47 protein-coding genes and 2 pseudogenes (1 of these 49 cut by a window edge) are annotated in these 50,038 nt (G+C 68.5%); 21 read left to right on the forward strand and 28 right to left on the reverse strand.

What is annotated here, in order from left to right:
- From ACWFR4_RS15265 to ACWFR4_RS15280, 4 genes are all read left to right on the forward strand, one after another.
- On the forward strand, positions 1-122 hold the end of the coding sequence (locus ACWFR4_RS15265; RefSeq protein WP_453652855.1) for an aldehyde dehydrogenase family protein. It extends 1,357 nt beyond the left edge of the window; 122 of the gene's 1,479 nt are visible here — the last part of the coding sequence; the start codon falls outside the window, past its left edge; it ends in the stop codon at positions 120-122.
- Between the two features lie 63 nt (positions 123-185).
- Complete coding sequence (locus tag ACWFR4_RS15270; RefSeq protein WP_453465863.1) at positions 186-1,301, forward strand: NDMA-dependent alcohol dehydrogenase; 1,116 nt, start codon at positions 186-188, stop codon at positions 1,299-1,301.
- Between the two features lie 93 nt (positions 1,302-1,394).
- Positions 1,395-1,787, forward strand: coding sequence for a nuclear transport factor 2 family protein (locus ACWFR4_RS15275; protein WP_453465862.1), 393 nt, complete (start codon positions 1,395-1,397; stop codon positions 1,785-1,787).
- Positions 1,788-1,905: 118 nt separating this feature from the next.
- Positions 1,906-2,916, forward strand: coding sequence for an aldo/keto reductase (locus tag ACWFR4_RS15280; RefSeq protein WP_453652800.1), 1,011 nt, complete (start codon positions 1,906-1,908; stop codon positions 2,914-2,916).
- Positions 2,917-2,995: 79 nt separating this feature from the next.
- Here ACWFR4_RS15280 and ACWFR4_RS15285 read toward each other — a convergent pair whose 3' ends face one another.
- From ACWFR4_RS15285 to ACWFR4_RS15305, 5 genes are all read right to left on the reverse strand, one after another.
- Positions 2,996-4,300, reverse strand: coding sequence for an amidohydrolase family protein (locus ACWFR4_RS15285; RefSeq protein ID WP_382709213.1), 1,305 nt, complete (start codon positions 4,298-4,300; stop codon positions 2,996-2,998).
- Between the two features lie 90 nt (positions 4,301-4,390).
- Positions 4,391-5,506 carry a phosphotransferase family protein gene (locus ACWFR4_RS15290; protein WP_453468251.1) on the reverse strand — a complete coding sequence of 372 codons (1,116 nt, stop codon included), beginning with the start codon at positions 5,504-5,506 and terminating at the stop codon, positions 4,391-4,393.
- Positions 5,507-5,541: 35 nt separating this feature from the next.
- Positions 5,542-6,594, reverse strand: a complete 1,053-nt coding sequence (locus ACWFR4_RS15295) for a DUF7064 domain-containing protein (protein WP_382709209.1) — start codon at positions 6,592-6,594, stop codon at positions 5,542-5,544.
- 96 nt (positions 6,595-6,690) lie between these two features.
- The gene (locus tag ACWFR4_RS15300) at positions 6,691-7,461 is read right to left on the reverse strand and encodes an ABC transporter ATP-binding protein (RefSeq protein ID WP_382709207.1); all 771 of its coding nucleotides are present in this window, start codon (positions 7,459-7,461) and stop codon (positions 6,691-6,693) included.
- Positions 7,458-10,241 (reverse strand): ABC transporter permease subunit, encoded by a 2,784-nt coding sequence (locus tag ACWFR4_RS15305; RefSeq protein ID WP_453652802.1) that lies wholly within the window; start codon positions 10,239-10,241, stop codon positions 7,458-7,460. The genes ACWFR4_RS15300 and ACWFR4_RS15305 overlap by 4 nt, the downstream gene beginning before the upstream one ends.
- 616 nt (positions 10,242-10,857) lie before the next feature.
- On the opposite strand from ACWFR4_RS15305, the gene ACWFR4_RS15310 reads away from it, so the two are divergent.
- The 3 genes from ACWFR4_RS15310 (at position 10,858) to ACWFR4_RS15320 (ending at position 13,364) form a co-directional block, all read left to right on the forward strand.
- Complete coding sequence (locus ACWFR4_RS15310; protein ID WP_453652804.1) at positions 10,858-12,078, forward strand: cytochrome P450; 1,221 nt, start codon at positions 10,858-10,860, stop codon at positions 12,076-12,078.
- Positions 12,079-12,082: 4 nt separating this feature from the next.
- Positions 12,083-12,280 carry a ferredoxin gene (locus ACWFR4_RS15315; RefSeq protein ID WP_453468248.1) on the forward strand — a complete coding sequence of 66 codons (198 nt, stop codon included), beginning with the start codon at positions 12,083-12,085 and terminating at the stop codon, positions 12,278-12,280.
- Positions 12,281-12,563: 283 nt separating this feature from the next.
- A complete protein-coding gene (locus ACWFR4_RS15320; protein WP_453652806.1) occupies positions 12,564-13,364 on the forward strand; it encodes an SDR family NAD(P)-dependent oxidoreductase in 801 nt (266 codons plus the stop codon).
- 356 nt (positions 13,365-13,720) lie between these two features.
- Here ACWFR4_RS15320 and ACWFR4_RS15325 read toward each other — a convergent pair whose 3' ends face one another.
- The 6 genes from ACWFR4_RS15325 to ACWFR4_RS15350 form a co-directional block, all read right to left on the reverse strand.
- The gene (locus tag ACWFR4_RS15325) at positions 13,721-14,548 is read right to left on the reverse strand and encodes an SDR family NAD(P)-dependent oxidoreductase (protein WP_453652808.1); all 828 of its coding nucleotides are present in this window, start codon (positions 14,546-14,548) and stop codon (positions 13,721-13,723) included.
- Between the two features lie 3 nt (positions 14,549-14,551).
- Complete coding sequence (locus ACWFR4_RS15330; protein WP_382709196.1) at positions 14,552-15,004, reverse strand: VOC family protein; 453 nt, start codon at positions 15,002-15,004, stop codon at positions 14,552-14,554.
- A complete protein-coding gene (locus ACWFR4_RS15335; protein ID WP_453652810.1) occupies positions 15,004-15,525 on the reverse strand; it encodes a cupin domain-containing protein in 522 nt (173 codons plus the stop codon). Before ACWFR4_RS15335 ends, ACWFR4_RS15330 begins: the two co-directional genes overlap by 1 nt.
- Positions 15,526-15,788: 263 nt before the next feature.
- On the reverse strand, positions 15,789-17,069 hold the full coding sequence (locus ACWFR4_RS15340) for an ABC transporter substrate-binding protein (RefSeq protein ID WP_453652812.1): 1,281 nt from the start codon (positions 17,067-17,069) through the stop codon (positions 15,789-15,791).
- 256 nt (positions 17,070-17,325) lie between these two features.
- Positions 17,326-18,597 (reverse strand): amidohydrolase family protein, encoded by a 1,272-nt coding sequence (locus tag ACWFR4_RS15345; RefSeq protein WP_453468482.1) that lies wholly within the window; start codon positions 18,595-18,597, stop codon positions 17,326-17,328.
- 469 nt (positions 18,598-19,066) lie between these two features.
- Positions 19,067-19,633, reverse strand: a complete 567-nt coding sequence (locus ACWFR4_RS15350; RefSeq protein ID WP_453468481.1) for a TetR/AcrR family transcriptional regulator — start codon at positions 19,631-19,633, stop codon at positions 19,067-19,069.
- Between the two features lie 103 nt (positions 19,634-19,736).
- Here ACWFR4_RS15350 and ACWFR4_RS15355 point away from each other — a divergent pair, with 103 nt between their 5' ends.
- A complete protein-coding gene (locus ACWFR4_RS15355) occupies positions 19,737-20,546 on the forward strand; it encodes an SDR family NAD(P)-dependent oxidoreductase (protein ID WP_382709186.1) in 810 nt (269 codons plus the stop codon).
- Positions 20,547-20,569: 23 nt separating this feature from the next.
- Here ACWFR4_RS15355 and ACWFR4_RS15360 read toward each other — a convergent pair whose 3' ends face one another.
- From ACWFR4_RS15360 to ACWFR4_RS15400, 9 genes are all read right to left on the reverse strand, one after another.
- A complete protein-coding gene (locus ACWFR4_RS15360) occupies positions 20,570-21,823 on the reverse strand; it encodes an RNA-guided endonuclease InsQ/TnpB family protein (protein ID WP_453652814.1) in 1,254 nt (417 codons plus the stop codon).
- 54 nt (positions 21,824-21,877) lie between these two features.
- Positions 21,878-22,417, reverse strand: a complete 540-nt coding sequence (locus ACWFR4_RS15365) for a hypothetical protein (RefSeq protein ID WP_453652816.1) — start codon at positions 22,415-22,417, stop codon at positions 21,878-21,880.
- Positions 22,418-23,058: 641 nt separating this feature from the next.
- A complete protein-coding gene (locus tag ACWFR4_RS15370; RefSeq protein WP_453652818.1) occupies positions 23,059-23,655 on the reverse strand; it encodes a cysteine hydrolase family protein in 597 nt (198 codons plus the stop codon).
- On the reverse strand, positions 23,652-25,139 hold the full coding sequence (locus ACWFR4_RS15375; RefSeq protein WP_453652820.1) for an MFS transporter: 1,488 nt from the start codon (positions 25,137-25,139) through the stop codon (positions 23,652-23,654). Before ACWFR4_RS15375 ends, ACWFR4_RS15370 begins: the two co-directional genes overlap by 4 nt.
- An 8-nt stretch (positions 25,140-25,147) precedes the next feature.
- Positions 25,148-25,627, reverse strand: coding sequence for a MarR family winged helix-turn-helix transcriptional regulator (locus tag ACWFR4_RS15380; RefSeq protein WP_453652822.1), 480 nt, complete (start codon positions 25,625-25,627; stop codon positions 25,148-25,150).
- 81 nt (positions 25,628-25,708) lie between these two features.
- On the reverse strand, positions 25,709-26,788 hold the full coding sequence (locus ACWFR4_RS15385) for an NAD-dependent epimerase/dehydratase family protein (protein ID WP_453652824.1): 1,080 nt from the start codon (positions 26,786-26,788) through the stop codon (positions 25,709-25,711).
- Between the two features lie 69 nt (positions 26,789-26,857).
- Entirely contained in the window at positions 26,858-27,205 is a 348-nt protein-coding gene (locus tag ACWFR4_RS15390) for a low temperature requirement protein A (RefSeq protein WP_453468071.1), read from the reverse strand.
- 17 nt (positions 27,206-27,222) lie between these two features.
- Positions 27,223-28,179 carry an SDR family NAD(P)-dependent oxidoreductase gene (locus ACWFR4_RS15395; protein ID WP_453652826.1) on the reverse strand — a complete coding sequence of 319 codons (957 nt, stop codon included), beginning with the start codon at positions 28,177-28,179 and terminating at the stop codon, positions 27,223-27,225.
- A gap of 114 nt (positions 28,180-28,293) precedes the next feature.
- Positions 28,294-29,112, reverse strand: a complete 819-nt coding sequence (locus ACWFR4_RS15400; RefSeq protein WP_453652828.1) for an SDR family oxidoreductase — start codon at positions 29,110-29,112, stop codon at positions 28,294-28,296.
- 125 nt (positions 29,113-29,237) lie between these two features.
- On the opposite strand from ACWFR4_RS15400, the gene ACWFR4_RS15405 reads away from it, so the two are divergent.
- A complete protein-coding gene (locus ACWFR4_RS15405) occupies positions 29,238-29,822 on the forward strand; it encodes a TetR/AcrR family transcriptional regulator (protein WP_453468068.1) in 585 nt (194 codons plus the stop codon).
- 523 nt (positions 29,823-30,345) lie between these two features.
- Here the strand turns inward: ACWFR4_RS15405 and ACWFR4_RS15410 are convergent.
- The gene (locus ACWFR4_RS15410; protein ID WP_453652830.1) at positions 30,346-31,827 is read right to left on the reverse strand and encodes an MFS transporter; all 1,482 of its coding nucleotides are present in this window, start codon (positions 31,825-31,827) and stop codon (positions 30,346-30,348) included.
- 10 nt (positions 31,828-31,837) lie between these two features.
- On the reverse strand, positions 31,838-32,359 hold the full coding sequence (locus ACWFR4_RS15415) for a CoA transferase (RefSeq protein WP_453652857.1): 522 nt from the start codon (positions 32,357-32,359) through the stop codon (positions 31,838-31,840).
- A gap of 465 nt (positions 32,360-32,824) precedes the next feature.
- Here ACWFR4_RS15415 and ACWFR4_RS15420 point away from each other — a divergent pair, with 465 nt between their 5' ends.
- Entirely contained in the window at positions 32,825-33,838 is a 1,014-nt protein-coding gene (locus ACWFR4_RS15420) for a zinc-binding dehydrogenase (RefSeq protein WP_453468066.1), read from the forward strand.
- Between the two features lie 285 nt (positions 33,839-34,123).
- Here ACWFR4_RS15420 and ACWFR4_RS15425 read toward each other — a convergent pair whose 3' ends face one another.
- Positions 34,124-35,068, reverse strand: a complete 945-nt coding sequence (locus ACWFR4_RS15425; protein ID WP_453467223.1) for an alpha/beta fold hydrolase — start codon at positions 35,066-35,068, stop codon at positions 34,124-34,126.
- A 63-nt stretch (positions 35,069-35,131) separates the two neighbouring features.
- Between ACWFR4_RS15425 and ACWFR4_RS15430 the strand changes: the two are divergent.
- Positions 35,132-35,486 (forward strand): annotated as a pseudogene (locus tag ACWFR4_RS15430) (TetR/AcrR family transcriptional regulator); the annotation flags it as partial.
- 573 nt (positions 35,487-36,059) lie between these two features.
- On the opposite strand, the gene ACWFR4_RS15435 reads toward ACWFR4_RS15430, so the two are convergent.
- Both ACWFR4_RS15435 and ACWFR4_RS15440 read right to left on the reverse strand, forming a co-directional pair.
- Positions 36,060-36,206: a hypothetical protein gene (locus ACWFR4_RS15435; RefSeq protein ID WP_453652831.1), complete on the reverse strand. Its 147-nt coding sequence runs from the start codon at positions 36,204-36,206 to the stop codon at positions 36,060-36,062.
- Positions 36,207-36,304: 98 nt separating this feature from the next.
- A complete protein-coding gene (locus tag ACWFR4_RS15440; RefSeq protein ID WP_453652833.1) occupies positions 36,305-37,138 on the reverse strand; it encodes an SDR family NAD(P)-dependent oxidoreductase in 834 nt (277 codons plus the stop codon).
- 113 nt (positions 37,139-37,251) lie between these two features.
- Here ACWFR4_RS15440 and ACWFR4_RS15445 point away from each other — a divergent pair, with 113 nt between their 5' ends.
- On the forward strand, positions 37,252-37,605 hold the full coding sequence (locus ACWFR4_RS15445) for an ArsR/SmtB family transcription factor (protein ID WP_453467227.1): 354 nt from the start codon (positions 37,252-37,254) through the stop codon (positions 37,603-37,605).
- Positions 37,606-37,775: 170 nt separating this feature from the next.
- Here ACWFR4_RS15445 and ACWFR4_RS15450 read toward each other — a convergent pair whose 3' ends face one another.
- The 3 genes from ACWFR4_RS15450 to ACWFR4_RS15460 form a co-directional block, all read right to left on the reverse strand.
- Positions 37,776-38,195 carry a hypothetical protein gene (locus ACWFR4_RS15450; RefSeq protein WP_453467229.1) on the reverse strand — a complete coding sequence of 140 codons (420 nt, stop codon included), beginning with the start codon at positions 38,193-38,195 and terminating at the stop codon, positions 37,776-37,778.
- A gap of 228 nt (positions 38,196-38,423) precedes the next feature.
- Positions 38,424-39,491 carry a LacI family DNA-binding transcriptional regulator gene (locus ACWFR4_RS15455; RefSeq protein WP_453467232.1) on the reverse strand — a complete coding sequence of 356 codons (1,068 nt, stop codon included), beginning with the start codon at positions 39,489-39,491 and terminating at the stop codon, positions 38,424-38,426.
- Positions 39,492-39,537: 46 nt separating this feature from the next.
- Positions 39,538-40,353, reverse strand: a complete 816-nt coding sequence (locus ACWFR4_RS15460) for a sugar phosphate isomerase/epimerase family protein (protein ID WP_453467234.1) — start codon at positions 40,351-40,353, stop codon at positions 39,538-39,540.
- A gap of 384 nt (positions 40,354-40,737) precedes the next feature.
- Between ACWFR4_RS15460 and ACWFR4_RS15465 the strand changes: the two genes are divergently transcribed.
- From ACWFR4_RS15465 to ACWFR4_RS15505, 9 genes and pseudogenes are all read left to right on the forward strand, one after another.
- Positions 40,738-42,087, forward strand: a complete 1,350-nt coding sequence (locus tag ACWFR4_RS15465; protein WP_453652835.1) for an ABC transporter substrate-binding protein — start codon at positions 40,738-40,740, stop codon at positions 42,085-42,087.
- Positions 42,084-43,094: a carbohydrate ABC transporter permease gene (locus ACWFR4_RS15470; protein ID WP_453652837.1), complete on the forward strand. Its 1,011-nt coding sequence runs from the start codon at positions 42,084-42,086 to the stop codon at positions 43,092-43,094. The genes ACWFR4_RS15465 and ACWFR4_RS15470 overlap by 4 nt, the downstream gene beginning before the upstream one ends.
- Positions 43,094-43,951, forward strand: coding sequence for a carbohydrate ABC transporter permease (locus ACWFR4_RS15475; protein WP_453467240.1), 858 nt, complete (start codon positions 43,094-43,096; stop codon positions 43,949-43,951). Before ACWFR4_RS15470 ends, ACWFR4_RS15475 begins: the two co-directional genes overlap by 1 nt.
- Positions 43,952-43,956: 5 nt before the next feature.
- Positions 43,957-45,180, forward strand: a complete 1,224-nt coding sequence (locus ACWFR4_RS15480) for a hypothetical protein (RefSeq protein ID WP_453652839.1) — start codon at positions 43,957-43,959, stop codon at positions 45,178-45,180.
- Positions 45,177-46,175 (forward strand): hydroxyacid dehydrogenase, encoded by a 999-nt coding sequence (locus ACWFR4_RS15485; RefSeq protein ID WP_453652840.1) that lies wholly within the window; start codon positions 45,177-45,179, stop codon positions 46,173-46,175. Before ACWFR4_RS15480 ends, ACWFR4_RS15485 begins: the two co-directional genes overlap by 4 nt.
- Complete coding sequence (locus tag ACWFR4_RS15490; protein ID WP_453652842.1) at positions 46,172-47,155, forward strand: D-2-hydroxyacid dehydrogenase; 984 nt, start codon at positions 46,172-46,174, stop codon at positions 47,153-47,155. The genes ACWFR4_RS15485 and ACWFR4_RS15490 overlap by 4 nt, the downstream gene beginning before the upstream one ends.
- Positions 47,146-48,321, forward strand: coding sequence for a mandelate racemase/muconate lactonizing enzyme family protein (locus ACWFR4_RS15495; protein WP_453652844.1), 1,176 nt, complete (start codon positions 47,146-47,148; stop codon positions 48,319-48,321). The genes ACWFR4_RS15490 and ACWFR4_RS15495 overlap by 10 nt, the downstream gene beginning before the upstream one ends.
- A gap of 71 nt (positions 48,322-48,392) precedes the next feature.
- Entirely contained in the window at positions 48,393-49,205 is an 813-nt protein-coding gene (locus tag ACWFR4_RS15500; protein ID WP_453652846.1) for a polysaccharide lyase family 7 protein, read from the forward strand.
- Positions 49,206-49,478: 273 nt separating this feature from the next.
- Positions 49,479-50,038: pseudogene (locus tag ACWFR4_RS15505) on the forward strand (RNA-guided endonuclease TnpB family protein); the annotation flags it as partial.

The following is a 50,038-nucleotide window of genomic DNA, read 5'->3' on the forward strand; positions in this document are numbered from 1 at the left end:
ACTCGGAACTTGATCTCACCTTCCCGTTCGGCGGCTTCAAGCAGTCGGGCATCGGGAGGGAACTGGGCGAGAAGTCACTGGACAACTTCACCGAGCTGAAGTCTGTCTTCATTCGGCTGTAGGCGGGCGACAGGCCCAGGCGGCCGTCCCCGATCCACCGACGTCACCTCAAAGGAGAGGCCAAAATGTCTACGCGTACCCGAGCCGCCGTGTGTTGGGAAGTCGGCCGCCCCTGGGAGATAGTCGACTGCACCCTCCCCGACCCCAGGGCGGGCGAGGTCCTCGTGAAGCTGGAATATGCCGGGCTGTGCCACAGCGACGATCACAATGTGACCGGCGACTTTCCCGCCAATCTGCCCGTGGTCGGAGGGCACGAGGGCGCGGGCGTCGTCGTCGCGGTCGGCGAGGGAGTCGACCGTGTGGCCGTCGGCGACCCGGTGATGCTGCTTCCGCTGCCGACGTGCGGCGCGTGCCGCTACTGCGCGGACGGACGCACGTACCTGTGCGACAAGAACCTCGACGTCATGACCGGCGCCCGCGCGGACGGCACGTTCGCGTTCACCACCTCCGACGGTCGTGACATCGGGGCGTACGGCCAGCTCGGCACCTTCTCCGAGTACACGCTGGTGCAAGAGATCCGTGTCCAGCGCTACGAGCGCGACATCCCGGCGCAGGTCGCGGCGGTGACCAGCTGCGGTGTCATCACCGGGTACGGCTCGGCGGTCCGCGCCGCCGACATCCGCGACGGCGACACCCTGGTCGTGGTCGGCACCGGCGGGATCGGTATGAGTGCGGTGATGGGCGCCGTCGTCTCGGGTGCCGCGAACATCGTGGCGGTGGACCCGGTTGCCTTCAAGCGCGAGCAGGCACTGAAGTTCGGTGCCACCCACACCGCGGCGAGCGTCGAGGAGGCTCAGGGCATCGTCTCCGAACTGACCCGCAACCGGATGGCCGACGCCGCAATCATCACGGTGGGCGTGCTGCACGGCGACATGATCGGGCCCGTGAGCCGCCTGGTGAGCAAGGGCGGCAACGTCGTCGTGACGGCCGTCGCGCCGGCCACCGAGGACACGGTGAGTCTGCCGCTGGTCGAGTTCGCCATGTCGGCGAAGAACCTGATCGGCGTGGTGATGGGGCTGACGCGCCCGCTCGCCGACATCGAGCGGATCTACGCTCTGTACCGGGCCGGCCGGCTGCCGCTCGACGACCTCATCACCCGCACCTACAAGCTCGACGACATCAACCGCGGATACGAGGACATGCACAAGGGCCTGAACCTCCGCGGCGTCATCGCCTTCTGAGTCACGGGCGGGCGGGGGAAGAAGCCCGTCCGCCATCCCCGCGGGGGCATCCGCCCCGGCACCGGCGCCGGGGTACCGAACAGAAAGGACGCCATGGACAGCGTCGACAAGGTCGAGATCCACGAGCTCGTCTCCCGGTACTGCCACATTCTCGACACGCGCAACTGGGCCGACCTGGACAAGATCTTCCTCCCCGACGCGGTCGTCGACAGCGGTCCCACGCTGGGCGTCTACCGCGGCATCGAGGAGATCGCGAAGTTCTGGTACGACTACCCGCACCCGGACGGGCACCACGCGCTGAACGTCATCGTGGAGGGGGAACAGCCCGACGGCACGGTGAAGGTCGTCACCAAGGGGTTCTTCGCCCGCGAGGGCGGCTTCAACGGCGGCGACTACCACGATGTCGTGCGCAGGACCGACCTCGGCTGGCGGTTCGTCAGCCGCACCTACGTGCCGCGCTGGAAGGTGGACGTGTCCAGCACGTGACTCGCCGGTCGCGCTTTGTGCGGAGTTCGCGGAGTCGTCCGCGAACTCCGCCGTCGTACGTGCGCAGCCTCATTCACAACGCCGGCTTCGACGGCCACGAGGAAAGATCGGACACACCGTGAAGACACTTCGACTTGGCACCGCCGGACCTGAGGTCTCGGCCGTGGGCCTGGGCTGCATGGCAATGTCAGGGCTCTACGGTCCGGCCGATGACTCCGAGAGCATGGCGACGATCCGCCGCGCCATGGAGGTCGGCATCACGCTGCTGGACACGGCGGATGTCTACGGTTCCGGAGGCAACGAGGAACTCGTCGGACGGGCCGTTCGGGGACACCGCGACGAGGTCGTCATTGCGACGAAGTTCGGGTTCGTCCGTGACGGGCAGGGCTGTCGCTCAGGCGAGCGGAATGTTGACGGACGTCCCGAGTACGTCCGGGCCGCTTGTGAGGCGAGCCTGCGCCGGCTGGGCGTCGATACGATCGACCTGTACCAGCAGCATCGCGTCGATCCCCTCGTGCCCATCGAGGAGACCGTGGGTGCGATGGCCGAATTGGTCGCCGAGGGCAAAGTCCGGTATCTCGGGCTGTCCGAAGCGGAGTCGGCGGACATTCGGCGCGCGCACGCAGTGCACCCCATCGCCAGCCTGCAGAGCGAATACTCCCTGCTGGAGCGCGCCGTCGAGGACGAAGTCCTCGGGGTGTGCGCCGAGGCGGGCATCGGGTTCCTTGCCTACGCGCCTCTCGTGCGCGGTCTGCTGGCGGACACGCTGCCGCCTCCCGGCTCGGCGGACGGCTCGGACACCCGGGCCGGGGGGCGGTTCCCACGTCTGGACGCCGAACACCGGACTGCCAACAACACCCTCGTGTCCGTGGTCCGGGACATCGCTCTGCACCACGGCGCGACGCCTGGACGCGTGGCTCTGGCGTGGCTGGTGTCCCGCGAGCAGCCGGTGGTCCCCATTCCGGGCACGCGGCGCATCGCCTACGTAGAAGACAACGCGCAGACTCCCGATCTGCACCTTTCCGCGGACGAGAGGAGCCGGCTGGACACGCTCGCGCAGCACGTCCACGGCGACCGCTACGGCGCCGACGCCAAAGCCGGTGCGCGGGTCTCCCCCGCGCAGGCCTGACCGCGGCCGGTCCTGCCGGCGTCCGGGATCCCGCCTGGCCAAAGGCGGGACCCCGGACGCCGGCACGCCACCTCCGCGGTCAGGCGAACACCGGGCTCATCGACTCGCTCGGCACCTTCGGCAGCCTGGCCGGCCGGGTCCGTACGTCGGCCACGGTCGGACCAACCCGGTCCGCCACCCGCTGGAGCAGCTCCATGTCGAAGCCGAACACCTTCCCCGCCGTGGTCCCGAGCATGGCCCGCACCTCGACCGGCGATACGTCTGCGAAGGTGTGCGAGATCGCTTCCCGCGAGTAGGGGAACGTGCCCTCGGAGTGGGGGTAGTCGACACCCCACATGATCTTGTCGACGCCGATCTCATGGCGCTGCGCCGCCTCCGAGGGCAGGAACAGGCTGGCGCCGATGAAGAAGTTGCGCTGGAAGTACTCGCTCGGCTTCAGCGACAGGGGCTCCACCGCGGGCTGCAGGAAGCGCCGGAACCCCGAGGCGTCCTTGCCGTGCGCATAGACGGTGTCCAACTGCTTCAGATGCTCCGGAATCCACCCCGCGCCGCCCTCCGTGAGGATGACCCGGAGCGTCGGGAAGCGCTCGAGCACGCCCGAGAAGATCAGGTGGGCGATTCCCCGGCGGTTGTAGAAGTGGTTCTCGACCGCGCTGATCGCGATCATGCCCGGCCCGCCCCGTTCGGCGTGCGGCAGCTGCGGCGGCACCGGCGCGTGCTTGTGCACCGGAACGTCGAGTTCGGCGCAGACCTGCCACAGCGGTTCGAGGTCGGAGACGTACAGCGGCGGAGCATCGCTCAGCGGGCTGTCCATCGGCAGCAGGATGCCGCCGGTGAGCCCCATCTCCTTGGTCTTGCGGACTTCGGCCACCGCGTCGTCGATGTCGAACAGCGACACCTGGGCGATGCCCGCTCGGCGTCCGGGGGCCTCGGCGCAGAAGTCGACGAGCCACCGGTTGTGCGCCCGCAGCCCCGCCCATCGCTGCTCGTACTCGGTCCTCGTAGCCGGGCCGGTGCTGGCGAACACCGAGCCCGGCATGAACGGTGGCGCGGTGTTAGGGAAGATGACCTCGGCCGCGACGCCGTCCTGGTCCATGTGCAGGACGCGGCGTGGCGAGTCCCAGCTCAGCGCGCTGTGCCACGAGGCCGCGCCGGTGAGGATCTCCTCGTCGCCGAAGTCGAAGTCCTCCCGCTCCAGCCGCGGGTCGACGAAGTCCCACGGGTTCGAGTACGCGTCCGCCCAGGCGTCGAAGTCGTCATGCCACTTCTTCTCCAGGTAGGGCTTGTAGTCGCGGAGGTCGGCACCGGCGTGGCTGTCCGAGGAGATGACGACGTAGTGCTCGTCGTCGCGCAGCTCGGTGCTTTCCGGGGATTCTTGGGCCATGGCAGTGAACCTCTCCGGCCCGCTCGGGGTCTCAACCGCCCCGGCGGGCCTGATTACTTGATCAATCAGGAGGTGGAACTCTGTGACGGCTCAGCGGGCCATGTGCGCCGTCAGGTCACGCAGGACCGGTGCGATGCTGAGCGCCTTGTCCGGATCGGAACTGTGCGCCGCCCCGCGGGCCCCGGACCGGGTCACCACGCGCACCTGGATGGCGGCCGCGCGGGCGGCCCCGAGCGTCTCGTACCACGACAGGTCGTCCAGTTGTCGACCCGTCAGGCTGGCGTACTCGGCGGCCAGGTCGGCCGGCCGGAACGCATCCGGGATGCCCCGGATGCCGAGAGCCTCTGCCCGCTGCTGGTAGTAGCGGTGCATCAGGCACACAAATGCCACGTCGGCTTCGGGATGTCCGAGGGCGGCACCCTCCCAGTCGAGCACGGCCGTGACGCGCCCGTTGTGGAACAGCAGATTGCCGGCCCGGCTGTCGCCCCAGTTGACGCAGGCCGGCTCGCTGCGCCGGGGCAGGTTCGACGACAGGAGTTCCAGTGCCGTCTCCAGCAAGGGGTACCGAACGCCGGAACGGCCCCACTCGTACAGCTGCCGAACGTAGTTGACCTGGCATTCCAGCGGATCGCGTCCCAGGTGGGGCCGTTCGAACTCGCGCAGATCGAACTTGTCGGCGGTGATCTGGTGCAGTTCGGCGAGGACGGCGACCAGCTGACGCTGCATGGCGGATCGATCCTCGGGCGAGGAATCGAGCACCCAGCCACTGAAGTTGTACGGGGGGTCACTCGGCCATGGGCGGCCATCGATGCGCGGCATCACCAAGAACGGTGTTCCCAGCCAGGAGCGGTCGTCCTCGTAGTGCAGGATCTCCGGCACGGGCAGACCCGTGTGCCGGCGAACGACCCGCATGATGCGCGCCTCGCGTTCGAGACTCTCGTCGGGAAAGGTCTGGTGCTGCGGGTCGGGCGAGGACATCCGGGCCACATAGCGGCCCGTCCGCTGCTCCCGGTCCTCGACCGAGAACATCAGGTTGAGGCTGGAGCCGCCCTCCTCGGGAAAGGCCGCCTGCGTAAGCCGGCTGCCGGCGGGAAAGCGCTGCGCGATCCAGCCGCTCAGCCGCCGTGTCAGCTCGTCCGCGTCCGGACGCCACGAGGTGTCCAGCAGGTTGTTCCGTCCATTGTTCTTCACGGGTGATTCGGTCATCGGCGCTCTGCCTCGGGACGTCGGGACATGACGGGTCAGGGTCGACGGCTGACATAGATGGCTGGGCGATCGGATTCGCGGACCTCGTCCCAGCCGCCCCTGATCCAGGTGCGCTGGGCCCAGCCGTAGCCGACCTCGCCGTCCCAGATCCACTTCGCCGGCCCGTCCACGGCGACGTGGCCCGCCGGTTCGGCGCCGACGGTCGCGCCTTGCGGCATGTATCCGGTCGTCGGCATGCTGCCGAGCAGTTCGCCCGTCAGGACCTGCGGACCTGCCGAGGTCTCAAAACGCGCACCGAAGTCGCGGGGTTCGCCGGTGGGGCCGATGAGCGCCGGGCCGTCGAAGTCGTGGATGTTCTCCATGGTCGTGCCGTCCCACACGTAACCGCGCGCGTAGGTCGGGCGTCCCACCACGTACACGTTGAGTCCGTGGAACGTGCGCCCGCTCGGGAAAGAGGCGTTGGCCCACGCCACCCGCCACTGGTTGCTCCGCGCCCGCGGCCCGCACGAGTGGTCCCGGTGACCGACGCCGTTGTAATCGATCGTGTGCCTGTCGAAGCGGATCGTTCCGGTGAGACGGAGGGACTGCTCCAGGTGCAGGCCGCTGCCACTGACCGCCGGGTTCTGGTCGTCGGCGTTCATCGTCGTGGTGTCGGTCTTCATGCCGCGCCCCCACGTGGGCGACGTTCCCTCGCAGACGAGGTCGACTTCCAGGCGGGTCACCGCACCGCCGCCGAGCGGGCCGCGGGCCAGGTCGGACTGCAGGACCCGCCGGGCCATGCCGTCGAAGCCGAACTGCCATGTCTCCAGCGGTTCGATCGGCTTGACGACCATCTGACCGGTCCGCCTGTCGACCGGATCGTGCCGGCTGTAGGAGCGGTCGGTGAGGATCTCCCCGTTGGGGAGGTAGACCGAGAAGATGGCCTCCCAGACCTGCGTCTCCAGCAGGACGAGGTGCCCGTAGACCGAGATGCCGGTGCCGGGATCGTGACCGGTGATGAGGACGCTCTCGCTCCACATCGGAATGTCCTCGCGCACTTCGTGCAGAGCGTCGTCCTCGGCGCTTACGCGGTGTTCGAAACGCGGCATTGCTGTGTACTCCTTAGTGAACGCTGCCCGAAAGTGATCCTGCCGGGGACCGTTGCGCCGGCTCCGGCCGTCCGCTGCGGTCTCGGGATGCCGGTGCTACCAGCCGTCGCCCGCTCTTCCCGGGCGACGGTCGTTCGCATCGCCCAGGTAGCTGGCCTCGATCGCCTCGATCCGGCCGGCGACGTCCTGGGCGCTGCCGTGCATGGTTTGTGTTCCGTGACTGATGACGTAGGCGCTGTCGGCGATGCCGAGTGCCAGCCGTACGTGCTGTTCGACAATGAGAACGCTGATCTTGAGTTCGTCGGCGACCTGGCGGGTCACGGCCAGCAGACGTTCGACGATCACGGGTGCCAGGCCCATACTCATCTCGTCGATCATCAGCAGTTGCGGATTCTGGAGCAACGCCCGGGCGATGGCGAGCATTTGCTGCTCGCCCCCGGAGAGCAGTCCGGCCTCACGCTTGGCCAGCGGCTCCAGCTCAGGGAGATAGGCGAACACCGAGTCGACGTCGCTGCGCGTCCGGCGCGCTGCGAGCCGCAGGTTCTGCAGGGTCGTGAGGCCGGCGAACAGGCAGCGGTCGTCGGGGACGTAGGCCAGGCCCCGGCGCGCGGTCAGATGAGGACGGCGTACCGAAGGCCGCTCCCCCATGACGAGGATCTTCCCCTGGATGGCCGGCAGCAGTCCGGCGATCGTCTTGAGGATGGTCGTCTTCCCGGCACCGTTCGGTCCGAGCAGGGCCACGACCTCACCGGACCGTACGGTGAGATCGACGTCGCGCACCACGGTCAGTCCACCGTGTCCGGCGTGCAGTTGCCGGACGCTGAGGACGTCGGCCGGTGCCGCCGCCGGTTCGGTTGCTGTCGTCATGAGCGCGTCACCTCCGGTTCTCCACTCGACGGCAGTTCCGCCCCGTCTTCGGTCACGCCGATGTAGGCGGTGCGTACCGCCGGGTCGCACCGGACGGCGTCCGGCGGCCCCGAGGCGAGCAGCCCACCGCGGTCGAGGACGACGACCTCGTCGCAGATGCCCATCACCAGTTCCAGGTCGTGGTCCACCAGCACCATCGATATGCCCAGGTCCAGCAACGACAACAGGCGCAGGCCGAGCTCCTGGCTCTCCGCGGAGTCGAGCCCGGCGGCGGGTTCGTCCAGCAGGAGCAGGCGCGGCCGGCCACGCAAGGAACGTGCCAGCCCGGCGAGCTTGGTCTCGCCGTTGGACAGTTCGCGCGGGTAGCAGTCGGCTTTGCCCGCCAAGCCCACCAGACGCAGCAGCTCGCCGACCGAGAACGGGCCCGCTTCACCCGCTTCGTCGTGCGCGTGCGCTGGGACGACGAGATTCTCACGGATCGTCAGGTCCTCGAACAGCTCGGTGTTCTGGAACGTGCGCCGCAGACCCATGCGCGCTCGCGCGTGGGGCGGCCGGTCCTCGACACTCTCATCACCGAAACGCACGGTCCCCGTCGACGGCACGAAGCCGCAGAGCGCGTCGATGAGCGTCGTCTTGCCGGCGCCGTTCGGCCCGATCAGCCCGATCAGTGAACCCGGCCGCACGATCAGGTCCACGCCGTCGACCGCGCGGACGCTCCCGAACGTGACACGGATGTCGCGGGCCTCCAGCAGCGGCGTTCCGTTCCCCCGGACGGAACCGCCGTCTTGACGCCGCTGTGCCACGCGGTCAGCCACGGACAGGCCGGCCGGGCCCGAGTAGCCCGTGGTCACCTGGCCGGCGGCCGACGCGAGGGCAGCGTCCGAGCCGGGAGTGCCCGCCTGCCGGCCGAGCCGCCATCTCGCCAGCAGTGCCTTGTAGTTCCGGTTGAATTCGGGGGCGACGCCGTCCGGGTTCAGTACGGCGGTCAGCACCACGCCGACGCCCGCGATCAGCGCCTGGTAGCGGTCGACCGAGGCGCTACTGGAAAACAGCGCGAACAGCGGTCCACCCGCCGAGAGAAGGCCGGCGACCACCGCGCCCGCGATGCTGCCGATACCGCCGATGTAGGCCGTCGTCACGAAGGTCACCGAGGCGAGCGGCGCGAACGAGTCGAAGGACAGGTGTCCGTAGAGGTAGCCGAAGAGCGCTCCGGCGATTCCGGCCAGGAACGAGGCGATACCGAAGGCGATGAGCTTCGTGCGGACGGTGTTGACGGCTTCGGCCGCGGCCGCCCGCTCGTTGTCGCGCACCGCCAGCATCATGAGGCCCAGGCGGCTTCTGCGTAGCCAAGCGACGCCGGCGACGCACAAGGTCAGCACAACGAGCACCGTCATGGTGTAGCGGAACGGATGGGTGATGCCGTCGAGCGAATACCCGAACATCTCCGGGGACGGCACGTGGATGCCGGAGAGGCCGCCCGTGAGTTTCGCGTCACCGAAGATCAGGGAGCTCACCGCCACCGCCGCGCCCAGCGTGACCACGGCCAGGCTGACCCCGCGCACGCGCAGGGCCGGCAGTCCGAGCAGCAGGCCGCAGACCCCCGTAGCGAGTCCCGCAAGGATGATCGGGATGGGGAAGGGGATCCCCATGTCCGCGGCGAACCGCGAACAGAACCATGCGCCGAGGCCCGCGAAGGTCATCTGGGCCAGCGAGATCTGCCCGACGTATCCGGTCAGGACGACCAGCGACAGCGCGATGACGGCCGAGATCAAGCCGACCGATATCGCTGTCTGGTAGGAGTTGCTCACCACGGACGTCACGGCCACCACGGCGACCACCACGGCGGCAAGCACGACCGGATGCGCGCGGGCCGGAGGCGCGAGAGGCGGGCGACCCAGGGTGATCGTGGCCCGGCCCGGAATCACCCTGCCCCGGACGACCATCACGGCGATGATCAGCAAGAACGGCACGGCCTGCTGCATGCCGTCGATGCTCGGCGAGGCGATGTTCCAGTAGCCGGCGATCTCCGACAGTGCGATGCCCAGCACGAGTCCGGCGATCGTGGCCGTCCAGAACGACCTGAAGCCCGCCAGGAGCGTCACGGACAGCGCCGGGATGATGAGGAGGATGGTGGTCGTGGCGTTCAGAGAGGTGATCGGGGTGACCATGATGCCCGCGAAGCCGGCGAGCATCGACCCGACGACCCAGGTGGTGAAGGCCACGGTGTTCTGGGAGTAGCCCAGGATCGCGATGCCTTCCTCGGAATCGGAGGCGGCCCGGAAGAGGGATCCCGGCGTGGTGCGGTGCGCGAACCAGCTCAGCGCAGCGGCGAGGACGAGGGCGATGGCGCAAAGGATGATCCGGTCCCGGCCGATGTCGATGCCGAACAGGTGCACCGTGCTCGTCGGCAGCAGCGACGGAACGCTCTGGGCGTCGTAGCCGAACAGCATTCCCGCTCCGGCCTGGAGGAGCAACACGATGCCCAGCGTGGCCACGAGCTTCGCCAGCAACGGTGCGCGCACGAGCGGCCGCATCACCAGCCGCTGGATGACGGCTCCCAGGACGCCGGCGGCCGGCACGGCGACAATCGCCGCGGCCACCGTGGAGAGGCCGTGGTCGGTGAGCCACACATAGAAGCACGCGGTGATCATCGCCACCGCGCTCTGCGCGAAATTGACGACGCCGCTCGCGCGGTGCACCAGGATCAGGCCTTGGGCGATGAGCGCGTAGGCCGCGCCCGCCCCGAGGCCAAGGATCGCGAAAAGAACAAATTGGTCCACTCAGGATCATCCCTTCGACGGGCTCGTGATCCGCTGGGACGACCGGGCCGGCGCATGCCGAGCCCGTCCCGCCCGAATGAGTCGATGACGCATGCGATGGTGCGGACAAACGCCGGCGACAACCCCGCGATGGGCATGCCGAGACCCGTCCCAGCACGCACACATCCGATGGAGCATCGGTCGGCCTACCGCCGGACCACGCAGCCGCGCTCCGGCGAGCCCGCCGCCTGCCGTGCCCGTGTGACCCGGCAGCAGGCTGGCGGCGTTCGCCTTGGTGGCCAGAAGCTACACCGTCGTTAATCCCTACGCCAGTAGGTAGCGAATAGATCGTGCAGATCGGGTTCCCGTCGGCAAGGACGTGGAACCGGACTGTAACAGCTAGCGAATGCATTCTTGACGACACTTCTGCATACGACTAACGATGGTTACGCCCGCTGCCGAACCCGCGCAGTCGCCGGGCTCGCACCGGCGTTCAGACCGGACGCGGCACCGCTACCGACGAACCTGCCGCACGTGATGGATCAGGTCCCGAGCCACTTGCCCTGCCGCGACCGGCAGCGCAGGGCGCCTGGGCCCAACAAAGCAAGCAGGCACCGGAACGGAAGGTACGACAGCCATGACACAGACGGATCCCACCAGCAGCGCGGATCCAACGGACACAGCCACCGCCCCTGGCCTGGCGATGGAGTTCGACCACTGGAGCTCCAAGATGGCCTACTCCCCCTACGACGTGTGGGCACGGCTGCGCAACGAGTGTCCGGTGGCCCGCACGCCCCGGCACGGCGGCTATTACGTCCTGAGCCGCTACGAAGACGTATTCGCGGCAGCGCTCGACACGGACATGTACTCCTCGGACGGAGACGGCCTGGGCGTGGCGATCCCGCCCCAGGAGCTGCGGCCGCTCTACCCCATCGACCTCGATCCACCGCACCACACCAAGTACCGACAGCTGCTCAACCCGTTCTTCAACATGCGCGCCGTCGCGAAGCTGGAGCACTGGATCCGCGAACTGGCCCGGGAACTGATCGCGGCGTTCCCCTCGTCGGGAACGTTCGACGTCTGCGCCGGGTTCACCCTGCCGCTCCCCCGCCGGGTCGGTTTCAAAATGCTGAGCTTCCCGGAGGAGTACACCGACGAGGTCTCCGAGCTGGTCGAGGCGATCATGAGTGACGTCGAGGACCGGCAGGGCGAAGCCGCACCGAAGCTGTTCCAGCGGCTGTCCGGCATCCTCGCCGAACGCAAGACGGGGCCGCGCCAGAACGACCTGCTCGACACGGTGGTGTTCGCCGAGATCGACGGCACGCCCGTCAGCGACCAGCAGAGCTTCGCCATGCTGGTGCTCCTGCTGATGGGCGGTCTGTCGACGACGAGCGCGGCACTCGCGGTGATGATCGAGTGGCTCGCCGACCACCCGGAGGACCGCAAGAGGCTCACGGAGCACCCGGAACTGCACAACCTCGCGGTGGAGGAGTTCGTCCGGTTCTCGAGCCCCGTAGCCCACATCGGCCGTACGGCGATGGCCGACGCCGAGGTACACGGCTGCCCCATCCCGAAGGGCTCGCGGGTACTGCTCGGGTTCGGCTCGGCCAACCGTGACGAGCGGGAGTTCGAGCGTGCCGACGAGGTGATCATCGACCGGCAGCCCAACCGCCACGCCGGCTTCGGGGTCGGCCCCCACCGGTGCATCGGCTCGCACCTGGCCAAGCTTCAGCTCAAGGTCGCACTCGAAGAACTGCTGGCGGCGATGCCGCCGTTCCACGTCCACGATCACGGGCAGACCCACTGGGTGGGCAGCGAGTCCCGGATGATGGACCGACTGATTTTGGGGATGGGATAACCGAATGGCTTTCAAGGTCACCATCGACTCACAGCGCTGCCAGGGCCACGGCAAGTGCATCATCGAGTGCCCTGAGGTGTTCGACTCGGACGAGCAGGGCTACGCCGTGCTCACGATGACCGAGATCCCGGACGAACTGCGCCCCAAGGTGCGCCAGCGCGTCGCGGACTGCCCGGAGGCGGCGCTCGAGATCAGCGACTGACGCCTGGTGGCGCGGGCGGCGCGCGGCCGGAACAGCCGGTCGTCGGAGACCGCGGCGGATACCGCCGCCACGTTCCGCCGCCCGCCACGAGGCACAGAACGTCCGAGCCGGTGCACGGGATCACCTCGCGCACCGGCTCAGGCCCGTCACGCGACGCTCCGAGCAGCGGTCACGGGCTGCCGGGGCCAGTGGCCCGGTAAGCAGGAAAGACGGACCCCACTCGATGTGCAGGTGCTTTTTCGGACCCGTGCACAGGGCGCGGCCAAGAGAAAGGGACGCGGAAATGGAGCTGACCGGCAGGACCATGCTGGTGACCGGAGCGGGCAGGGGGCTCGGCCGGGCCATCTCGTTGGCGGCAGCGCGCGCGGGCGCCAACGTCGTCGGCGGCAGCCGTACGACCGAGGACCTCGACAGACTCGGCGCCGAAATCGCCGCGGAGGGCGGGGTGTTCCACGGCGAGCGCCTCGACGTCACGGACCTCGCCTCGATCGAGGGATTCATCGCCGCCGCACGCGAGCGGTTCGGCCGGATCGACGGCCTGGTCAACAACACCGGCGCCGGCGTGAGCGCGCCGTCCCTCGACATAGACGCCGAACAATTCGCCTACACCTTCGACTTCAACACGCGCAGCATGTTCTTCTGTTCGCAGGCCGCAGGTCGGTCGATGCTCGAGCACGGCGGCGCGATTGTGAACATCAGCTCCAACTTCGCGGTGGCCGGTGTCGGAGTCCGCTCGGTGTACTGCGCGGCGAAGGCTGCAGTCGACAGCCTGACCCGCTCCCTGGCGGTCGAATGGGCCCCGCACGGGATCCGGGTGAACGCCGTCGCGCCGGGCACGATGAACACCCCCGGCTACCAGCGGGCACGGCGTAACGCGCCGGAGATGGTCGAGTCCGTCATCGCCGCCACGCCGTCCGGCCGCATTGCCGAGCCGGAGGAGGTCGCCGCGCTCGTGGTGTTCCTCCTGACCGACGCGTGCGCGGCCATGACCGGGCAGATCATGGCCGTCGACGGCGGCCAGTCCGTGCCGCTCGCCGCGCTCAGCGTGCCGAAGCGCCCGGTGCCGGAGCCCGCCGAGGTCTGACCTGCCCAGCAGAGATGCCGACGGCCGACCCGCGACCTGCCCGCCGCAGGCGTGGTGTCGGCCGTCGCGCGCTCTGACGACATCTTCGAAGCGGTCGGGGCCGGTCGGCGCCGGTCGGACGGCCCGACGTGGCCCTTCCACCGCCGTCAGGCCGGCCTGTCGATACGTCCGCGCTGCCGCGGCCTCCGTCCAGCCCTGCGCGGTCCGGCTCTTCTGCGCGGACGCCGCCCCGTGACCGGCGCACCACCGCGTGGTGCGGTGGGACGGTTCTCCCGTTGCTCTCGCCGGCGCATGGGACGCCCGTGCGCGTGCGTCCGCCGCCGACAGGTTCCGTCGTCACCCGCGGGCGGGACGGCCTAATCGCGGACCATGTTGACGGCCGGGTAAGGGAACTTGGCGTTCACCCCGCCGTCGACCACGAGTGTCTGGCCGGTGATGTGGCCGGCCATTCCGGAGGACAGGAACAGCAGTGCGGAGGCGATCTCCGACGGCTGAGCGATGTGCCCGAGGGGGGTGTTCTCATCGTTGGCCCGTCGGCCCTCGTCGCCGAGGATCTCCACGAAACGGGGGGTCCAGATAATGCCGGGCGCCACCGCGTTGACCCGGATACCGAGCGGTCCGAACTCGACCGCGGCGGACCGCACCAGTGACTCCAGCGCTGCCTTGGCTGCGCCGTAGGCCGCGTTGTGAGCCGATCCGCGCAGCGCTGACACCGAGGACACGAACGTGAACGACGCTCCGTCGACGCCCTTGAGCAGGTCGAGCCCGTGGCGGAGCATCAGCATCACGTGCCGCAGGCAGATGTCGAATTGCTGGTCCCACACGTCTTCGGTCATCTGCTCGAGGTCGCGCGGTACCGCCATGCCTACGATGTCGATCACACCGGTGAGCGATCCGTACAGCTCGGATGCCCGCTCGACCAACCGGATGACCTCGGAGGCACGGGTGATGTCGCCGGACCAGGCCGTCGCCGCGTCGCCGAGCTCGGCCGCGACCCGGTCCGCGCGCTCCTGCACCAGGTCCACGCACAGGACCCGCGCACCGTTGGCGACCAGAGCGTGAGCCGTCTGCCGGCCGATGCCCTGTCCCGCTCCGAGGACCAGGAACCGGCCACCGTCGACACGGTGCATCGTCGTGTAGTCGGGAACGTCGGTGCTGTCGAACTCCGTTGTCTGCGCAGTCATCGATCAGCCCAACAACTCGCCGCGGATCAGTTCGATGCGCACCTGGTCCGGATCCATGATGTACATGTACTCGCGGATCTCGCCCTGCACGTCGACGCGCATGTAGGTGTCCCACAGCACCGAGCCGCCCAGACCCTCGACCCGCTCCGCGGTCGCTTTCACATCGCTCACGTAGATCGCGGCATGCGTGAAGCCGACCGTGTTCGTCGAGCGCACCGGCTCGACGACGGGCGCGGGCGAGAAGTGGTGCACCAGCTCGATCTTCTGGGGGCCAAGGGTCAGAACCGTGACCTGCACGTCCAGGGACGGACGCTGCATCAGCCGGGCGAACTCCACCCCGGAGACCTTGCGCGAGTACGTCTCCTCGAAGCCGAACAGCTCGCAGTAGAACCGTCGCGAGCGGTCCACGTCGCTGACGCAGATGCCGACGTGGCTCAGCATCGCCGTGGCAGCCATCAGAACCCCCTGTGCTCGGTGCCGAGGACGACGACGCCCAGACGCGCGGGCTTGTCCCCGTGGTTGTGCCACTCGTGGCGCGTCCCGTTCTGAACGAGGAAGTCGCCCTGCTTGAGGACCGTTCGCGTGGTGTCGAGCACGGCCTCCACCTCGCCGTCTATGACGATCACCAGGTCCACCGAGTGCGTGTAGTGCATTGCGGAGTCATCGCCGGGTGTCCGCTGGATGGAGTTGAGGGCTTCAGGGGCACCGGCCGGGGCCGGACCTCCCTCCGGGTACACCACGCACTGGACCAACCGCACGCTGCCTGGGCCGGACGCGCCCGTGTCCAACGCCGCCAGACCGTCGTCCGGCAGGTCGGGGAGGGTCTGCGAGGCCCACAGGATGTAGGCCTGCCACCCGTCGGCGGCCAGTCCCGGCGCGGGTCCGATCTCGGTGTCCGACGCGATGATGCCTTGGTTGTCGGCATCGTGTCCGGTGACGACGAGCCGGACGTCCCGCACTCTGTTCGTGGCTGTCATGTCCTGCCTTTCCGGAGCGGTCGCGCCGCTCCGTCCTGGGGGGGAGGAGGACCCCGCCGCTGCGCAGCCGGGCCTGCCGGCAGTCGTCCGCACAGTCCTGGACGGCTGGCCGAGTCGTGGCGGACCGGCTGCATCAGGCATCGCGAAGTCCTCCTGGGTGAGCTGGAACCTTCGGGGCACCCGGGCGGGCACCGCCGGAGCCCCGAGGCGAGAAGCCGACGCGCCGACCGGTGGTCGGAACCTGTCCTGACCCTGGTGGGACGTCAGCCGGTCGAGCCGGGCACGGTGTAGTAGCCCTTACCGGCACGCTTGTAGGTGCTTCCGTCCCACTGGTACAGGTACGCGCCGGTGTGCAGTGCATGAGGGAACCCCGGCAGGTGGTTGTCGCTGTCCAGAGTCGGGCCCATGAACTGCGGGAGGTCCTTCACCTTGGCGAGCACGGCCGGCAGCCCCGCGCGAGTGATCTTGTCGCCGCCGACCTGGTTGCCGAGACGGGCGAGGGTCACGATGTTGGAGAAAGCCATGATCGAGAACGCGTTGATCGTCGTGTGCGGAGCCCACTTGGCAATGGCCGCGCGGAAGACCGCCGCGTCACGGTTGTCCGGGTCGGAGGCGTCGACCAGGTCGTTATAGAAGATCACGCCCTTGGCCTGCGAGCCGACGGCCTTGAAGAAGTCCGCCCGCTGCGACGGAAGAATCCACTGAGGCCGGTAACCCGTCTGCGTCGATGACATGATCAGCTGCTGCGCCACCTGTCCGTTCGAGGTGACGAGAACCGCCTTCGCGTGAGTCTGCGACAGCCGCGTGGCGTACTGGCTCACGTCGCTCGCGCCCGGCGGGATGGGGAGCACGGACGTCTTCGCACCGAGTTTCCGGGCCGGCTTCTGGAAGTACTCCAGACACTGCTCCTTGAACGCCGGGACGTCGACGTAGGCGCAGGCGCCGACGACGTTCTGCTCGGCGATGTAGGAGGCGGCCGCAGCGCTCGCGGTGAAGCCCGAACCCTGCCACGCATAGGAGTTGGAGGCTGCGAACTCGGGGCCGGAAATGGGCATGGTCTGGCTGGCGAGGCCGGCCTTGGCAACCACGGACACTCCGGCGTCGCCCCAGAAGGCGTCGAGCCCGTAGACCGTGACGACACCGCTGTTGACGAACTTCGCGGCACACTGAGCATCGCTCTGGGCGTTGTTCTTGCCGTTGCAGGCGACGATCTTCAGCGCACGGCCGCCGACGCCACCGTGGGAGTTCACGTACCGCGCGGCCGCCTCGGCACCGTCCAGGATTTCCGGGGCCACGCCGATCGGGTTGTCGTCGGTGTAGAGGATTCCCACCTCCACCGGATTGTCTGACGGTACGTCCTTGGTGCCGGGGGCGAGTGCGCTTGGGTCTGCCGTGGCGCCGGCGCCGACTCCGGCGGCGTCGGTGGCCTTGCCGGCGGTGCTGGAACAGCCTGCCGTCGCGAGGAGAGCTGTAACCGCGATGACAGCGGCGACGGCCAGAGATGGCTGGTTGGTGGAGCGTCTCAGACGGGCTTCGGATCGCATCTGCAACTCCTTGGCTTGTGAACAGTGATCTATCTCGGATCACGTGCCGAGCAGGGTTGTGCTAGGGAGCGAAACCTGTGGTGCGCCTGGGAGTTCAAGGGCGGCGCCCGTGTCCCTGTGCGGCAAGAATCAGTTCAGGCTGGCGCGTGGAGCGTCTTCCCCGGGCACGCGAGACCGCTTTGAGGGCGCGCCCGGGGTGGCCGTTGTGGCCGTGTCGGCTGGGATCGCCACGCCGGGAAGGTGAGGCGGTCGACGGTCAGCCGATGTTCGCGCCACCAAGCGGCTTGTGGACGTCGCCGCGCGGGAACAGGTCCGCGGTCGGCGGCACCAGGACCTCCTCGGCGCTCGGCCCGACCCGCTCGGCAATCGGCGCGAGCTTGTCCACGTCGAACCCGAAGACCTTGGCCGCGTTCTCACCGAGGATCTTGCGCGCCTCGTCGACGGGCACCTCGTTCGCACCGAGGGTGGCCTGCAGGTAGTTCTGCGTTCCCCCGTTCCAGGTGCCCTCGTGGTGCGGGTAGTCGACCCCCACCATCATCTTGTCGACGCCGATCCGGTCACGAACCGCGACTTCGGCACGGGTCAGCAGGGACGAGCCAAGGTGGCACTGCCGGGCGAAGTACTCCGACGGCTTGCGCTTGACCACCTGGCGGATGTCACGTCGCAGGTAACTGCCTTCGTAGGAGTAGTCCATGCCGGCCAGCTTGGAAGGAACCCAGCCCGAGCCCTGCTCGGTGAGTACAAGCTGAAGCCTGGGGTGCCGCTCCAGTACGCCGCCCCAGATCATGTGGTCCAGGATCTGGCGGCAGAAGAACTCGACCTGGGCTACGAACAACGGCCCCATGCAGACCGGGTGAGGCGGCGGCGACGCAGGGGCGATCCAGCGGGTGGATGTCGAAGAGATCGCGACGTGGCTGTTCACCAGCATCCCGAGTTCCTCGCACGTGTGCCAGATCGGGTCGAAGGCGCCGGCGTAGAGAGGCAGCTGCTCGTCGAAGTGGGGCAACATGACGCCCTTGAAGCCGTGTTCCTTGGCCCACTGGATGTCCCGCACCGCCCGGTCGACATCGGTGAAGCTGATCGACGCCATCGCCGCGAAGCGGTCGGGTGCGTGACTGACAAAGTCGGCGAGCCACCGGTTGTAGGCGTCATTGCCCGCCACGACGTGCGCTTCGTCTCGTTGCGGCTCGCCCAACTGTGCCGCGAGTAGGGGCGAGTACATCTCGAAGGGGAGCCCGAAGTCGGGGAACAGGACCTCCCCCGTCACGCCTTCACGGTCGAGTTCCTGCTCGCGTCGCGCCGGATCGAAGTTGCCCTCCAGGCGACCGGCGTCGATGACCGTTTCTCGCCACTCTTCAACCAGGTACGGGTCCAGGCGCTGGGAGAGCGCGCGCTCCTCGAAGGTGTGCGATCCCCGCTGCTCGTAGGCCTTGCAGAACTCGCGGAACTCCGCGCGAAAGGCCGGGTCGAGGTAGTCGGTGTAGTCCTCCATCCGCGCGGTGGCGTGCCCATCGGAGGAAATCACCATGAGCTTCTTTTGCACGATCTCCAGAACCTCTCACGCTAGAACCAACGCATAAATGAATACAATCATGCGTGCAAACTCAGCCTAGTGATCGTCGCGCTCCAGTCAATAGATCGGACCGTTACTCCTCCAGTAGTGACCTTTCGTCGGTGGGTTGAGCCGTCGGACGATGCTCGGATCCGGCGCTCCACGCGAGAAGGCGGCGCAGGCCAGGCGGACCCACCCGGTGACGGCGAGAGTTGCCCGGCGAGTGCGGCTCAGGCGGCTGCCGGGCACGCCGCTGAAGGCCCTGTCGCCCTCTACGCAACGACGCAGACACATGGCCGCAATCCGGGCCGGCTGTCGCTCCGCCTTCCACCACCACCCAAGCTGGCGGGGGCCCTACCCGGCGGGACAGCCGCACACCGAGGGGCACAAGCGCCGTGTCGCACGGCCACCGAGGACCGCGCTCCATGGGCCGGGCGTCACCGCACTACGGCCGCACGGCGACCTCGACGGCCATGGTGAGCTTCTCGACGAATTCCTCACGATTCGCGACGCGATGCTTCCACCCCTCGGCGGCAGCGAACAGCACTTCGGCGATCTGACGCGGCGCGACATCGCCGAGCGACCGGTCCGCGACGGCGATGGCCTCGGTGAGCACCTCGAGGAAGGCGGCCCGGTACTCGTCGTACATGATGTGCAGCTGCGCCGGCCCCCGCTCCAACAGGTCGTCGACGCCCTCGCTGAGATGCGTACCGACGTACCGCCCCAGATTGGCGTCGAGCGCCGCCACCAGACGCCCACCGAGTTCCACGCCGGGCGAGGCCAGCGCGGCACGAACGTCACGCAGGGCCTCGTCCAGCGCCTGCCGCATGGTCGCGCGGAACAGCTCCTCCTTGCTGGAGAAGAGGAAGTACAGGCCGGGGCGTGAGATGTCCGCCGCCTGAGCCACCGCGTCCATGGACGTCTTTCGGTAGCCGAACGTGGCGAAGACGGTCAGTGCGGCCGCAAGAACCTGCTCGCGCCGCTGGGAGTCGCCACGGGTTGTCATCATCATGTGCCCACTCTACCTAGTGGACTTACTGTACAGTGTTTGATGAACTTGTTTAGTGGGCGTGGATCCCCCTCCCGCCCTCCCCCGAGAGAGAGCACCAAGAACCATGAACAGGACCGTCCTCATCACAGGCGCTTCAACCGGCATGGGCGAAGCGGCCGCCTTCGAGTACCTGGCCCGCGGCTGGAACGTCGTGGCCACCATGCGCGACACCACGAAGGCCAACTCGTCCTTCGCGGACCGCCCGGATGTCCTGGTCACCCGCCTCGACGTCACCGACACCGACAGCATCGCGGGGGCCGTCAAGGAGAGCATCGAGCGCTTCGGCGCCATCGACGCCGTCCTCAATGCCGCCGGCTACGGACAGCTCGGCACGGTCGAGGAAGTCACCGCCGATCAGGTGCGCGACCAGTTCGAGACCAACGTGGTGGGCACCGTCCAGGTGATCCAGGGCGTTCTTCCGCACATGCGGGAACGCGGCACCGGCCACATCCTCAACATCGGTTCCATGGGCGGTCACGTCAGCCTGCCGACGATGGCCGTGTACTGCGCTTCCAAGAGCGCCGTCCAGAACCTGACCGAGGGATTCGCCCAGGAAGTCGGCCCGCTGGGCATCCACGTCACCCTGGTCGAGCCGGCGGGCTTCGACACCAACTTCGGCACCAACGCGAAGTACCCCGCAACGTCCATCCCGGACTACGCGTCCGCGTACGCCACCATGATCGAATTCGACAAGCAGGCGGTGCGCGGCGACGTCGTCAAGTCGATGGCGGCAGTCGCCGACATCACCGGTACCGACGAACCCCCGCTCCACCTGGCGGTGGCCACTGCCGGACTGGAGATGGTGCGAGGTCGCTTCGCCGAGCTGATGGACGAGTACGCCCGCTGGGAGCCGGTCACGGCCAAGACCGACTGACGCGACAAACCTTGGGCCTTGCGTCAACCACCCGGGACTGAAAGTCCCGGGCTTGCGCAACGGGCGCCACTGGCTGTGGTGCTGGGTTTGCGTCCTGTCCCACGCCCGGTTTTCGGGGGTGGGTCTGGGGCAGTTGACTGCGCCCCGCGTCGCCACAACTCTTCCGCACGGTGACGGATGTTGCGGGAGCCGTTGCGGTCTGCGTGATCAACGAATCCGCAGGACCGGCATGCAAAGCGGGCCTGGGAGGCCCGGTTCGCCTTGTCGATGTGCCCGCATTCGGCGCAGGTTCGGGAGGTGTACGCCGGATCGACGTGCACCACCGGCACCCCTGCCTTGCGGGCCTTGTACGCGATGAAATCTCCGAGCTGGGTAAAAGCCCAGGAGTGGAGGGTGGCCCGTTGGGGCTTGCGAAGCCGTACCCGTGCGCGGATGCCCGTGAGGTCTTCCAGAGCGATTCCGCGACCGGTGCGTTCTGCCTCGGCCACCACATGCTTCGCAATCTTGTGGTTGATGTCCCGCGCCCGCCGCGCCTCCTTACGGCGCCGCTTCTTCAGGCGCCGTTTGGCGGAGGGGGTGTTCTTACGCTGGAGTTTCTGACGCAGGGTGCGCTCGCGCAGACGCCCACGGTTCAGCCGGCGTCCGGCCATGATCTGACCGTCCGAGGTGGTCGCGATGTTCACGATCCCCAGATCGATCCCCAGGAACTCCACCACGCTGGTGTTGAGTTCGGCCTCGGGGACCTCGCAGGTCGCGATCAGGAACCACATGCCGTCGCGGAACAACAGATCGGACTCGCCCCTGCGGTATAAGGCCAGGCGGGCCAAATGTTCGGGAGCGGCGGTGAACGCCACGCCCTTCATCCGGCCCGACAGGGTCCAGATCGACACCGTACGCTCCGTGTACTGCCAGGACAGCATCCGGTCGTCATACGGCTGCGCGCCCACAGGCCGGAAAGCGATCGGTTTCTCGACTGCCCGCCGGTAGCGCTTGGAGAAGGGCCTGCCGAGATTCCCGGCCTTCAGGTTCGCCCTCAACGTGCGGTAGGCATCGCACGTCTTCTTGATGACATGCTGGGCCGCCTGAGCGCCGAGCCCCCACCGGTCCTTGACCGCCGTATAGGTGTGCTCACGCAGGGCGAAGTTGCGCTTGATGTCCTTCTCGAACGCCACGGACGACACCCAGGTCGCGGCCTGATTGCAGGCATGCAGGGATTCCTCAAGTGCCGCCGCCTGCACAGGCGTCGGCAGGAGTTTCACCTGCACGGTCAACTTCACGACCGTGACGCTACCTGCCACCCGACGTACCGGCATTCGAACAGCGCACATTCCTCACCGGGCGCTGCGGCCCGGTTTCTTGCGTGCGCTCCGCGCCCGTTGCCGCGGCGATGCTGCACATCGCCACCACAGGATGCGATTCCTCCCGGGGGTGAACCCCCGGGGTACCTCGCAAGAGCACGCTGAATTGGCGTTGTCCTCGCGGACCTGAATCCCCCAGGCACCCTGTCCGGGCGACGGCGGATACAGGTCCAAGGGCAGCAGTTCGCCGATTGCCTCGTCGAGACCGAGGCGGCGAAGGCCAGCGACCGCCAGGACCACAGCATCAAGGCCCATGGTTTCGATCTTCTTCAGCCGGGGTGGGACGTTCCCCCGGATCGGACCAACCTCAAGGTCGGGGCGGACCGCCAAGAGCTGAGCGATTCGCCGAGGGGCACCGGCACCAACTCGCCCGCCCTTCCGCAGCCCGGTCAGCGTGGATCCGCAGAGGGCGAATCCGACCAACTGCGCGCCGCCCTCGAGAGGGCGCTGGACGCCGACCGGCAGGCCGAACGGATCCGCTGCGCACGAGCCGTCTTCGACAACGGCCGTCACCGCAGCCCTTGACAGCCCTCCCTCTTCGCCGCACCTGCCCTCAACACCACGCTGATCTCCCCAAGGCTCCCTGGCACAAGGCCAGGTCAAATGGGAACAGCACTGACGCTGGCTTCACGGGCGGCAACCGGCTCCGCCACCCACATCCCCGTGTTGGCGGAGCCGGCCGAGCTGATGGCAATCGCGTCGGTCACCTCCCGGTGCCCACGCCGACGGCCGCTGTCGAAGGCCTGGTCGCCAAGGGTCTGGCACAGCGCAGCAAGCAGGGCACCTCCGTCTTCCGCAGATCACCGGACCAGGCGCATTCTGTTGAGCCGACGCCAGAAGAAGAGCCCGAGACCAGCTGCCCGAGGCAGCCGCTGCGCTCGCAACAGCAGCCTGGGACGTCCCGAACTCACGGTCGCCGTCGACGTCACCGCCCGGGCGGTCCTGGCGGAACGCAGGCCCTGGATGCTGCGGATGCTGCCCTGTTGGCGGAGATGACTGTCTCGCACCCAGCGCGGCCTACGTGGCCCGACACCCTGCGCTTCACGCTCGGCGCCCTGCTCCCCCCTCTTGCCCGTCACCGTCTGAGGCGCGCAGCTCGATGGCGAACCGCGCGCGCTCAACCGCGCTTGTACGTGTTGTCAGGCCTGCGACGGTCAGGTGGCCTTGAGCAGGTCGGCCAGCTGGGCCGTGTCGATGAGGTGGGCCCGGGACGGGAAGACCTGATCGAGCAGAATCTGGTGGACGTCCGGGTTGTGGTCGGCGACGCCGTCGGTCAGGACGTAGATGCGGTAGTCGCGGTCGGCGGCGTCGATGAGGGTGGACAGGACGACGCCGCTGGTGCTGATGCCGGAGAGGATCAGGGTGTCGATGTCGCGGTCGCGCAGCTGCTGGTGGAGGTCGGTGGTGAGACCCCAGCCGAAGCGGTTCTTGCGGACGACGAGGTCGCCGTCCTCGGGGGCGATCCTTTCGTCGATCTGGGTGGTGGCGTCCTCGTGGTGCATCATCTTCGCGGCCGCGACGCCGCTGAAGGTCTTGTTGGTCTCGGGGACGGCCGCCCAGTCGTCCTCGGTGAAGGCGACGCGGACGTAGCCGATGGTGCCGCCGGCGGCGCGGACGGCGGCGATCGCGCCGCCGACCCGCTCGACGAGCGCGTCGGGCTCGGAGACGGAGGCGACGATCCCGTTCTGGAAGTCCATGGCCAGCAGGGCGGTCCGCTTGGGGTCGATCGCGGGAAGGGCAGGGGTGGTCATGCGTGGTTCTCCTTGTGGGGGTGTGTCTCTGCGTTCGCAGTGTTCTCAGGGGTGTGGCTGTGGGGTGACGCGCCCGGGGCACGGTCGGCTCGGCGCCCCATGAGGCGCCGGTCGAGGACGGTCAGGAGCAGGACGGCGACGCCCGCCGCGACCAGGACGAAGCCGAGGGTGTGCAGTCCCTGGTCGCTCGTGCCGTCGCGGAAGACGATGCCGCCGATGACGGACGACGTGATGGTGCCGAGGTAGCCGAAGGTCCGGAACAGTCCGGAGGCGGTGCCGATCTGGTCGGCCGGTGCCGCCGTGTAGAGGGCGGTCTGGTTGCCGACGGTGGTGGCGGCCGATGTGACGCCGAAGATCAGGGACACGAGCACGATCGCGATCGCGGGGCTGGTCGAGGTGAGCAGCACGATGCCGGCCGAGCCGATCAGCATGGTCAGGGCCGCGACGATCAGAGGACCGCGGACCAGGTTGCGGCGGGCGAGCGGGCGCGAGAGCAGCGCGGAGACGGCGCCCATCGGCAGCAGCAGGAGTCCCGCCTGCACGGTGGAGAAGCCGTGTGCGGCTTCCATCCACTGGGTCATGCCGTACATCACGGAGTAGACGCCGAGCAGGGTGAGGGCCTGTCGGAGGTAGGTGCGGGCGAGGGCGCCGTTGGCGGCGAGGCCGCGGAAGTCGAAGAACGGTGCGCTCGTACGCAGTTCCCGGACGACGGTGGGCGCGGCAGCCACGATGAAGACGGCGAGGGCGACCCAATCGGGGTCCGGCAGGTCCATCAGGAAGACGACCAGCGCGGTCATGAAGGTGGCGAAGCCGAGAATTCCCGGCAGGTCGATCCGGTTGGCGATCGTGCGGAGGCCGCTGTTCTCGCGGTCGAGCGGCGGGTCCTTGGGCAGCCAGCGCACCGCCATCACCAGCGCGATCACGGTGATTGGGATGTTGACGAGGAAGGCCAAGCGCCAGCCCGCGGCGCCGACCAGGAGCCCGCCGATCGGCGGGCCGACGGCGGCGGTGGCCATGGCCGCGATGGCGAGGCCGCCGAGTACTCCGCCGGGCGGGGCGTCCAGGCCGGCCTGCTCGGCACGGCGTCGGATCATCACCATCGCGCAGGGGAACGCGGCCGAGGTGCCGATGCCGATCAGGACCCGGGAGACGGTCAGCATCGCCAGATTCTGGCCGAAGCCGCCGACCAGGCCGCCGAGCAGAACGAGCACGGTGCCGGACAGGAAGATCCGGCGTGGTCCGAGCACTTCGGCGAGCTTGCCCGCGGTGGGCTGGGCGACGGCACTGGCCAGGTAGAGGGAGGAGACCAGGACGGCGGTGGCGCCCACCGAGACGTTCAGGTCGGCGGCGATGGGCACCATGGCGGTCGCGATGATGGAGCTGTTGATCGCGTTGAGGGCGGAGCCCACGTACAGCGGGGTGGTGAACGGCCACGCGAAGGAGTTGTGCTTGACCTCGCCCGCCGAAGCGCCGCCCTGCGTCACGGCGGCTCTCATATCGCGCCGCCGCTGAGGTCTGCGTCGGCGAGCCGCTCGAGCAGCTCGATCGCCTTCTCGACGTCCTCGCGCTGGTCCGGGGCGAGGACCTGGTCGATGGCGCGCGCCAAGAAGGAGGCGCGGCCTGTCAGAAGCTTGTCGATCAGTTCGGTCGCCGACGGGTCGGCACTCATCAGCTTCTTGCGGCCGTCCTTGGGGTCGGGCTCGCTGTGGATCAGCCCGGCCGCCTTGAGCACCGCCAGGCTCTGCGCAATGGCCTGCGCGCTCACGTGCTCCAGCGATGCGAGCCGGGCGGCTGTGACAGGACCTTCCTGCACGACGCTCGCCAGGACGCCGAGCTGCGTCGGGGTCAGACCGGTGGTGTGCTGTCCCGACTCGGCGCGAAGGCGCGCGCGCAGTCGCTTCATCGCGTCCTGGAGACGGTGCGCGGTCGCGGCAGATGCGGCGGGCTGCTGCGACCTGGGGTTCGTGGTCATGCGTCCACCCTAAAACTCCTCAAGTAACTTTGCCAAGTTACTTGAGGAGTTTCCCATACAGAGACCGTCTCCCGATGCGGACTACGGCCTGGGGCTGCTGTTCCCCGGCAGAGTGACGGCACCCAGCTGGATCAGGCTCTCAGCGGTTGCCACGATGGTGTCGCTGACGTCCAGGGGCTCCCAGCCAAGAACGGAGCGGGCCTTCTCGTTGCTGATGTCGGGGATCCTGCCCTCCAGAACGGCGGCGTCCCGCAGAGCCGGCTCGGTCTTCGCCGCCTCGCGTACCTGCTCGATGGTCAGTTCCGCGGCGGGCAGCCGGTCGGCCGCGGCAGGGAAGTGCTCGCGAAGGATATTCGCGATGATGAACAGGCTCGACGATCCGCTGTTGGCGAGGAACCGCTCGCCCGCCGCCTTCGGGTGCAGCATCGCGCGCAGATGCAGGTCCACGACGTCACGCACATCGACGACGCCGAAGTTCCAGACCGGCACCACGGACATCTCTCCGGCCATCAGGGCCTTGATCAGTCCGATCGAGCCGGAGGGCCGGTCCACGAGCTGGGGGCCAAAGATGCCGGTGGGGTTGACGACCGCCAGCTCGATGCCGCCGTTGGCCCGGACGTAGTCCCACGCCGCCGCCTCGGCCAGCACCTTCGACTTGTGATAGGCGGGCAGTCCCGGGGTGTCCGGGTCGGTCCAGTTCCCCTCCGTGTAGTGGTCGTCGGGCGTCAGGGTGTACCCGACCGCGGCGAAGGAGGACGTCATGACAACCCGTGGGATCCCGGCGCTGCGGGCGGCGGCGAGCACCCGCAGTGCGCCGTCGCGGGCGGGGAGGATGACCTCGTCCTCCGTCTCGGGAGGAGTGGGCGGGAAGGGCGACGCGTGGTGCAGGACGTGCGCGATCCCGTCCATGGCCTGTGCCCAGCCGTCGTCGGCGCTGAGGTCCACGACCGCGAACTCCAGCAGACCCGCCGGATCGACCCCGGCCTGCTGGAGCGCCGCCAGCACTTGAGCCTCCTGTGCGGGCCCGCGGACCGCCACACGGATGTGATGGCCCTCACGCAGCAGGCGGACGGCCGTGTGGCTGCCGACGAAGCCGCTGGCACCGGTGACCAGGACCTTCTCGTCTCCGGGAAAGGAGAGGGTGAAGTCTTGTGCGCTCATTTTGTTCAGTCCTTCAGAGTGGAGTGGTGCCGCAGGATGGGCTGTCGGTCCAGCCCTCTGCGCGGTACGTCAGAGATGGTTGATTTCGGCGTCCGGCTCCACTTCGGTGGACAGCCGGCGCACCACGGCAAATAGCCAAGGGATGCCCAGGAGGGCGACGAGTACGAGCCCGAGAATCAGCGGCGCGGGGCGTAGGGCGCCCAGGGCCAGGGACGCGAGGGCGAACTCGGCCAGGCCGTGCCAGGTGAGGTGCCCGGCGAAGTGGTGGGCGGCCTGCGCCACCAGCACGACGACGACCAGGTCGTAGAAGAGCTCGAGCGGCTCGGCTCCCCTGTCTTGAGGCTGCGCGCCGTGCGGACGCGGAGGCTGCCACAGGCGGCGGCGCAGCAGGACCCACCGTTCGTGTCGCGAGGTCATGCGCGGAGCGTAGATCGCTAGCGGACGAGATCCTCGGATACGGTCCAAAGGCGTGCCGCGTTCTCCCGGTTCAGTGCGTACGGTGCGACGCCGGCGACGGCGCCGGCCCGCTCATACACCGGCTCGGCCTCGGCGCAGTCCTCGAAGTAGCGGCCGGTGATGCCCTCCACCGTCGGTGAGGCGGCCACCAGGACCGAGGTCGCGGCGCCCTGTTCCACGGTCTTGCCGGGCGGCAGGGCGAGTTCGCCCGAGGCGATGAAGTCGGCCACCTGCTGCATGTCCATGTGACGGGCGAGGGATGTGTCGGCGATGTTGCCCGGCATCAGTGCGTTGGCGGTGATGCCGTCGTCGGCCCAGCGTTCGGCGGCGCCGACGGCGAACAGGGCGTTGGCGGTCTTCGACTGCCCGTAGGAGGTCCACGGGTCGTAGGGGCGGAAGCGGTAGTCCAGGTCGTCGAAGACGACCGGGGAGAAGAGGTGGCCGATGGAGCTCACCGAGACGACCCGGGCGCCGTTCGCCGCCGCGAGCGCCGGGCGCAGACCGACGGCGAGGGCGAAGTGGCCGAGGTGGTTGACGGCGAACTGCAGCTCGCGGCCGTCCGGCATGCGGACGAGCTGCGGCGGGGCCATCACGCCCGCGTTGTTGACCAGGATGTGCAGCGGTCCCTGCCAGGCGGCCACGAACTCCGTGACCGTCGACCGGTCGGCCAGGTCGAGCCGCCCCACGCTCAGCTTCCCTGCGCCGTGCGGAAGTTGCGGTTCCAGGCGCGCCACCACTTTGGCGCCTGCGTCGGTGTCTCGCACGGCGAGGGTGACGTCGGCACCCGCCGCGGCGAGCGCCCGGACGGTCTCCACGCCGATTCCGGAACTGGCTCCGGTCACCACGGCCCGGCGGCCGTGCAGGTCGAGGCCGTCGAGGACCTCGGCGGCAGTGGTGCTCGCTCCGAACGTGCGGGGTGTCTGAGGTACGGACATGGGCTGAAGCTCCTGATGGGAAGGTGTCTGACGGAAGGAGTGTCGAGAGAACCGGGGCCGCTGTATCGGCGAGGCGGTACGTGACCCGGTACGGCACGTGTGCCGTATGGCCGGTCAGCCCTGCGCCGTGCGGGAGACGTGCTCCCAGTCGGCCCAGGTCTGCAGGCGCTGGGCGTAGAGGGGCTCGATGACCTCGATGGGCTCGGTGCCGAACAGCACCCGCAGCGGCGGGTTCTCGGCGTCGACGATCTGCAGCAATGCGGCCCCGGCGTCGGAAGGCTCGGCGTAGCGGGCGTCGCCGAACCGGGCCGCTAGGGCGTCGCGGACCTGGTCGTAGGCGGGATTCGGCTCGGCCTGCGTGGCGGAGGAGCCGCCCCAGTCGGTGCTGAAGCCGCCCGGCTCCACGATGGTGACCTTGATCCCCTGGCCGGCGACCTCCTGCGACAAGGACTCGCTGAAGCCCTCGAGCGCCCACTTGGAGGCGTGGTAGGCACCCAGCGAGGGGAACGCGGCGACGCCGCCGACGGACGAGATCTGCACGATGTGGCCGCTGGCCTGGGCGCGCAGGATCGGCAGTACGGCCTGGGTGACCCAGAACGCGCCGAAGAGGTTGGTCTCCATCTGGTCGCGCAGCTGCTGCTCGGTGATCTCCTCGACCATGCCGAACAGGCCGTAGCCGGCGTTGTTGACGACGACGTCGAGGCGGCCGAACTTCTCGTGCGCGGCGGACACCGCGGCGGCGACGGCCGCCTTGTCGGTGACGTCAAGGGGCAGGGGCAGAACCGCGTCGTCGCCGTACTTGGTGACCAGATCGCCCAAGGCGGTGGCGTTCCTGGCGGTCGCGGCGACCTTGTCGCCGCGCTCCAGCGCGGACTCGGCGAACGAGCGGCCGAGGCCGCGGGACGTGCCGGTGATGAACCAGACCTTGCTCATGACTCAAGACTCCTTCGGGGTCGGCCTTCCGGAGCCGACCTCCGGGGCTGCCTCCACCGTAACCCCACTTCTTAGACGAGTCCAAATATAAACTCATCCATATGTGGAGCCGTACAATGACGCTCATGGCAGGAACCATGAATCTGCGGGAGCGCAAGAAGCTGGCGACCTGGCGCGCCATCCGGTCCGCCGCCCTGCGGCTCTTCGACGAGGAGGGCTACGAGGCCACGACCGTCGAGCAGATAGCAGCAGCGGCGAACGTCTCGCGCGCCACTTTCTTCAACTACTTCGCCAGTAAGGAGGCCGTCGTCTTCGACCAGGATCCCGAAGAGCGACGCGATTGGCAGGCTCTGATGAGCGAGCGGCCCTCCGATGAACCGCTCTGGGACTCGCTCAGCGCGATCCTGACGGGGTTTTGCGAAAGCCTGCGGGAGCGCATGCCGCTGCAACGTGAACTCAAGGCGCAGTCGCCCACCCTCGCCCAGTCGGGCCAGAGCTTCGGAGAGCAGTTCTTCACGGACCTGCGCGACTGGGCGACAGGCCGCAACAGCCAGTCCGACGGCCTGACGGCGACCTTGCGGCTGAACCTCGCGGTGGCCGCCACCCTCACCGCCTACCAGACCTGGCCCGCGGACGAGTCCTTCGACGACTTCCGTCGGCGCCTCGAACGCTGCCTCCGCGAGGCGGGACCCGCCGGTCACCCCGGCTGACTTCATCCACTGTGCCGCCGCTACGTTGTAGAGCATCGGCTCAGCCCGAACAGCGCGGTCGGCCGGTTGCACGTGGCCGGGTACAGACCAGTCGAGACGCCCAGGACTGCGTGGCGAAACCCATAGCCGCCGCTGTGCTCGGACAGCCATGAGGTTCGTAACGCTGATGAGTGGGCGCACGACATCCGGGAACGACTGCGGGCCCGGGGTGGTCGACGAGGTCGGGCATGTGTCGCTGTCCTCGTCGACCACGACCAGATCGACGCCGTACTCCATCAGCTGCGCGAGCTGACTCACGCCGACAACTACACGTACTACGGCGACATCGCCGCTTCATGGCCAGTCTTCAAACTCCCCACTCGGCAGCCGTCCCGCTCCTCCCAGGAGAGGCGGGCGACTCATGCCTCTCTGGGTCGTGGTCGACACCTACCGTCCCGTGCCCGGTGGGCTCAGCAACCTTGCCGCACAATGCGCAACATACTTGCCATCCTGTTTACCGGGTCATTGCGCCCCAACTCCACGCTCAGTTCGCGATGGCCTCTTGAGCAGTGCTGTCCGAGCTCGGCTGCCCAACTGCGCCGTCCCGGCTCGGGCGGGTGGTCCGCTTGGTGAGCACGACCACTACGCCGACGACTGCCAACGCCGCCCCGGACAGCCAGCCGAGCTGGAAGCTGTGCAGGTTCGGGACGGGGCGAGTGCCCACGGTGATTTCCTGCGAGGTGAGCACGGCGGTGATCCCCGCGCTGGCCAGTGCGGAGCCGACGGCCCCGGCGACCTGTCCGATACCGGCGGCTGTGGATACCTGTTCGGGGCGGAGTGCTTTCATGAAGATCTCGTAGGCGCTGGCGGAGGCCAGTCCGTATCCGATGCCGAACATCCCTGGCCAGGCCCAGAGTTGCCAAGCCGAACCGTGCAGGAACACCAGCAGCAGCATGTCGGTGGTGATGATGGCGAATGCCATTGCGCACAGCACGCGCGGCGCCACCCGGCGGGACAGCACCCCGGTCGCCGCGCCAGCCACAGTGATGCCGACGCACATCGGTATCGTCACCAGGCCACCCCACAAGGCGTCGTAGCCGAAGCCGAAGCCGGTTTCCCGGGGTACCTCGGCGAAGGCCGGGATGGAGAAGTTCGTGATCCAGGCCAGCGCGGCAGCAATCATGAAAATCGCGGCGCCGAACAGGAATTCGCGGTCACGCAGCGCGTGGGTGTCCACCATGGGCCGCGGGGTTCGGTCCTCCCACAACCACCAGCCGATGGCCACCACGACCCCCGCGCACAGCGGGGCAATCACTGAAGCGTGGGTCCAACCCCAGGTGGGGCCCATGCTGAGCGGCACCAGCACCAGAATCAAGCCGGCCACCAGCAGCAGGCCGCCCATCCAGTCCACCCGCTCCGCGTCATCCTCGGTCCTGCGGTGGGCGGGCACGAAACGAGCAGCCGCGGCTGCGCCCGCAGCGCCTAGGGCTGCGAGCACCAAAAATACGATCCGCCAGCTCACTTGCGCGGTGTCGGTGATCAGTCCGCCGAGCACGAAACCGACGCCGACGGCCAGGCCCTGGGCTGCCGCGATCCAGCCCAGCACCAGACCGAGCCGGCGCCCGGTGAGATTGGTGCGAGCGACGGCCATCGACAGCGGGAGCGCTCCGAAGGAGAAGGCGCCGATCACCCGTCCTGCGATCAGCACTTCGATGTTCGGGGCGATGGCGCACAGCACCCCGCCGATCGTGAGCAGCCCCAGGGCTGTGACGAGCATCGTCCGCTGGCCCCAGCGCCGGGCTAGTGCCGGGAGAATGCCACAGGCCACAGCGCCGATCACGGTACCGGGGATCACGGCCCAGTTGAGTACCGCCCCGGAGGTGTGGAAGGTCGTGCCGATCTGCCCCAACACGCTGAGCGGCAGCACGACAGTGAGGGCTGTGAGCCCTGCCGCGATCAGCAGGGTGGCGATGAGCGGTCTTGTGCCCGAAACGGTGTGGTGCTGGTCTTCCCGGATGGCGGTCATGTCGTCCTCGTCATTGAGAGCGGTTCCTGTGGACGGTGGGGTCAGCGGCCGGAGGATGCGGGGGACGTTTCTCTCTGCCGGCGGTGAGCGCATCGCGAGTGTCTTCGGCGCGGGCTAGGCGACGCATGATGTGGTGCTGTTCGACGGCCCACCCCTCCTGGACAGGAAGTGGCTCGGACCGGCCGAGCGCACGTTTGCACAGGTGCAGGGCGACCGGCTGGCAGACCAACCCGGGCTTGACGCGCTTGAGCTTGCCGAAGCCGAGGCCGAGCCAATCCATCACGGCCGACCGGAAGCCCACGGTGAGGACATCGGCGGTTCCGGCCACCTCGAGCGGGACCGAGCATCCCTGTGGATCTTCGAGGAGGACGGTCAGTCCGTGCTTGCCCCGGCTCTCCGCTTCGAACTCGGCAGGCTGCTGCCGCAGTGGATCGCCTGGATCGAGCCGTTCCCTCTTCCTGGCATCGGCTCCCAGGTCGCCCAGCAGCCAGCTGGCATGCGGCCGCGGCAGCTGCTCGGTCGGATCGACGATCTGGACGGCCGCCGAGTATGCCCTGTGCCACGACTGGCTCCTCCCAAGGTCAGTCGATACTCACTACTTCAGTAGGTATCACTGTGACCCAGTGCACTGTCAAGACCTGCGAACCAGGTTGCGGAGTAGGAGGAAGAGCCGACGATTGTCGGAGCGACGCCGGGAAACGTCGTGACCTGCGGCAGCGACCTGGGCCACTCCCCGTCAACCTCAACCGCCTGACGCGGCTGACTCCAGCTCTCCTGGCGCGGTGACCTCGGCGGGCCACATCGGCTCACGATGCGCGTCGAACACGGCGAAATCAGCGGCACCGACCAGCCACTGGTACAGCACCTTCTGCGGGAGACCGGAGCCGGCCGGCGCGCGGCGCTCTGTAGGACCGGTGCGATATTCGGCCCCAGTTTCGCCTGATGGGTGGCCCCCGCAGACGCGATTGCGGCAAGACCGGGGAGTACGGTTGCCCGAGTGAATGATCAAACAGCCATCCGAGAGGTCCGTTTCGCACGCCGCCCGCAAGGCATTGTGCAGCCCGAGGACTTCGTCCTTGCGGAGGCCGCCCCGCTGCCTCAACTCAGCGACGGCCAGGTGCGGGTTGCGCTGCGGCGCCTGGGAATGAACGCCGGGATGGCCGACCGAATGCGCGAACGCACCAACTCCGGCCGTCCCGGCATGGCGCTGGGCGAGGTGCCCCGCAGCGACGCCGTGCTGGAAGTCGTGGAATCCCGCAGCGACGCATTCGCCTCCGGTGAACTGGCCATCCGCTCCTGGTCTCCGTGGCGGGAAATGGATGTCGTGGACGCGGATGAGCTGCGCCGCATCCCCGCCGAGCGCGCCGACTTGCCACTGGAGAACCACCTCACCGTGCTCGGTCACGTCGGCTTCACCGCGTGGGTCGGCATGGTGCGCGTGGGACAGGTCCGCGAGACGGACACGGTCTACGTATCCGGCGCCGCGGGCGGCGTGGGCAGCTGCGCCGTGCAGTTCGCCGCGGCGAACGGAGCCCGGGTGATCGGCAGCGCGGGATCCCCGCAGAAAGTTGCCCTGCTCCAGGAGCTGGGCGCACACGCGGCCGTCGACTACCACGACGGGCCGGCCGTCGAACTGCTCCGCGCCATGGCGCCGGACGGCATCGACCTGTTCTTCGACAACGTGGGTGGAGACCAGCTCGAAGCGGCCCTCGACACGCTCCGCCTCCGTGGCCGCGCTGTGCTGTGCGGAGCAGTCTCCCAGTACGGGCGCGAAGGCACGGGTCCAAGAAACTACCTCCGCATGATCTACCAGGAACTCGCCCTGTACGGGTTCACCGTCACCGAGCACGAGGATCTGCGCCCGGCTTTCGAAGCCGAGTCGACCCGGCTCGTCCGTGACGGTCGCCTGATCAGCATCCATACCGTCCTGAACGGCTTCGACCGCGTCCCCGAGGCATTCAGCGCCCTGCAGACTGGCGGCAACCGTGGCCGCATGATCGTTGCCGCGTGACCGGGGCCACAGACCGCTCCAGCAGTCACCTTCTCGGCCGTAACGACCGAGCTTGTCGCTGAGGCCTCGGCCCGAGCTCTGCCACGAAACACCGCCGGCGCCCTTCCCGGCCAGGCTGGGAAGGGCGCCGTTCACGTACCGAGGATCAGTAGCCATGCGAGTCCAGGCAGGCCTCAATCGCAGCCTCGGCCTGCGCTTTCAGGTCTTGGCCGGTGTGTACCTTCATCAGGCTCATCCGCTTGTGCAGATCCGTCGGGATCCACACAGTCAGCTGACTTCGTCGCTCTACCCGACCCGCGCGTGATCGATGAACGCGGTCAACGCGTCCACAGTTGCGTCGGGCTGCTCGTCGGGAATGAAGTGCCCGGCTTCCGGGATGACGGCGCCGGTCACGTTCTCTGCCCAGGGGCTGATGGAGGCGGCCATGTCGGGGATCGAGCCATGGGAGCTGGAGATTCCCAGGACCGGGATGGTCAAGTGCCCTCGTCCGGGAGCGAGAGCGTCCTGGTTTTTGCGCGCTGATTCCGCGGCGTCGCGGAAGTAGGCGAGAGACGCTCGGAGCCCTCCCTCGGCTGCGATGGCGGCGGCGTAGTGGTCGATATCGGCGCTGTCGAAGGTGTTCGGGGACAGTGTCTTGACCCTCAAGAACCAGCCCACGTAGTCACGCTCGCGGCCGGTGATCAGCGTCTCGGGCAGTTCGGGCACCACATGGAATGCCAAGTGCCAGGTCTTCCAGGCCCGTTCGGGATCCGTTGGGATGGCGTCCGGGAGGGTGATTCCGGGAATGCCGGCGTCGAGCAGGGCGACGCCGTGCAGGCGGTCTTGGTACCTCAGGGCGAGCGAGAAGGCGACGCAGGCCCCGATGTCGTGGGCGACGAGCCAGTACTTCGGCACGTTGAGCGCGGTCAGTGCGGCCTGGACGCGCGAAGCGACGGTGTGAGTGTCGTAGCTCCCTTGGGGACGATCGGAATGGCCTTGTCCCGGCAGGTCGATCGCGATCACGTGGAAGCGCTCGGCAAGGCGCGGCATCGCCTTGTGCCAAGCCCACCAGGTCTGCGGGAATCCGGCAAGCAGCACGACGGTGGGGCCGCTCGACCGACCGCCTTCCACGGCGTGAAGCCGGATTCCCTCCGCGTTGACCCAGCGGTGGGTGAAGCCCGCGAGGTCGCGCAGCGGCAGCCCGGGGACGTGATTCTGGCCGGGAGAGCGGTTCGGGGCGGCATCGGTCACGCCTCGAACCTACATCTTGGGCAAGGCCACGATGGACTGCCTCAAGAACGAGGTGCATGCGGGATGGCCAGGAAGAAGCAGTTCGACGTGGACATCGTGCTCGACGCGGCGATGGTCCAGTTCTGGCGGGCCGGGTACACCGACACCTCACTCGACGACCTCTCCAGGGCGACCGGGCTGAACCGAAGTTCCATCTACTCCTCGTTCTGCGACAGAGACTCTCTCTACCTGCGCTGCCTGGACCGCTACGCCGTCCGGTATGGAAACAGGTACGACCAGGCGCTTTCCTCCGGTGCGTCCGGGGAACCGCTGCGGTCGATACAGGCGTTTTTCGAGGTCGCCCGCCAACGCATCGCCGACCCCGACCACGGACGGCTGCTGCGCACCGAGCTCTCCCAACTCCGAGCCAGTTCGGTCCTGGGGCACGGGAGTTGAGGATCGGGCGGGCGTCCATGAAGCGCGTGAGGTCCGCGTAGTAGGTGTGGTCGCCGGCGGTGCTGAGCTGGTCGAGGCCCGCGAGGTCAGCGTCGACCTGGTCGTATTCGCCCCGGACGGCGTGGTGGAAGGTGAGAACGAGGTCGAGCAGCGGGCGCAGGAAGGTGAGCCCCCGTTGCCCACCGCCTCGGCTCTACGCCCGGTACGCGGACTCGGCGTGGCCGATGTACGCGGCCGACATCGCCGCGACTCAGAGCGACCTGCTCGCCAGCGGCCGGGCTAGGCGCAGCCGGGCGGTTCCTCCTCGGTCGGTACGAATTGCATCGTGGGCATCCCGGCGGCGTCGAAGTTGGCAGCGGCCGGGCCGATCAGAGTCATGTAGCCGGCAAGCCTCTGGCTGTCGTGCGAGGGCACCTCCCCCCTTGACCTGCTGGACCCCGGGGAATACGGAGTCCAGGACCCACCAACGGCCGCCGAACTTAGCCCACTTGATGCCGCAGCGTGTACAGATGTCGTACGGATACGACTTGTGCTGCCTGGGTTCCGCCGGCCCTACCTACCACTTGCCCTTCGCGACGGCGCGGGCCGGCAGAGTGGGGCCGGTATACCCCTCATCACCCCGGTTGCCGGACGAGGACGAGCAACCGGAGAGCAGCAGCCCGGCGCTCAGGAGCAGGACAGCGGCTTGGCGCGCGATGCGCATCCTCTAGCGGGTCAGTCCCGCGACGAAGACGAGGCTGGCGCCCACTCCAAATGTCCCGGCTTCGTCGACACATGCCGGCTGGAGGCAGTCGAGAGATGTCAGTACAGGCTGTGGTGGAGTTCGGGTGGTCCGCCCAGGGTGTACCGCAGGGAGAGTGGGGCGCTGCCGTCGATGTCGGTGATACCGAGGTGCGCGCCCAGTTCAGCGCCGATCAGTGCCCTGCCGGAGAGTTGCATGAGATCATCGGCCGCATAGAGGGCTGCTATCACCCGACCGGTGAACTGCGGGGATTCGCGCCTGCCGGTCGGTCTGGCCTCAGCGGGCAGCGCTGCGAAGTGCACTCGTGCGCGCTCGGTGTCTAGTCCGCCCATCCAGATGGAGACGGCGGCGACGTTGTGGGGGCGCAGGTCCTTGGCCATGTCGGCGGCCATCTTGTCGGCGCCGGCCTTCTGGGCGCCGTAGGCGGGTCCTAGGTGGTAGGCCACAGCACCGTAATGACCTGTATTGACGATCAGTCCTCGGCCATTGGCGATCAGCAGGGGTGCGGCATGGAAGCTTGCGACGTAGTGCGATCGCAGGCCGACCGTTATGAGGTCAGCCGCATTCAGCGGCTGTTCCCAGAACCTTCCGGGAGGGGCGGCGTTGACCACCTGGGCCGCATTGTTGACCAGGATGTCGAGGCGGCCGTGATCGCGTCCTATCCGGGCGAACAGTTCCGCCACGGCTTCGTCGTCGGAGTGGTCGACGGCCACCGCGATGCCTTTGCCGCCGGCTTCGTCGACGAGCGCAGCAGTCTCCGCGATCGTGCCTCCGTACGGCGAGTCGGACGACTGCCGGCTGCGTCCCGTCACGTAGACCGTCGCGCCCGACTGTCCGAGTGCGAGGGCGATGCCCTTGCCGGCTCCTCGGCTGGCTCCGGTGACCACCGCCACTTGCGGCCCGATGATCGACGCTGACATGGCCGGCCTCACTAAGTTAGACATGGATCGAACACTCACCACTGTACGATGGCCATCGAACATGTCAAGCCGAGGAAGGGACCGCCATGGCCGAGCCGCTCACGCGCCGCACCAGAAGCCTGGTTCATGCCGACCCGACAGAGGTGAGCCTGCAGGACGCACTCGATGCCCTCTCCGACCCGGTACGGCGCTCGATCCTGCGGGAATGCGCCGGTGAACCGGACTTCAGCCGGGCCTGCGGAACATTCGACCTACCGGTCTCGAAAGCGACCGCGAGCCACCACTTCGCGGTACTACGCGCCGCCGGACTTCTGGAACAGGTGGACAAGGGGACACGCAGGCTCAACCGGCTTCGCCGGCCCGAGTTCGACGCGCGGTTTCCTGGATTGCTGGCACTCGTTCTCGCAGAAGGCGCGCCGCCCCACCCACCTCAGGCCTGAGACGTCACCGACAGCAGGAGCGGACCACACCATCCGGAACAGAAGGGCAGCGCCCTGAGGGCACCGAGCTCGCTCTGGTGGCCGGAGTGATGGCTTCCCCCTTCGCGGCGAACAACCGTCCAGGAGATCTCAGCTCCTCCACCCAGCCATTCAGAGCCCAGCTTGGAACCTCAGTCCGGGAGGAGTTCCTCGGCTCTCGGGGCCAGTTCGAGGGGGACCTGACGAACGGTTCCGGATTCGACGACGAGTACGTCGGGGATGTGGTCTTCGAAGAAGCGCACATAACCAATGGTGCCCACGGTTGTTGTCCGTGCAGCGAGCCACTTCAGGAGATGCCGCAGGCGTGCGAAGTCGTCGGGGTGCACCTCCTGACGTGCCAGCAAGGAACAGCCTCGAGGTCCGCGCTGGAGCATGCCGACCAGCGCCCCACCGATGCGCTGCGCGGGGCCTGTGCCGGTCAGTAGTGGATACTCCTCATCGCCGTCCGGTTCCTTGTTTTCTGGTGTCTCGCCCAGGTGCCACCGGAGCAGACCCAGCTCTTCGGAATCCGGGAGATCCAGGGCCAGCTGGAGTTCGTAGAAGTCGCCCACGCAGCAACGCTAGCGCTGCGGTTGGTGGCCCCTGCTCGCAGGGGCTGGATCAACGGGTGCGAGAACATGACTCTTTCAGGTTCGAAGATGGGCAATCGGCGCTCGTCGGGCAGATCTGCCAGCACGCCAAGCATCAACACATCGAACCGGCCGACGAGATGGGCCCGGTCAGCGAACGAGACAACACCGGGGCCGAAGTCCGGCCCGGAAAGGCGGCAGCCGGCATCCCTATCCTCGCGCGGGCGGCGCGCTGGTCCCGCGGACGAGGAGTTCCATCGGGATGTACCGGGGCTCCTCGCTGTCGCCTCCGTCGGCCATCAACGCCTCCAGCATCTCGGTGGCCTGCCGGCCCAGTTCGTGGCGGGCCAGCGAGGCAGTGGTGAGCCGGCGCGAGCTGGGCAGGTCGTCCAGGGAGATGTCGTCGCAGCCGATCACCGACATGTCCTCGGGGACGCGCAGGCCCGACTCCTCCAGGGCGGTGAGCGCGCCGAGCGCCACGAGATCGTTGTAGGCGACGACCGCGGTGACTCCGGCGGCCCGCACACCATCGGCGGCCGCATATCCGTGCTTCGCCGTGTGGCCGCAGGGGATGACGGTGACGTCGAGGCCGAACGCGGCCGCGGCGTCGAAGGCCCGGATGCGTTCGGCATTGGCCCAGGACGCCTCGGGCCCGCTCAGGTAGGCCACCCGGCGGTGGCCGAGCTGGGTGAGGTGCCCGCAGGCCAGGGTCATCCCGCCGTAGAAGTCGACGGAGACCGAGGGGACGCTCAGGCCGGGCACGATCCGGTTGACCAGTACCACCGGGTGGTCGCGCATCGGCAGGTCGACGAGCGCGGCTCGGTCCATGCGCGGCGAGCACAGCAGCACTCCGTCGCAGCAGCGCATCAGGTCCTCGGCCAGCTCGTGCTCGCTCGCCGGGTCCTCGTCCGACTCCATCACCATGACCCGCCGCCCGTGCGAACGGGCCACGGCGGAGACGGCCTTGAGCAGATCGGGGAAGTAGGGGTTGGAGAGGTCGGGCACGAGCACACCGACGGCGTCGGTCTCACCTCGGGCCAGGCCCCGCGCGGCGGCGTTGGGCCGGTAGCCGAGTTCGGCGACCGCGCCCTGGACGCGGGCCACCAGGTCGGGGTCGACTCGGGCCGTGCCGTTGAGGACGCGGGAGACGGTGGAGGTGGAGACCCCCGCTGCCGTGCCGACATCGGTGATGGTCACCCGGCGCCGGCCCGCGGCGCCCTTCCTGCCGGTGGTGTCCGACTTCCTGCCCGTCGCGTCCGATGCTCTCGAAGTCGTCAACCCTGCTCCCCGATCCCTGTGCGTGTCGGCCAACGTAGCCCCTCGCTCAGCGTCCCCGCTGTCCGGTCCCCGGTTCAAGCAGCAGTCCGCGCAGGTACGCGAGGTCCCGGCGCACCGACGCGAAAGGGTCGCCGGTCCGGTAGTGGACATGTAGAGACAGCGGTCCCTGGTAGCCGAGTCCGGTGAGGCCGGGCAGCACGGTGGGCCACGGCACGACGCCGCCGTCGGCGAGCGGCTGCCATGCGCAGTTCCAGGAGCCGGGTGCCGTGCCCGGCTCCCACACGGCGTTCTTCACGCCCACGCAGCCCACCAGGTCAGGACCGCCGAGAGCGTCGACGGTGAGGCGCCAGTCCTCACTACCCTCCTTGGCCTGGTTCCCCGGGTCGGGGTGGACGAGGACATCCTCGGTGTCGGCCAGGAGGCGCAGCGCGTGCGCGGCCGAGGGGTGCAGGGTGCCGTGGTGCAGCGCTAGCACGAGCCGGACCCCGTGGCGGCCGGCGAGCGCGGCGAGTTCCGCGAGGTCACGCCGGGCCCGGTCCAGGCCGACGGCGTAGCCGATCTCGGCGTCGTAGCGATAGAAACCCACGCGCACCAGGGGTACACCCGCCTCGGCGCAGTGTCCGAGGACGCGATCCGCCGTACGGTCCGCGGCGACCAGGTCGGTGCTGACGAGGCCGAGTTCGAGCCCGGCGCGGCGCAGCGCGCGAGCGGCGTCGCCGATACGCGACGACGTCTGCGGGGTGACGGTCTGCCCCTCTCTGACGAGCAGGTCCGCGCCGTCGGCGCCGGCCTCCGCCAGCTGTGCGGCAAGTTCCTCGGGCGGCAGGGCACCGAAGGGCTTGGTGAGGACGAGGACGCGCACGGCGTACTCCCTTCCGGCAGCGACAAGTTGTGAAAGCGTTCCCTCAACCTAGCCCATGGATTCTTCCAGGGCGGATCGATCTCACTAACTAGCAGGTCAGAGGCGGTACTTGAGGCAGTGGTCCGGATCGTTCACGAAATACTCTCTGTGAAAACGCTTGCTCAGTCTCTTCCCGCGCCCTAGCGTCATCCGCGCTTCAGCCCCGAGGAGCCGCAAGCCGCTCGGGCCGCCGTCTCAACGAGATCTCAACGAGAGCAGGAACCGACGATGGGGACAGCACACAGGCGTGGAGGATGCGGGATCGGAAGGCTGGCGACGGCTGCCCTGTTGGTGGTGCCGCTGCTGGCGGCGTGCGGCGGGGGATCCGGTGGATCCTCCGGCACCGTGCTCAAGGTCTGGGACTACTCGGCCGAGCAGACGGACTTCCACAAGAAGGCCGCCACGGAGTTCCACCGGCAGCACCCCGACATCACCGTGCAGTGGCAGTCGATCGCCCAAGACGAGTACAAGCGCACCCTCCCGCTGGCCTTCCAGAGCAAGCAGGGTCCGGATGTCTTCTATTGGAGCGACAACGGACCGCTTGCGATGTCGCAGCTGCTCGAACAGAAGTGGATACAGCCGCTCAACGGGGGAGCCGCGCTGCCCGCGAACTTCACCAAGCGGTGGCCCGCGGGTTCGTTCGTCGACGGCGTCAACCAACTCGAGGGAAGGACCTACGGGTTCCCGCTGTCCGAGAGCACGTACTGGGGCCCCGGCTACATGTTCCTCAACAAGAAGGTCTTCGAACAGGCCGGGCTCGACACCGCGAAGCCGCCCACGACCTGGTCCGAGCTGAAGAGCGCCTGCGCGACGATCAAGGAGAAGACGAAGGCGTACTGCATCGCCGCGCCGACCAAGGACGTCGACCTCCAGCGCACCTTCTACGCCCTCGCCGCCGGCGAATACACCGTCAACGACTGGTTCTTCGACTACAAGAAGGGCACGTTCTCGCTGGCCGAACCGCAGGCGCAGAAGGTGTTCGCGTTCATCCAGGAGCTCAAGAAGGACGGCTACCTGGCGCCCGGCAACAACGACAAGAACTTCACCCGACAGCAGTTCGCCACCGGCCAGGCCGGGATCACGATGGACGGCACCTGGCTCCCCTCGGTGCTCAAGACCCTCGGCCTCGACTCCTCGGGCTACTCGGTCTCCGCCCACCCCGTGCCCGACTCCGGGTCCAAGGGCGCTCTGTGGAGCCAGCCCGACGGCAACAAGTACTGGGTGAGCGCCCAGTCCAAGCAGTCGAAGGCCGCCTGGACCTTCCTCAACTGGATGACCCAGCCCGACGGTTACTTCGCCAAGGAGTACCTGAAGGAAGGCTTCGGGACGCTGGCCTTCGCGGACAACGCCAAGTACATCAAGGATCCGGCGATGCGCCAGATCATGCGGATCGCCGGCACGCCCGGCTACCGGGTCAAGCTGCCGCTGCCCGTCACCAAGTGCCCCGACCTGGTGAAGTCCACGGCATACGTCAAGGCCATCGGCGAGCGGCCCACTTGGGAGTACGAGGCGATGGCCGGCGCGCTCAGCGGCAACAATTCGCTGAAGCCGGAGGCCGCGCGGATCGTCGCGCAACGCCAGAAGACCCTGACGGCCCAGCTCAAGAAGGAGGCCGCGCAGGGACTGAAGGTCTCCCTCGACTGCTTCACGTTCCCGAACTGGTCCTACACGGCCGACTACAAGGCGGCCAAGTGAGCGCCGTACAAACGCGGTTGCCGCGCGACACCACCGCATCCCGCCCCGACAGGACAGCGCGCCGCCTCCGGCCATCGGCACCGCAGGACGACAACCGTGAACGCGCCAAGGGACGCGAGCGTCTGTGGGTGGCCGCTTTCCTCGTTCCCTTCCTCGTCCTGTACCTGGGGTTCACCCTCTGGCCGCTGGCCGCGACGGTCTACTACTCGTTCTTCGACTGGTCGGGCACCGGCCCTCTCGACACCTACGTCGGCGGCGGCAACTACCAGCGCATCCTGAGCGACCCGCTCTTCTGGCAGGCCGTCGTCAACACACTGCTGTTCGCCCTCGGCACGACCGTGGTCAAGCTGCCGCTGTCCCTCCTCGCCGCTCTGGTGATGACGAGGAAGTGGCTACGGGCGAAGAAGGCTCTGCGGACCGTCTTCTTCGCGCCGCTGATCATCCCCGTGGCCATGGCCGGCCTGGTCTTCACCTATCTGCTCAACCCGTCGAACGGCGCTCTCAACTCCGCCCTTCACAAACTCGGCCTGACCGACGGCACGACCGACGTCTTCGCCAACCGCTGGACGGCGATGGCGGCCCTCGTCCTCATCTCTGTCTGGCAGGTCTTCGGGCAGTACATGATCTATTGGATGGCGGCGCTGCAGAACGTGCCCGAGGAGTTGTACGAAGCCGCAGCCCTCGACGGCGCCAGCGAGTGGCAGAAGCTCACCCGGATCACGCTCCCGATGATCCGCCCGGTCGCCGTGGTCATCGTGATGCTGGCCCTGGTCAACGCGATGCACGTGTTCGGCCTCGTCGTCACCCTCACCGGCGGCGGCCCCGGCACCAACACCTACGTGGTCTCGTACTTCATCTACAAGCAGGCCTTCGGATCCATGCCCTTCGCCTACGGCTACGCGTCGGCGGCCGCCCTGCTGTTCTCCGTCATGGCGTTCCTCCTCGTCATGAGCCAGGGCTACTTCGTGCGCCGAGCACAGAAGTCGCGGAAGGAGTACGGAGTCTGATGCCCCGCCGCGCACTCTCCCGTCGCACACTCTCCCGACCCACGCGCGCCAACCTCATCGCGCTGCCCCTGCTGATCGTGGTGGGCCTGGTCTGGATCTACCCCTTCCTCTGGATCGTCACCGGGGCGTTCAAGACCCAGTCGGGCCTGTTCACCGGCGGCGCGAGCCTCATCCCCGACCAGTGGAACTTCGACAACTTCCAACGCGCCTGGGTGGACGCCGGGTTCTCGAAGTACTTCTTCAACACGGTCGTGTACGCAGTCGTGTCCACCCTCATCGAGCTCTTCAAGTCGGCGCTGTGCGGATACGTCCTGGCCCGCTACGACTTCCCGGGCCGCAAGCTGCTGCACCGGATGATCGTGGCCACGCTGTTCGTCCCGGTGGCCTCCATCGTGATCCCCCAGTTCGTGCTGGTGGACAACCTCGGGCTGCTGAACACACGGGCCGGCGTCATCCTCGCCATGTCCGGTGCGGCGGGCGCCCTCTACGTCCTGCTCTTCATCGGCTTCTTCTCGGGCGTGCCGAAGGACCTCTTCGACGCGGCGAAGCTCGACGGCGCCGGATTCCTGCGCACATTCCGGCTGGTCCTGCCGCTGGCGAAGCCCGTCATCGCGGTGGTCGTCATCTTCCAGTTCATCAGCAACTGGAACGAATTCAACATCCCACTGGTCTTCACCCTCGGCCAGCCCGACCTGCAGAACCTGGCCGTCGGAATGCTGTCCTTCAAGGGCGAACACTCCGTGGACTGGACGGGCTTCGCCGCCGGAATGACCTTGTCCGTCATCCCGATGCTGTTCGTCTTCGTCTTCTTCCAGAGCTACTTCGTGCGCGGCCTCGCCGGCGCGACCAAGGAGTGAACCCCGTGACAGCCACGCGGCCGGGCGCCACCGACCTCAGCGGCGCCTTCGCCTACACCTGGGACCTCGTGGGCGATCCCGGCGCGGCCGAACGCATCGCCGCACTCGGCGTGGGCTCCGTCGTCCTACAGGCCGCGTACCACTCGGCGCGCGCCATGACCCCGTACCACCCCGTCCACCGCACCGTGCACGCCACGCACTCCGCGACCTACTTCCCGCTCGACCCGGGCCCCTGGCACGGCACGCGGCTGCGGCCGCCCGCACCGGGCTGGGCCGTCGACGTCCCCGACCGGTTCGGCACCGCGGCCACGGCCCTGCGCGGCCAAGGACTGCGGGTCGAGGCCTGGCTGGTGCTCACACACGGCACCGCGCTGGGCGAGCAGGCGCCCGACCTGACGGTACGCAACGCATTCGACGAGCAGTACGGGTACGCGCTGTGCCCAGCACAGCCGGAAGTGGCGGCGTACGCGACACAGTTGGTCGGCTCCTTCTGCGCACGCTACGAAACCGCCGAGGTCCCCACGCTGATGCTGGAGGCCTGCGGCTGGCTCGGCTTCGAGCACGGCAGCCACCACGAGAAGACGGCGGGCGCCGATCTGACCCGGGCGGCGCGCGATCTGCTTTCGGCGTGCCTGTGCCCCGCCTGCCGCACCGGCATCGCGGCCGCCGGAGCGGACCCCGAGGGCCTCGCGCAAGCCGTGCGCCGCACCGTCGACACGGAGCTGCGCGGCGGCGCACGCGTGCCGGGCACCCTGCACGAGGCCCTCGGCGACCAGGCGGCCGGCGCGCTCCTGCGCCACCGACAGTCCGTGATCGAGCAGTTGACGCGGAACGTGGCCGCCGTGGCGCCGGGCCGGGAGCTGCTGCTGATGGCGGACGGCGACCCGGGGGCCACAGGCCCGGACGTCGGGCTCGACCTCGGCCGGTTCCAGGGCCGCGCCGACGCCCTCGTCCTCAAGTGCTGGGACGACGAACACCGGTCGGTGGCCCGCATCCAGGCGGCGGTACGGGCCACCGACCGGCCCGTCATCGCGAACGTATCCGTACTGGAGGAGCACCCTGCCCGCGTCGCCGGACGGGTGGCGCGGCTCCTGGACGCGGGCGCCCACCAGATCCGCTACTACCACGCAGGCCTGGCCTCACCCGCTCGGCTACAGGCGCTGCGCAAGGCCGACGCGTACGCGCGGGAAGCAGCACGAGCGGCACGGACAACAAAGGGAGCAGCATGACGAGCAAGCGACGCACCGGACTGTACGTAATGGACCCGGCACGCTTCGATGACGTCTACGGACCGGCCGAACGCGCCCTGATCGAGCGCCACTTGACCATCGAGCGGCCTCACTGCGCCGCCCCCGAGCTGACCGCTGATCTGCTGGCCGACATCGACGTACTGGTCACCGGATGGGGCGCGCCCCGGCTCGACACCGCACTCCTCGACCAGGCACCGCGGCTCGATCTCGTACTCTACGCCGCCGGATCGGTACGCCCCCTGGTGACTGCGGAGTCCTGGGCGCGCGGGGTGCGGGTCACCGCCGCCGGTGCCGTGATCGCCGACCGGGTCGCGGACTTCGCGCTCGCGCAGATCCTGTACGCGCTCAAGCACGGCTGGCGCTACGTCCTCACCGCGCGCCGCACCCGGGCGGCGGCCGAGCGCCGCGGCGAGCTCGGCACCGCGGGGGCCACCGTCGGACTCGTCTCCCTGGGCGCCACCGGACGTGCCACGGCCCGGCTCCTGACCCGGCACGGCGTACGGCTTCTGGCCCACGACCCGTACGTGTCCGACGCCGACATCCGGTCCCTGGGTGCCGAACCCGCCTCGCTGGAGCGGCTGTTCGCCGAGAGCGACGTGGTGAGTCTGCACGCGCCGCTGCTGGCGGAGACCCGCCGCATGGTCGGCGAGCGCCTGCTGCACTCGATGCGCCCCGACGCCACCCTCGTCAACACCGCGCGCGGCGGCCTCGTCGACGAACCCGCGCTCGTGACCGTACTCAAGGAGCGCCCCGACCTGTTCGCCGTGCTCGACGTCACCGACCCCGAGCCCGCCGACCCCGGCTCGCCGCTGTTCGAGCTGGACAACGTCGTGGTCACCCCACACCTGGCCGGCAGCCTCGGCCCGGAGCGGCGGCTGCTCGGCCGGGCCATGGCCGACGACCTCGACCGGTACGTCGCCGGGCGCCCGCTGCGCCACGAGGTGGTCGCCACCGCGATGGAGCACGCAGCATGACCACATCCATATCCGCATTCACCCTCGTCATGGTGCCGCCGCTGTCCGCGGAGACCCGCGCCTGGCCCGACCGGCTCCGCAAGACCGTTCCGGGGATCACGGTACTGAGCCCCGAGGACCCCGACGCGGTGCGCGCCGCGCTGGCCCGCGCCGACGCCGCGTACGGGACGCTCACCCCCGAACTCCTCGGCACCGCCCAGCAGTTGCGCTGGCTGCAGGCCCCACAGGCGGGACCCCCGCCCGGCTTCTACCACGCGGACCTCGTGCGGCACCCGGCCCAGGTCACGAACATGCGAGACACCTACACCGACCACGTCGCCCACCACACCGTGGCACTGGTCCTGGCCCTCGCCCGGCAACTGCCCCGCTACGTACGGGAGCAGGCCGCAGGACACTGGGCACCGGACTGGTCGGACGGCGCTGTCGTGCCGCTGGCCGAGGCGCATGCGCTTGTCGTCGGTACGGGCGCGGTCGGCGCGGAGACGGGACGGTTGCTCGCCGCGTTCGGCACTCACGTGGAGGGCGTCGACGCCCGCGTCACCGAGGCGCCGCCCGGTTTCAGCAGTGTGCTGCCGCCCGACCACCTCGACCGGGCGCTCGGCCGGGCGGACCTCGTGATCCTGACGGTGCCGCACACCCCGAGCACGGAGGGCCTGATGGACGCCGACCGACTGGCCGCCATGAAGCCGGGGTCCTGTCTGGTCAACGTCGGCCGCGGCCCCACCGTCCGCCTCGACGACCTCGTCGCGGCACTGGACTCGGGGCACCTGCGAGGCGCCGCCCTCGACGTCTTCGAGCGGGAACCGCTCCCGGAGGAGCATCCGCTGTGGCGCCACCCCGCGGCGCTGATCACCCCGCATGTCGCGGGGGCCGGGCCGCACGCCGCGCAGCGCAGGTTCAAGGTGCTCGCGGAGAACGCCCAACGGTTCGCCGACGGGCGGCCGTTTATCAACGTAGTGGACAAGACGCAATGGTTCTGAACCCCGAGGCCGACACCCGCCCCTCCACCGCAACCACCGTCGAACGCATCGAGGTCTTCACCGTCGCGCTGCCGACGCTGCGGGAGTTCACCGTCGCGGGCGGTGGCGTCACCACCCGGGGACGGCCCGCGATCCGCGTACTCGTCAAGGTCACCGCGTCGGACGGGAGCACGGGATGGGGCGAGGCGACGCCGATCCCCTCCTGGACGTACGAGACCACCGAGTCCATCGTCTCGACCCTGACCCACTACCTGGCGCCTGCCGCCACCGGCCTGCCGCTGTGGGATCTCGACGGCCTCGTCCGGGCCTGTGACCGTGCCATCCGGCGCGGCTGGTCGACGGGTATGCCGCTGGCCCGCGCCGCCCTGGACGTCGCGTGGCACGACGCCCTGGCGCGCTCGCGCGGCGTGAGCCTGGGCGAGCTGTGGGGCAGACGGCGCCACGACACCGTCGAACTCTGCTGGATCGTCACGGGAGTCGACGCGGGTGCCGTCGCCGATTCCCTGGCCGCGGGCCGAGCGGCCGGATACCGCCACTTCAAGGTGAAGGCTGGGCTCGAACCCGGGCGAGGCGTCGGAGCGGACGTCGCCCGCGTGGCCGCTGTCCGCGCAGCCGCACCCGATGCGACGCTGATCGTCGACGCCAACCAGGCCGGCACCCAGGAATCCGCGCTGCGCCTCGCCCAGCGGCTCGCCCCGCTCGACGTCGCGGCACTCGAACAGCCGCTGCCCGCCAACGATATCGACGGCCTGCGCCGACTGCGGGACCTCAGCCCGGTGCCGATCGCCGTGGACGAGAGCCTGCGGCACCCCACCGACCTGGCGTCGTTCGTGCGCCTGGGCGCCATCGGCATCGCCGTGGCGAAGGTGCAGCGCTGCGCGGGCCTCACCCTGGCGCTGCGCCAGTGCCAACTGGCCGAGGACTGCGGGATCGCGCTCATGGGGTCAGGGCTCACCGAGTCCGACATCGGCCTCGCCGCGTCCCTGCACCTGTTCGCGGCCCACGACCTCATCGCACCCGCCGACCTCAACGGCCGGCAGTTCCTCAGCAGTCCCTACGCGACCGGGCCCGGGATCCGGGTGCGTCAGGGTGTGGCCGAGGTCCCGACAGGGCCCGGCCTCGGTATCGGCGTCGACGAAGGGATCGTACGAGAACTCGCTTGTTGAGCCGTGCCCGGCGGACGGGTACGGCCACCCACCCCGAGGGTCTGTCATGGCCCTGACGCAAGGAGTCGCACATGAACAGTCAGGCACTTACGCGCATTTCACGCCGCGGTTCACAGCGCCGCGCTCTCTCCTGGCTCGCCGCATCAGCACTCGCCGCGGGCCTCCTAGTCACGGCGCAGCACGCGTCGGCCGCTCCGGCGGATGCCGCCGCCTGCCCTGCCCCGGCCTCCGCCATCGGACTGAGCAAGGCCTGGAAGCTCCAGCTGCCCCTGCCGAACAGCTCCGGATCACCGCTGGAGGTCAAGCAGCCCGCCCTGGCGACCTACGACAACGCCCCCTGGTTCACGACCACTTCGGGCTGCGACGCGATCAGGTTCCGGGCCGCCGTCAACGGCGCCACCACCAGCAACACCGGGTACCCGCGGTCCGAACTGCGCGAGATGACCGCGGACGGGTCGGGGAACGCCAGCTGGTCGTCCACCGATGGCACCCACACCATGGTGGTCGACGAGGCCGTCACGCATCTGCCCGCGGACAAGCCGCACATCATGGCGGGCCAGATACACGACGAGACGAGCGACGTCACGTCGTTCCGCCTCGAAGGCAGCAGCCTGTACGTGACGTCGTACAACACCACGCACTACAAGCTGGTGACGTCCGACTACCAGCTGGGGGACCGCTTCCAGGGGAAGTTCGTCGTCCACGACGGGAAGGTCGACGTCTACTACAAGGGCACACTCCAGGCGACCATCGCCGCCGACTTCGGCAGCGGCTACTTCAAGGCCGGCGCCTACACGCAGGCGAACTGCAACAACTCCTCGCCGTGCGACACCTCGAATTACGGTGAAGTCTCCCTGTACAAAGTCACCGTGACGCACTCCTGAGACGGCGGCGCCCCCGGGCCCCGCCCCGGGGGCGCACCGCCCGGCTTCGAGCGGGGCAGTCAGCGCCCGCGGCCTGAAGGCATACACCGGAGCCTCGCCCATCACCTGGGCCTCCGGCAAGAAGTCCAGCATCACCCACCGATGCGGGTATCGCAGACTACGAAGACACGTTCTGTCACAGCTCCACAAGATCGATGCTGTTGGTGTGGAGGGTGTAGACGACGCTACGACCCCTGCGGATATCGGGGTTTGGCGCCCAGCGTGGTGACATAGATGGTTACGATCACTTTGGTGAAGCTCGTGACGCAGGTCAAACTCGTGCCGGATGCCGTGCAGGTATCCGTGCTTGAGCGCACTCTGCGCACGGTCAATGACGCCGCGAACCGGGTGTCCAAGGTGGCGTTCGAGCACGGCGTGCCGCGTGAGTATGAGCTGCGCAAGCACACCTACGCCGAACTCAAAGCTCGTGGGCTGGGAGCGCAGGCCGCGCAACACGTCATCAAGAAGGTGCGCGACTCGTACACGACGCTCAAGGCCAACGTCCGTGCCGGGAGTCTCGGCAAGGAAGGCTCTAGGCGTCGCCGCAAGGCGGAGTCCAAGCCGATCACGTTTCGGTCCCGGGCTGCGCAGCCGTATGACGACCGGTGTTTGAGCTGGCAGTACGACCAGCAGACCGTGTCCATCTGGACTGTGGACGGCCGGGTCAAGAACGTCTCATTCGTGTGCTCCCCGGCGGCACTCAAGATGCTCCAGACGCATCGGCAGGGCGAATCCGACCTGATCGAGCGCGACGGCGTGTTCTACCTCGTCGCCACTTGTGACGTGCCCGAGGC

It is taken from the genome of Streptomyces sp. NPDC055140 (genome assembly GCF_053607285.1).

Bases quoted from the DNA above. Each gene is read 5' to 3' on its own strand.
- ACWFR4_RS15270 (WP_453465863.1), top strand. From the start codon at position 186: ATGTCTACGCGTACCCGAGCCGCCGTGTGTTGGGAAGTCGGCCGCCCC.
- ACWFR4_RS15275 (WP_453465862.1), top strand. From the start codon at position 1,395: ATGGACAGCGTCGACAAGGTCGAGATCCACGAGCTCGTCTCCCGGTAC.
- ACWFR4_RS15285 (WP_382709213.1), bottom strand. From the start codon at position 4,300: ATGGCCCAAGAATCCCCGGAAAGCACCGAGCTGCGCGACGACGAGCAC.
- ACWFR4_RS15290 (WP_453468251.1), bottom strand. From the start codon at position 5,506: ATGACCGAATCACCCGTGAAGAACAATGGACGGAACAACCTGCTGGAC.
- ACWFR4_RS15295 (WP_382709209.1), bottom strand. From the start codon at position 6,594: ATGCCGCGTTTCGAACACCGCGTAAGCGCCGAGGACGACGCTCTGCAC.
- ACWFR4_RS15300 (WP_382709207.1), bottom strand. From the start codon at position 7,461: ATGACGACAGCAACCGAACCGGCGGCGGCACCGGCCGACGTCCTCAGC.
- ACWFR4_RS15310 (WP_453652804.1), top strand. From the start codon at position 10,858: ATGACACAGACGGATCCCACCAGCAGCGCGGATCCAACGGACACAGCC.
- ACWFR4_RS15315 (WP_453468248.1), top strand. From the start codon at position 12,083: ATGGCTTTCAAGGTCACCATCGACTCACAGCGCTGCCAGGGCCACGGC.
- ACWFR4_RS15320 (WP_453652806.1), top strand. From the start codon at position 12,564: ATGGAGCTGACCGGCAGGACCATGCTGGTGACCGGAGCGGGCAGGGGG.
- ACWFR4_RS15325 (WP_453652808.1), bottom strand. From the start codon at position 14,548: ATGACTGCGCAGACAACGGAGTTCGACAGCACCGACGTTCCCGACTAC.
- ACWFR4_RS15330 (WP_382709196.1), bottom strand. From the start codon at position 15,004: ATGGCTGCCACGGCGATGCTGAGCCACGTCGGCATCTGCGTCAGCGAC.
- ACWFR4_RS15335 (WP_453652810.1), bottom strand. From the start codon at position 15,525: ATGACAGCCACGAACAGAGTGCGGGACGTCCGGCTCGTCGTCACCGGA.
- ACWFR4_RS15340 (WP_453652812.1), bottom strand. From the start codon at position 17,069: ATGCGATCCGAAGCCCGTCTGAGACGCTCCACCAACCAGCCATCTCTG.
- ACWFR4_RS15345 (WP_453468482.1), bottom strand. From the start codon at position 18,597: ATGGTGATTTCCTCCGATGGGCACGCCACCGCGCGGATGGAGGACTAC.
- ACWFR4_RS15350 (WP_453468481.1), bottom strand. From the start codon at position 19,633: ATGATGATGACAACCCGTGGCGACTCCCAGCGGCGCGAGCAGGTTCTT.
- ACWFR4_RS15355 (WP_382709186.1), top strand. From the start codon at position 19,737: ATGAACAGGACCGTCCTCATCACAGGCGCTTCAACCGGCATGGGCGAA.
- ACWFR4_RS15370 (WP_453652818.1), bottom strand. From the start codon at position 23,655: ATGACCACCCCTGCCCTTCCCGCGATCGACCCCAAGCGGACCGCCCTG.
- ACWFR4_RS15380 (WP_453652822.1), bottom strand. From the start codon at position 25,627: ATGACCACGAACCCCAGGTCGCAGCAGCCCGCCGCATCTGCCGCGACC.
- ACWFR4_RS15385 (WP_453652824.1), bottom strand. From the start codon at position 26,788: ATGAGCGCACAAGACTTCACCCTCTCCTTTCCCGGAGACGAGAAGGTC.
- ACWFR4_RS15390 (WP_453468071.1), bottom strand. From the start codon at position 27,205: ATGACCTCGCGACACGAACGGTGGGTCCTGCTGCGCCGCCGCCTGTGG.
- ACWFR4_RS15395 (WP_453652826.1), bottom strand. From the start codon at position 28,179: ATGTCCGTACCTCAGACACCCCGCACGTTCGGAGCGAGCACCACTGCC.
- ACWFR4_RS15400 (WP_453652828.1), bottom strand. From the start codon at position 29,112: ATGAGCAAGGTCTGGTTCATCACCGGCACGTCCCGCGGCCTCGGCCGC.
- ACWFR4_RS15405 (WP_453468068.1), top strand. From the start codon at position 29,238: ATGGCAGGAACCATGAATCTGCGGGAGCGCAAGAAGCTGGCGACCTGG.
- ACWFR4_RS15410 (WP_453652830.1), bottom strand. From the start codon at position 31,827: ATGACCGCCATCCGGGAAGACCAGCACCACACCGTTTCGGGCACAAGA.
- ACWFR4_RS15435 (WP_453652831.1), bottom strand. From the start codon at position 36,206: ATGCGCATCGCGCGCCAAGCCGCTGTCCTGCTCCTGAGCGCCGGGCTG.
- ACWFR4_RS15445 (WP_453467227.1), top strand. From the start codon at position 37,252: ATGGCCGAGCCGCTCACGCGCCGCACCAGAAGCCTGGTTCATGCCGAC.
- ACWFR4_RS15475 (WP_453467240.1), top strand. From the start codon at position 43,094: ATGCCCCGCCGCGCACTCTCCCGTCGCACACTCTCCCGACCCACGCGC.
- ACWFR4_RS15485 (WP_453652840.1), top strand. From the start codon at position 45,177: ATGACGAGCAAGCGACGCACCGGACTGTACGTAATGGACCCGGCACGC.
- ACWFR4_RS15490 (WP_453652842.1), top strand. From the start codon at position 46,172: ATGACCACATCCATATCCGCATTCACCCTCGTCATGGTGCCGCCGCTG.
- ACWFR4_RS15495 (WP_453652844.1), top strand. From the start codon at position 47,146: ATGGTTCTGAACCCCGAGGCCGACACCCGCCCCTCCACCGCAACCACC.
- ACWFR4_RS15500 (WP_453652846.1), top strand. From the start codon at position 48,393: ATGAACAGTCAGGCACTTACGCGCATTTCACGCCGCGGTTCACAGCGC.